General features: G+C 67.9%; 48 protein-coding genes (2 of these 48 running past the window's edge). 33 read left to right on the top strand and 15 right to left on the bottom strand.

Annotated features, from left to right (window positions below):
- From YM304_RS14515 to ligD, 3 genes are all read right to left on the bottom strand, one after another.
- On the bottom strand, positions 1–88 hold the 5' end (the start) of the coding sequence (locus YM304_RS14515) for a glycine cleavage system protein R (protein WP_015442455.1). The gene continues 452 nt to the left of window position 1, outside the view; 88 of the gene's 540 nt are visible here — the first part of the coding sequence; its start codon is at positions 86–88; its stop codon lies beyond the left edge, outside the window.
- A gap of 71 nt (positions 89–159) precedes the next feature.
- The gene (locus YM304_RS14510) at positions 160–756 is read right to left on the bottom strand and encodes a nitroreductase family protein (protein WP_015442454.1); all 597 of its coding nucleotides are present in this window, start codon (positions 754–756) and stop codon (positions 160–162) included.
- 124 nt (positions 757–880) lie between these two features.
- Complete coding sequence (gene ligD / locus YM304_RS14505; protein WP_015442453.1) at positions 881–1,930, bottom strand: non-homologous end-joining DNA ligase; 1,050 nt, start codon at positions 1,928–1,930, stop codon at positions 881–883.
- Positions 1,931–1,981: 51 nt separating this feature from the next.
- Between ligD and YM304_RS14500 the strand changes: the two genes are divergently transcribed.
- From YM304_RS14500 to YM304_RS14470, 7 genes are all read left to right on the top strand, one after another.
- A complete protein-coding gene (locus tag YM304_RS14500) occupies positions 1,982–3,487 on the top strand; it encodes a circularly permuted type 2 ATP-grasp protein (RefSeq protein ID WP_041298328.1) in 1,506 nt (501 codons plus the stop codon).
- A gap of 1 nt (position 3,488) precedes the next feature.
- Positions 3,489–4,430 carry an alpha-E domain-containing protein gene (locus YM304_RS14495; protein ID WP_015442451.1) on the top strand — a complete coding sequence of 314 codons (942 nt, stop codon included), beginning with the start codon at positions 3,489–3,491 and terminating at the stop codon, positions 4,428–4,430.
- A complete protein-coding gene (locus YM304_RS14490) occupies positions 4,430–6,652 on the top strand; it encodes a circularly permuted type 2 ATP-grasp protein (protein ID WP_015442450.1) in 2,223 nt (740 codons plus the stop codon). Before YM304_RS14495 ends, YM304_RS14490 begins: the two co-directional genes overlap by 1 nt.
- The gene (locus YM304_RS14485; RefSeq protein ID WP_015442449.1) at positions 6,649–7,569 is read left to right on the top strand and encodes a transglutaminase family protein; all 921 of its coding nucleotides are present in this window, start codon (positions 6,649–6,651) and stop codon (positions 7,567–7,569) included. The genes YM304_RS14490 and YM304_RS14485 overlap by 4 nt, the downstream gene beginning before the upstream one ends.
- Positions 7,570–7,630: 61 nt before the next feature.
- The gene (locus YM304_RS14480) at positions 7,631–10,921 is read left to right on the top strand and encodes a transglutaminase family protein (protein WP_015442448.1); all 3,291 of its coding nucleotides are present in this window, start codon (positions 7,631–7,633) and stop codon (positions 10,919–10,921) included.
- Between the two features lie 10 nt (positions 10,922–10,931).
- On the top strand, positions 10,932–12,041 hold the full coding sequence (locus YM304_RS14475; RefSeq protein ID WP_015442447.1) for a zinc-binding metallopeptidase family protein: 1,110 nt from the start codon (positions 10,932–10,934) through the stop codon (positions 12,039–12,041).
- Between the two features lie 45 nt (positions 12,042–12,086).
- Positions 12,087–13,061 carry an SDR family NAD(P)-dependent oxidoreductase gene (locus YM304_RS14470; protein ID WP_015442446.1) on the top strand — a complete coding sequence of 325 codons (975 nt, stop codon included), beginning with the start codon at positions 12,087–12,089 and terminating at the stop codon, positions 13,059–13,061.
- Between the two features lie 84 nt (positions 13,062–13,145).
- On the opposite strand, the gene dapD is transcribed toward YM304_RS14470, so the two are convergent.
- Both dapD and lysS read right to left on the bottom strand, forming a co-directional pair.
- On the bottom strand, positions 13,146–14,096 hold the full coding sequence (gene dapD, locus YM304_RS14465) for a 2,3,4,5-tetrahydropyridine-2,6-dicarboxylate N-succinyltransferase (protein WP_015442445.1): 951 nt from the start codon (positions 14,094–14,096) through the stop codon (positions 13,146–13,148).
- A 55-nt stretch (positions 14,097–14,151) separates the two neighbouring features.
- Complete coding sequence (gene lysS, locus YM304_RS14460) at positions 14,152–16,170, bottom strand: lysine--tRNA ligase (RefSeq protein ID WP_231897596.1); 2,019 nt, start codon at positions 16,168–16,170, stop codon at positions 14,152–14,154.
- 13 nt (positions 16,171–16,183) lie between these two features.
- Here lysS and YM304_RS14455 point away from each other — a divergent pair, with 13 nt between their 5' ends.
- The 4 genes from YM304_RS14455 (at position 16,184) to YM304_RS14440 (ending at position 21,008) form a co-directional block, all read left to right on the top strand.
- Positions 16,184–17,452 (top strand): M15 family metallopeptidase, encoded by a 1,269-nt coding sequence (locus tag YM304_RS14455; protein ID WP_154723472.1) that lies wholly within the window; start codon positions 16,184–16,186, stop codon positions 17,450–17,452.
- A gap of 36 nt (positions 17,453–17,488) precedes the next feature.
- Positions 17,489–18,886, top strand: coding sequence for a dihydrolipoyl dehydrogenase family protein (locus YM304_RS14450; RefSeq protein ID WP_015442442.1), 1,398 nt, complete (start codon positions 17,489–17,491; stop codon positions 18,884–18,886).
- A gap of 302 nt (positions 18,887–19,188) precedes the next feature.
- Positions 19,189–19,518, top strand: coding sequence for a hypothetical protein (locus YM304_RS25070; protein ID WP_015442441.1), 330 nt, complete (start codon positions 19,189–19,191; stop codon positions 19,516–19,518).
- A gap of 1,124 nt (positions 19,519–20,642) precedes the next feature.
- The gene (locus tag YM304_RS14440) at positions 20,643–21,008 is read left to right on the top strand and encodes a hypothetical protein (protein ID WP_041298326.1); all 366 of its coding nucleotides are present in this window, start codon (positions 20,643–20,645) and stop codon (positions 21,006–21,008) included.
- Positions 21,009–21,020: 12 nt separating this feature from the next.
- On the opposite strand, the gene YM304_RS14435 is transcribed toward YM304_RS14440, so the two are convergent.
- Positions 21,021–21,485, bottom strand: a complete 465-nt coding sequence (locus YM304_RS14435) for an Lrp/AsnC family transcriptional regulator (RefSeq protein ID WP_015442438.1) — start codon at positions 21,483–21,485, stop codon at positions 21,021–21,023.
- Positions 21,486–21,607: 122 nt separating this feature from the next.
- Between YM304_RS14435 and YM304_RS24800 the strand changes: the two genes are divergently transcribed.
- A complete protein-coding gene (locus YM304_RS24800; protein ID WP_154723469.1) occupies positions 21,608–21,757 on the top strand; it encodes a hypothetical protein in 150 nt (49 codons plus the stop codon).
- A gap of 21 nt (positions 21,758–21,778) precedes the next feature.
- Here YM304_RS24800 and YM304_RS14430 read toward each other — a convergent pair whose 3' ends face one another.
- Entirely contained in the window at positions 21,779–23,554 is a 1,776-nt protein-coding gene (locus YM304_RS14430) for an acetyl/propionyl/methylcrotonyl-CoA carboxylase subunit alpha (RefSeq protein WP_015442437.1), read from the bottom strand.
- 19 nt (positions 23,555–23,573) lie between these two features.
- Between YM304_RS14430 and YM304_RS14425 the strand changes: the two genes are divergently transcribed.
- Together YM304_RS14425 and YM304_RS14420 are read left to right on the top strand one after the other, a co-directional pair.
- Entirely contained in the window at positions 23,574–24,398 is an 825-nt protein-coding gene (locus YM304_RS14425) for a biotin--[acetyl-CoA-carboxylase] ligase (protein WP_015442436.1), read from the top strand.
- Positions 24,399–24,503: 105 nt separating this feature from the next.
- Positions 24,504–25,568 carry an LCP family protein gene (locus YM304_RS14420; protein WP_015442435.1) on the top strand — a complete coding sequence of 355 codons (1,065 nt, stop codon included), beginning with the start codon at positions 24,504–24,506 and terminating at the stop codon, positions 25,566–25,568.
- 45 nt (positions 25,569–25,613) lie between these two features.
- Here the strand turns inward: YM304_RS14420 and rfbC are convergent, their stop codons facing one another.
- The 3 genes from rfbC to rfbA are packed head-to-tail and all read right to left on the bottom strand — an operon-like array spanning position 25,614 to position 28,093.
- Positions 25,614–26,168, bottom strand: a complete 555-nt coding sequence (gene rfbC / locus YM304_RS14415) for a dTDP-4-dehydrorhamnose 3,5-epimerase (protein ID WP_015442434.1) — start codon at positions 26,166–26,168, stop codon at positions 25,614–25,616.
- A gap of 12 nt (positions 26,169–26,180) precedes the next feature.
- On the bottom strand, positions 26,181–27,212 hold the full coding sequence (gene rfbB, locus YM304_RS14410; RefSeq protein ID WP_015442433.1) for a dTDP-glucose 4,6-dehydratase: 1,032 nt from the start codon (positions 27,210–27,212) through the stop codon (positions 26,181–26,183).
- Positions 27,212–28,093 carry a glucose-1-phosphate thymidylyltransferase RfbA gene (gene rfbA, locus YM304_RS14405; protein WP_015442432.1) on the bottom strand — a complete coding sequence of 294 codons (882 nt, stop codon included), beginning with the start codon at positions 28,091–28,093 and terminating at the stop codon, positions 27,212–27,214. The genes rfbB and rfbA overlap by 1 nt, the downstream gene beginning before the upstream one ends.
- A gap of 109 nt (positions 28,094–28,202) precedes the next feature.
- Here rfbA and rfbD point away from each other — a divergent pair, with 109 nt between their 5' ends.
- From rfbD to YM304_RS14360, 9 genes are all read left to right on the top strand, one after another.
- Complete coding sequence (rfbD, locus tag YM304_RS14400; RefSeq protein WP_015442431.1) at positions 28,203–29,054, top strand: dTDP-4-dehydrorhamnose reductase; 852 nt, start codon at positions 28,203–28,205, stop codon at positions 29,052–29,054.
- A 55-nt stretch (positions 29,055–29,109) separates the two neighbouring features.
- Positions 29,110–30,876, top strand: a complete 1,767-nt coding sequence (locus YM304_RS14395; protein WP_015442430.1) for a PEP-utilizing enzyme — start codon at positions 29,110–29,112, stop codon at positions 30,874–30,876.
- Between the two features lie 7 nt (positions 30,877–30,883).
- Positions 30,884–31,447, top strand: coding sequence for a mismatch-specific DNA-glycosylase (locus YM304_RS14390; protein ID WP_015442429.1), 564 nt, complete (start codon positions 30,884–30,886; stop codon positions 31,445–31,447).
- Positions 31,448–31,562: 115 nt separating this feature from the next.
- Positions 31,563–32,657 (top strand): glycosyltransferase family 4 protein, encoded by a 1,095-nt coding sequence (locus YM304_RS14385; protein WP_041298325.1) that lies wholly within the window; start codon positions 31,563–31,565, stop codon positions 32,655–32,657.
- Entirely contained in the window at positions 32,654–33,856 is a 1,203-nt protein-coding gene (locus YM304_RS14380) for a glycosyltransferase family 4 protein (protein ID WP_015442427.1), read from the top strand. Before YM304_RS14385 ends, YM304_RS14380 begins: the two co-directional genes overlap by 4 nt.
- Positions 33,853–35,124, top strand: a complete 1,272-nt coding sequence (locus YM304_RS14375) for a glycosyltransferase family 4 protein (protein ID WP_231897595.1) — start codon at positions 33,853–33,855, stop codon at positions 35,122–35,124. The genes YM304_RS14380 and YM304_RS14375 overlap by 4 nt, the downstream gene beginning before the upstream one ends.
- Positions 35,125–35,178: 54 nt before the next feature.
- Positions 35,179–36,123, top strand: coding sequence for a hypothetical protein (locus YM304_RS14370; RefSeq protein WP_154723468.1), 945 nt, complete (start codon positions 35,179–35,181; stop codon positions 36,121–36,123).
- On the top strand, positions 36,123–37,121 hold the full coding sequence (locus tag YM304_RS14365) for a sugar phosphate nucleotidyltransferase (RefSeq protein ID WP_015442424.1): 999 nt from the start codon (positions 36,123–36,125) through the stop codon (positions 37,119–37,121). Before YM304_RS14370 ends, YM304_RS14365 begins: the two co-directional genes overlap by 1 nt.
- Positions 37,122–37,171: 50 nt before the next feature.
- Positions 37,172–38,092, top strand: a complete 921-nt coding sequence (locus YM304_RS14360) for an NAD-dependent epimerase/dehydratase family protein (protein WP_015442423.1) — start codon at positions 37,172–37,174, stop codon at positions 38,090–38,092.
- Here the strand turns inward: YM304_RS14360 and cofD are convergent.
- On the bottom strand, positions 38,075–39,049 hold the full coding sequence (cofD, locus tag YM304_RS14355; RefSeq protein WP_015442422.1) for a 2-phospho-L-lactate transferase: 975 nt from the start codon (positions 39,047–39,049) through the stop codon (positions 38,075–38,077). The two genes, YM304_RS14360 and cofD, sit on opposite strands and share 18 nt — an antisense overlap.
- Positions 39,046–40,167, bottom strand: coding sequence for a glycosyltransferase family 4 protein (locus YM304_RS14350; RefSeq protein WP_015442421.1), 1,122 nt, complete (start codon positions 40,165–40,167; stop codon positions 39,046–39,048). The genes cofD and YM304_RS14350 overlap by 4 nt, the downstream gene beginning before the upstream one ends.
- 87 nt (positions 40,168–40,254) lie before the next feature.
- Here YM304_RS14350 and gmd point away from each other — a divergent pair, with 87 nt between their 5' ends.
- Complete coding sequence (gene gmd, locus YM304_RS14345) at positions 40,255–41,241, top strand: GDP-mannose 4,6-dehydratase (RefSeq protein WP_015442420.1); 987 nt, start codon at positions 40,255–40,257, stop codon at positions 41,239–41,241.
- A 79-nt stretch (positions 41,242–41,320) separates the two neighbouring features.
- On the opposite strand, the gene YM304_RS14340 is transcribed toward gmd, so the two are convergent.
- Both YM304_RS14340 and YM304_RS14335 read right to left on the bottom strand, forming a co-directional pair.
- A complete protein-coding gene (locus tag YM304_RS14340) occupies positions 41,321–42,757 on the bottom strand; it encodes a lipopolysaccharide biosynthesis protein (RefSeq protein WP_015442419.1) in 1,437 nt (478 codons plus the stop codon).
- Between the two features lie 45 nt (positions 42,758–42,802).
- Positions 42,803–43,000 (bottom strand): hypothetical protein, encoded by a 198-nt coding sequence (locus tag YM304_RS14335; protein ID WP_162142077.1) that lies wholly within the window; start codon positions 42,998–43,000, stop codon positions 42,803–42,805.
- Positions 43,001–43,085: 85 nt separating this feature from the next.
- On the opposite strand from YM304_RS14335, the gene YM304_RS14330 reads away from it, so the two are divergent.
- The 3 genes from YM304_RS14330 to YM304_RS14320 are packed head-to-tail and all read left to right on the top strand — an operon-like array spanning position 43,086 to position 48,669.
- Positions 43,086–46,607: a glycosyltransferase gene (locus tag YM304_RS14330; protein WP_162142076.1), complete on the top strand. Its 3,522-nt coding sequence runs from the start codon at positions 43,086–43,088 to the stop codon at positions 46,605–46,607.
- Positions 46,604–48,169 (top strand): DUF5719 family protein, encoded by a 1,566-nt coding sequence (locus YM304_RS14325; RefSeq protein WP_015442416.1) that lies wholly within the window; start codon positions 46,604–46,606, stop codon positions 48,167–48,169. The genes YM304_RS14330 and YM304_RS14325 overlap by 4 nt, the downstream gene beginning before the upstream one ends.
- Before the next feature lie 44 nt (positions 48,170–48,213).
- Positions 48,214–48,669, top strand: coding sequence for a thioredoxin family protein (locus YM304_RS14320; protein WP_015442415.1), 456 nt, complete (start codon positions 48,214–48,216; stop codon positions 48,667–48,669).
- A gap of 137 nt (positions 48,670–48,806) precedes the next feature.
- On the opposite strand, the gene ftsH is transcribed toward YM304_RS14320, so the two are convergent.
- Positions 48,807–50,804: an ATP-dependent zinc metalloprotease FtsH gene (ftsH, locus tag YM304_RS14315; RefSeq protein ID WP_015442414.1), complete on the bottom strand. Its 1,998-nt coding sequence runs from the start codon at positions 50,802–50,804 to the stop codon at positions 48,807–48,809.
- 242 nt (positions 50,805–51,046) lie between these two features.
- Between ftsH and YM304_RS24055 the strand changes: the two genes are divergently transcribed.
- The 6 genes from YM304_RS24055 to YM304_RS14285 all read left to right on the top strand — a co-directional run.
- A complete protein-coding gene (locus YM304_RS24055; protein WP_015442413.1) occupies positions 51,047–51,469 on the top strand; it encodes a DUF3499 family protein in 423 nt (140 codons plus the stop codon).
- A gap of 55 nt (positions 51,470–51,524) precedes the next feature.
- Complete coding sequence (locus YM304_RS22685; protein WP_015442412.1) at positions 51,525–52,271, top strand: CPBP family intramembrane glutamic endopeptidase; 747 nt, start codon at positions 51,525–51,527, stop codon at positions 52,269–52,271.
- 103 nt (positions 52,272–52,374) lie between these two features.
- Positions 52,375–55,356 carry a hypothetical protein gene (locus YM304_RS14300; RefSeq protein ID WP_154723466.1) on the top strand — a complete coding sequence of 994 codons (2,982 nt, stop codon included), beginning with the start codon at positions 52,375–52,377 and terminating at the stop codon, positions 55,354–55,356.
- Between the two features lie 95 nt (positions 55,357–55,451).
- On the top strand, positions 55,452–56,813 hold the full coding sequence (gene manB, locus YM304_RS14295; RefSeq protein ID WP_015442410.1) for a phosphohexomutase domain-containing protein: 1,362 nt from the start codon (positions 55,452–55,454) through the stop codon (positions 56,811–56,813).
- Positions 56,814–56,902: 89 nt separating this feature from the next.
- A complete protein-coding gene (locus YM304_RS14290; RefSeq protein WP_015442409.1) occupies positions 56,903–57,139 on the top strand; it encodes a Trm112 family protein in 237 nt (78 codons plus the stop codon).
- A gap of 283 nt (positions 57,140–57,422) precedes the next feature.
- Positions 57,423–57,671, top strand: partial view of a hypothetical protein gene (locus tag YM304_RS14285; RefSeq protein ID WP_154723465.1) — the beginning only. The gene runs 1,104 nt beyond the window's last position; only the first 249 of its 1,353 coding nucleotides appear in the window; its start codon is at positions 57,423–57,425; its stop codon lies beyond the right edge, outside the window.

Raw genomic sequence — 57,671 nt, 5'->3', positions numbered from 1 at the left:
TCCCGCCGTGATCGGCGACCACCTGGGCGACGGCATCGACGAGCCCGGGTCGATCATCGCCGAGAACGGAGAGCACCACGGTTGCCATGCCCAGAGTCTCGCGCGCCACCTGGTTATTTCCATCCGGGATGGAAATAACCAGGTGAGACGCACCGAGGTTCAGTGGGTGACGAGGGTGATGGGGAGTGGCGGCCGCTCGGGTGGCGGGCACGGCCGGTCTTCCCAGCCCAGGTAGATGACGCCGATGACACGGTCGTCGGCGCCGAACCCGCAGAGATCGAGGACTCGTGGCGGCTGGAGCAGCGCCGGTGTCGACCAGAAGCTCGCGAGGCCGAGCGCCGTGGCACCCAGCAGCAGGTTCTGGATGCCGGCGGCGACGGCGTCGCGGTTCTCGTGATGGAGTGTGTCGTTCTCGTGGGGCTCGCAACCGACGACGAGAATGCCCGGCGTGCGCAGGTACTTCGTGCGGGTCTTCTCCCGCTTGACCTCGTCACCGAAGTCAGCCTCGATCATGTCGGCGACCATCGTCTCGCCGAGGCGTGCTCGGCCGTCTCCGGTGAAGTAGGCGAAGCGCCACGGCCAGGTCTTCTTGTGGTTGGGGGCCCACGTGGCGAGCCCGCACAACTCCTGGACCATCGCCGGATCGACCTCACGGTCGGGGTCGACGAACATCGACGTTCGTCGCTGTCGGACCAGGTGAGCGAACCACTCGTATCGCGAGTCGCCGTCTTCCATCGTTCCGAACGCATCGGTCATGACTGCAGCCTTGCACGGCGCCGTCCATCGATCACAGCACGGCGTTCGCTGATGCTCGTCAGCCGCCGGCCGACGACCGGCGCGCTGGCCGACTGACGGCGCCGAGGCTCCGACCGAGCGAGGCTCAGTGCTCGTCGTCGGGCTTGCGGGCTCGACTGGGTTGGACACGAGGTGCTTCGTTGGGCATCTTCGGATACACCGGCGGCCACGGCGCATCGGGCACACCGTCGGCGAGATCGTCGGCGAACCGCTCCACCAGTGGAACGATCGAACAGGGAGCCTCGTCCATCAACTCCCACGGATCGCCCTGCTCGGCGAGTCGGTCGGGAACGGTGTCGATCGTGCACTGCTCCGGGTCGATCGAGTCGAGTTCGTCCCAGCGGAACGGTGTCGACACCTGCGCGCCGACACGTGGGCGCACGCCCCAGGCCCCGAACATGTTCTTGTGCGGCGCATTCTGGTTGAAGTCGACGAACACCCGCTCGCCGCGCTCTTCCTTCCACCACTTGTCGGTGATGAGGTCGGGGTGTCGCTCGGCGAGGATGCGAGCGAGCGCCACCACCGCGCCGCGCACCGCGAACGAATCCCATCCCGGCTCGACGCGAACGTAGATGTGGATGCCCTTCGACCCGGTGGTCTTGGGAAAGCCGAGCATGCCGAGTTCGGCCAGCAGATCGCGTGTGTGCGCGGCAGCCTCGCGTGTCATGTCGAACGTGACCCCGGGGGAGGGGTCGAGGTCGATGCGCATCTCGTCGGCGTCGTCGGGCGTCGACGCACGGAACGGCCACACGTGGAGCCCGAGCACGCCCTGGTTCGCGGCCCACAGCACGTGTGCGAGGTCGGGGATCACCAACGCACGCGACGGGGTGCCGTTGATGGTCTCGACCGTCGTGGTCGCGAGCCAGTCGGGTGCCGACGCGGGAATTCGCTTCTGGAAGAACGACGTGCCGCGCACGCCGTTGGGGTAGCGCTCGAGCAGGACCGGTCGGTCGCGCAGTGTGCGCATGATGGGCTCGCCGACGGCCAGGTAATAGCGGGCCAGGTCGATCTTCGTCCGCTCCTCTTTTGCGGGTCCGACCGACGGAAACATCGGTTTGTGCGGGTTGGTGATGCGCACGACACGGGTGCCAGTGTCGAGCTCGATCGGTTCGCCGAACTCATCCTTCGCGGCCATTTCTGCACCGTAGACCCCACGAACGCCTGTTTCGAGTCCGCAGATTGAGGTATGCATGTACACGTGGATGAACTGCTGCACGACGATCACACTCCGAGAGCCTCTGCCGCGGCGTTGTGGTCGCTCCTCGAGCAGCTCGGCCCCGACGAGATCGAGGCCCGTCAAGCCGCCACCGAGCTCGACATCCTCACGATGGGCATCACCTTCACCGTGTACAGCGACGGTGAGAACATCGACCGTGCGTGGCCGTTCGACGTCGTTCCGCGCATCATCGACGGCGACGAGTGGACGCAGGTCGAAGCTGGTCTGGCGCAACGGCTGCGAGCGGTCAACATGTTCATCGACGACATCTACAACGAGCAGCGCATCGTCGCCGATGGCGTGTTTCCGGCCGAACTGCTCGAGGACTCGGTCAACTTCCGCCCGGAGTGCGTCGGGGCCAAGCCCAAGTTCGGCGTGTGGGCGCACATCTCCGGGTCCGACCTGGTGCGCGACGACGACGGCACGTTCTACGTGCTCGAAGACAATCTGCGAGTCCCGTCGGGCGTCAGCTACGTGATCGAGAACCGCGCGGTGACCAAGCGGGCGTTCCCCGAACTCTTCGGTCAGAACCGCATCCGGCCCGTCGACACCTACACCGACGAACTCAACAAGTTGCTCACCTCGCTCGCCCCCGACGGGGTCGACGACCCGACGCTGGCGGTGCTCACCCCCGGCATCTTCAACTCCGCCTACTTCGAGCACTCGTTCCTGGCGCAGCGGATGGGTGCGGAGTTGGTGGAGGGCAGCGACCTCGTGGTCGGTGACGACGACTGCGTCTACATGCACACCGTCGAAGGGCGCGAACGCGTCCACGTGATCTACCGACGGATCGACGACCTGTTCATCGACCCCGACGCCTTCCGTCCCGACTCCCTGCTCGGCGCCGCCGGGCTCATGCGGGCGTGGAAGGCGGGCAACGTCGGCATCGCCAACGCGCCGGGCGCCGGCGTCGCCGACGACAAGTGCGTCTACGCATGGATGCCCGACATCATCCGCTACTACCTCGACGAGGAGCCGAAGATCGCGAACGTGCCGACCTATCGCTGCATGTACGAAGACGAGCGCGAGTACGTGCTCGCGCACCTCGACGAACTCGTCACCAAGCCGGCGAACGAGAGCGGCGGCTACGGCATCACGATCGGCAGCCGGGCGACCGAAGACGAGTTGACGGCCTGCGCCGAAGCGATCCTGGCCGATCCTCGCAACTGGGTCGCCCAGCCGATCATCAACCTGTCGACCGTGCCGACACTCATCGACGGCGAGTTGCAGCCGCGTCACGTCGACCTGCGCCCCTTCATCCTCACCGGGGCGTCGAGTTACGTGACCGCGGGCGGGCTCACTCGAGTCGCACTGCAGGAAGGGTCGCTGATCGTCAACTCCTCTCAAGGCGGCGGCAGCAAAGACACGTGGATCGTCGACACCGGGGGCAGACCACCGTCGGCGAGATCATCCCAATCCCAATCCCAATCGCAATCGCAATCGCAGTCACAATCGAGCAACGGCGGGGAGGCCTGACATGGTGCTGCTCTCGCGCAACGCCGACCGACTGTTCTGGGCGGCTCGCTATCTCGAACGAGCCGAAGACACCTCTCGGCTGGTGCAGCAGTTCGGCGAACTCTTCGACGACATGCCGATCGACGATCCCGACGAGACCGATCGGCGATGGGCGCCGCTGCTCGCTGTGTGCGGCGACCGGTCGTTGCTCGCCAGCGATGCGACCGAACGCGACGTGGTTCGTACGTTGGTGTGCGATCCCGAACAGCCGGGCAGCGTCGCGGCGTGCGTCGCTGCTGCTCGGTCCAACCTCCGCACGACGCGCGAGGTGCTGCCGCGCGAAGCGTGGCACACGGTCAACGACCTCTCGCTGTTCATGGACTCAGACGCCAACCGAGCGGAGGATCGCCGTTTCCGCAGTCACGTCCTCGGTCGAGTCACCAACGACAGCCGGCGACTCGACGGCATCCTGACCTCGTCGATGACCCGCGACGCTGCGTTCCAGATGTGGCGCATCGGGCGCTACCTCGAACGCGCCGACATGACGTCGCGGTTCGTCGGGGTGCGTGCGGCGTCGCTGATGACGCGACGCGAAGACGCCCTGAAGTACGACGAGGTCCAGTGGATGGGTGTGCTGCGCGCGTTGTCGGCGCTGCAGATGTACCAGCGCTCGACCCGCGGGCCGATCGAGGCGACGTCGGTCGTGCGCTTCCTGCTGTTCGACTCGCGCTTTCCTCGCTCGATCAGGTTCTGTCTCGACGAGATCGACCGCTCGCTCGACACGCTCACGCGCCCCGATTCGGTCCGCCGCACCGTCGCCAACGCGCGTGACGCGCTGATCGCCACGATGGGGACCACCGCCGACGGCGCTGACCTCGACCAGGCGATGGACTGGGTGCAGACGCTCATCGGCAAGGTCAACGACGCGATCACCGACCGGTATCTCAGCATCGACGGTGGTTGATGGGCGCCACCGCGGGAGCCTTCGGCCTCGGCGACCCCGCTCACCTCGCTCGGCAGCAGACGGCGATCGACCGACTGTTGATGGCGGAGGGTGCGGGCCACGTGGTGCACGACCTGCCGGCGCGCGCCGACGGACGAAACGTCACGCTCGCCAGTCGACCGTGGCGTCTCGATCCGATCCCGTACGTGGTGAGCGCCGACGAGTTCGTCTGGCTCGAAGAGGCGGTCGCTCGCCGCATGCGAATGCTCGAAGCAATCCTCGACGATCTCTACGGTGAACGCTCGCTCGTCGCCGACGGCCAGATCGACCCGGCGATGCTGTGGGGGAGCACCGACTATCGGCTCGCTGCGGTCGGTGCCGCCGAGCGTCGCAACCAGAAGCGGTGGCTGTCGACCTACGCGGTCGATGTCGTGCGCCGAGCGGACGGTGCATGGTTCGCGATCGCCGACCTCGTCGACACCAGCGTCGGCGTCGGGTACATGCTGCTCGATCGGCGCGTCCACGAGCAGGTCGCCGACGTGCCCGCCGAGCCGGTGCGATCGTTGGAACCATCGCTGCACTGGCTGCGCAAGGCGCTGATCGACACCACCGACGTGGTCGGTCCGCGGGTCGTGATGCTGACGAGTGGCATCGATCACCCGGCGTACGTCGAGCACGCGTACATGGCGACGCAACTCGGCTTCAACGTGGTCGAAGGACCCGACCTGGTGGTGCGCGACCACTGCCTCTGGCTCCAGACACTCGGCGGTCTCGAACGCGTCGACGTCCTGCACCGTCAGATCGCCGACCGTCAGCTCGATCCGCTCGAAACCAACACCTACGGGTCGGCGGGTATCCCGGCGGTGTTGCTCGCCGACGAGAAGTCGGCGCTCGCCATCACCAACGCGCACGGTTCCGGCGTCCTCCAGGACCCATCGTTGCTGGGGTCGTGGGACCGTGTGGGCGAAGCGCTCACGGGCGAGGCGCCGTGGCTCACGATGAACTCGCCGCGCGTGGCGCGAGGTTCGACGCGGGTCGACGATCTGCTCGAGGCTCCTGCGGAGCGCGTGCCGTGCCTCGTCGACGGCCAACTCGTCGATCACCCCATCGTGATCCGATTCCATGCGGTCGCCAGCGACGACGGCATCACGGTGATGCCGGGCGGCAACGGGCGGGTGATCGAGGCGCACGACGACCCGATCAGGCCAACACCGTGCCGGGCGAAGGACGTGTGGGTGCTCGGCGACGAGCCGGTGTCGGCGCGACCGGCGGCGGTGTCGGCGCCACAGGTCGACTTCATCACCTCGGTGCCCACCCGGGCCGCCGACTCGCTGTATTGGATGGGACGCGCGTCCGAGCGGTCGGAGGTGGTGGCACGTGCCGCTCGCGTCGTCGCCGCAGCGACGCCGTCGGTCGGCGCCTCGGCAGCGACACCGGCGATGCGCCTGCTTCGCGAGTTGATCGGTGCAGGCCCCGATTGGCTCGACGGATGGGCCAGCGCCGGCGACCTGCGGAGAGAAGCCGTGGTCGCGGGGGTCGCCTCGCTCGAGTTCCACATCGGCTCGATGCTGGCCGAAGCCGCGAGCGTCCGGGAGTTCTTGTCGACGACCACCGGGCGAGTGCTCGGTGAACTCGCCACCACGCGCAGCCGTCTCTCCGATCATCCGGGTGACGTCGACGAACTCGACTCGCTGCTCGTCGAGTTGTCGGCCTTCGGCGGTCTGTGGAGCGAGAGCGTGGTACGTGGCCCGGCCTGGTACTTCGGTGACTTCGCCAAGCGCTACGAACGCACGGTGGTGTCGCTCACCAGCGCCGCTGCCGCGTCGGCCACCAACGCTGACGCCTCGCTCTCCGACCCCGACCGGCGGCGAGGCCTCGAGTCGGTGCTCGCTGCGAACGACAGCCTGGTCGCGTATCGTCGCCGGCACCGCAGCGACGTCGAACTCGACGCCGTGTTGCGTCTGCTGCTGCACGACGATCGCAACCCCAGATCGGCTGCGGCCTCGGTCGCCGGGCTCGTCCGCAACGCCACGGCCATCGGATGGAACGCCGGCATCGAGCGCATCGAATCGGTCGGCGACGACATCGCCGCGATCGGCCCGCAGAGCCCGAAGGGCGACTTCGACGACATCATCGAACGGTTGCACACGCTCGCCGCCGAGCTGACGTCGACGCGGCTGGTGGCTCCGCCGCACGCCACACCGGTGCGCCCGCGCACCGTCGATCCGGGAGCGGTCGCATGACGCGCTATCGCGTGAGCCACCGCACGTCGTACCGCTACGGGCTCGCGGTCAACGACGCCTACTCGGTGGCGTGTCTGCTCCCTCGACCGCGTCCGCACCAGGAGGTCGTCGACGCTCGGGTCATCACCGACCCGGTCCCCGACGAACTCGACGAACTGCTCGACGTGTTCGGCAATCGGATCGTGCAGATCGGGGTACACCATCGCCACGATGCGTTCGACATCACCGCCACGAGCACGGTCGACGTCGGCGTGCAGGACGTGCCCGACGTCGCCTGGTCGTGGGAGGAGGTCGCCCGGCGAGCAGCCGTACTCCGCGGCGCCGAGAGTCTCGCGGTCGGGCCGTATCGGGCGTCGACGTCGGCGTCGACCCCGGTGCGCCGACATGATCTCCTCGACGCCCTCGCCGACAAGATCTTTCTCCGCAACCGTCCGATCGTCGAGGCGGTCCACGCGCTGTCGCACGAGATATTCGAGTCGTTCGTCTTCGACTCGACCGCGACCGACTGGGCCACCCCGGTCGACACGGTGCTCGAACAGCGACGCGGCGTGTGTCAAGACTTCGCCCACCTCGCCGTGGCGGTGCTTCGACGCGTCGGCCTTCCCGGCTCGTACATCAGCGGCTACATCGAGACCGAACCACCGCCCGGGCAGCCGAAGTCGATCGGCGCCGACGCCTCGCACGCATGGTGCTCGACGTGGATCCCCGAACACGGCTGGCTCGACTTCGATCCGACCAACGACCAACTGCCACCCGAACGCCACGTGACGGTCGGATGGGGGCGCGACTACGCCGACGTGGCACCCGTGCGCGGCGTGGTGCTCGGCCCGAGCGCACAACAGATCATGACCGTCGCCGTCGACGTGTCACGCGTGTCACCGTCGCCGGCGGCCGAATCGGGACGCAGCCGCAACTGAACGGCGCGGCCGACGGCACACTGACCACCAACATCGCCATCGAAACGAACGAAGGATTCCCTTGGGCATCAACATTGCGATCGAACACCGGACGACCTACAAGTTCGACCGGGTCACCACCATCCATCCCCACGTCCTCCGGCTCCGCCCGGCGGCGCACTCGCGCACGCCCATCTTGTCGTACAGCCTCACCGTCGAACCCGACGATCACTTCCTCAACTGGCAGCAGGACCCGTTCGGCAACCACCTCGCTCGCCTCGTGTTTCCGGAACCGGCCGACACGCTCGACATCAGGGTCGACCTCGTCGCCGACATGGCCACCGTCAACCCGTTCGACTTCTTCGTCGAGGAATCGGCCGAGCAGTACCCGTTCGCCTACGAGCCGCGGACGTTCAACGACCTCGAGTCGTATCTCAAGCCCGATGCCCCAGCCGGCCCGCTGTTGCGCAAGTGGCTCAGCGGAGTCGCCACGAGCGGGCCGAAGCGCATCGAGGACTACCTCGTCGAACTGAACCAGCGGCTCTACGCCGACATCGCCTACTCCGTGCGCATGGAGCCGGGCGTGCAGACCCCGGAGCAGACGCTCGAACGCGGTATCGGCTCGTGTCGCGACACCGGTTGGCTGCTCGTCGAAGCGCTTCGACATCTCGGCCTCGCCGCGCGCTTCGTGTCGGGATATCTCGTGCAGTTGGCAGCCGACCAGGAAGCGCTCGACGGCCCGGATGGACCGGACGACGACTTCACCGACCTCCACGCCTGGGCCGAGGTCTACGTGCCCGGAGCGGGCTGGATCGGCCTCGACCCGACGTCGGGTCTGTTCGCCGGAGAGGGACACATTCCACTCGCCTGCACCCCGCACCCGATGTCGGCGGCGCCGATCTCGGGGGCGACCGGCAAGACCGAGGTCGAGTTCGAGTACGCCAACATCGTGCGCCGCGTGCGGGAGGACCCGCGGGTCACGCTGCCGTACACGCCTGAGCAGTGGGAGCGGATCGACCTGCTCGGTGAGCACGTCGACGAGCGCCTCGCCGACGGCGACGTGCGCCTGACCATGGGCGGCGAGCCGACGTTCGTGTCGATCGACGACATGGACGGCGACGAGTGGAACATCGCAGCCGACGGTGCCGCCAAGCGCAGCCTCGCGCATCAGCTCACGCTGCGACTCCGCGACCGGTTCTCGGTCGGCGGTGTGGTGCAGCACGGACAGGGCAAGTGGTATCCCGGCGAGCCGCTGCCGCGCTGGCAGATGGGCATCGTGTGGCGACGAGACGAGGTGCCGCTGTGGAGTGACCAGACACTGCTCGCCGACCCGACGACCGAGGGAACGGCGAGTCGTGACGACGCTCGCCGCATGATCGAAGGGATCGCCGAACGCTTCGGCATCGACACGTCGGCGGTCATCCCGGCCTACGAGGATCCGATCGAGGACGTGTGGCGCGAAGCGCGCCTGCCGGTGGGTCCGCCTCCCGAGCGCGACGTCAGCGACGACGAACTCGCCGACCTCGGCGATGCCGGGGTGCGCGAACGCCTGCTCGGTCGTCTGCGCGGCGACATCGGAGAACCGACGGGCTACGCCCTTCCGCTCCACGAGTCCGACGACGCCGACCAGTGGGCCACCTCCACCTGGCATCTCCGTCGCGGTCAGCTGTTCCTGATCGGCGGCGATTCCCCGATCGGGCTCCGACTGCCGATCGACTCGCTCACGTGGGTGCCGCACCCCGGCACGTTCGAACGCTCACCGTTCGAGCCGCGTCAGCCGCTCCCGGCCGTGGCCGAACGCCCCGAGCCCGCCGAGGTCGTCGACGCTCGCACCGCAGCCCCCACGTCGGTCACGACCGAGCTGCGCAACGGTCACGTGGCAGTTTTCCTCCCGCCGATCGAGCACGCCGAGCGTGCCATCGAACTGTTGGCCGCGATCGAGAGCGTCGCCGACGAACTGTCGACGCCGGTCGTGTTGGAGGGCTACGCGCTGCCGCGTGACCCTCGCTTCAACACGCTGATCGTCACGCCCGACCCCGGCGTGATCGAAGTCAACGTGCAACCCAGCTCGTCGTGGTCGGAGATGCGCACGATCGTCGAGACGCTCTACGAAGAGGCCCGTCTCACCCGCCTCGGCACCGAGAAGTTCGCGCTCGACGGCACGCACACCGGAACCGGCGGCGGCAACCACGTCACCCTCGGCGGCGCCACGCCCGCCGACAGCCCGCTGCTGCGTCGCCCCGACCTGCTTCGCAGCATGGTCGCGTACTGGCAGCAGCACCCGTCGTTGTCGTATCTGTTCTCGGGCCAGTTCATCGGACCGACCAGCCAGGCACCGCGCGTCGACGAAGGGCGCGCCGACACCATCTACGAGCTCGAGATCGCGTTCGCCGAGATGGACCGCGCCGGCGACGACCTCGCCCCGTGGATGGTCGACCGGCTGCTCCGACACCTGCTGGTCGACCTGACGGGCAACACGCACCGGTCGGAGTTCTGCATCGACAAACTGTTCAGCCCCGACTCCGAACGCGGCCGCCTCGGCATTCTGGAGTTGCGCGCGTTCGAGATGCCGCCTCATCCGCAGATGGCACTCGTCCAGGCGCTGCTCGTGCGCTCGCTCGTCACCCGGTTCTGGGACGAGCCGTACACCGGGCAGCTGGTTCGCTGGGGGACCGATCTGACCGACCGCTACATGCTGCCGTGGTTCGTTCGCAGCGACGTGCACGACGTCGTTCGTGACCTGAACGATCACGGGATCGATTTCGACATCGCGTGGCTCGAACCGTTCCTCGAGTTCCGATTCCCGCTGATCGGGGAGTACACCGTCGACGGGGTCCGAGTCGAGCTGCGCCGGGCGATCGAACCGTGGCACGTGCTCGGCGAAGAGGTCGGTGGGTCGGGTACGGCCCGCTACGTCGACTCGTCCGTCGAGCGGCTCCAGGTGCTGGTCGACGGCATCAACGCCGATCGCCACGTCATGACGTGCAACGGGGTCCCCGTGCCGCTGCATCCGACCGAGCAGAACGGCAGCAGCGTGGCGGGGGTGCGATTCAAGGCGTGGGCACCGTGGTCGGCGCTGCACCCCACCATCGACGCGCAGAGTCGACTGGTCTTCGACCTCGTCGACCGCTGGACCGGCCGGTCGCTCGGCGGTGCGACCTACGACGTGTCGCACCCGGGCGGGCGCATGTACGACGACTTCCCCGTCAACGCCGCAGCCGCCGAGACCCGGCGAGCCAGTCGGTTCGGACGAGTCGGGCACACGCCCGGCCGCATCGACGTGGCCGCACTCGACGAGATGGCCGCCCACCTTCCCCGCGAGTACCCGCGGACGCTCGACCTCCGCCGCTCGACGCGGCCTGAACAGAAATGACGTGTGAGCCGTGATTCCCTTCTCGTGTTCGGTGTGTGGGCAACTGCTGTTCTTCCACAACACCACCTGTCTGCGGTGCGCGTCGACGCTGGGGTACGACCCCGATCGGCTCGCGCTCGACGCGCTGATCGAGGCCGGAACGACGTTCGATGCGGGAGACGACACCGATGAGCCCCGAGCCGTGAAACTCGACGGCGATGTCGCAGTGTCGCTGGTGGGGCTCGACGACGTCACCTTCCGTCGGTGCGAGAACCGTCGTGCCGTCTCGTGCAACTGGCTGGTCGACGAGCGTGACGACAACCCGCTGTGCACGAGCTGTCGACTCACGTCGATCAGACCGAACGATGACGACGAGGCAGGTCTCGCCGGCTGGGCCGACGCCGAGCTGAGCAAGCGTCGGCTCATCCACCAACTCACGTCGCTGTCGCTTCCGATCATTGACCGGGCCGTCGACGAAGAACGCGGGGTGACGTTCGAGTTCCTGTCATCGCGGAATCGATCGGTCACCACCGGCCACGCCAGTGGCGTGATCACGCTCGATCTGTCGGAGTCCGACGACGCGCATCGCGAGTTCGTCCGTCAGCAACTGGGCGAGCCGTATCGCACCGTGCTCGGCCACCTTCGCCACGAGATCGGCCACTACTACTGGCCGCATCTCGTCGAGGACGCGGGACGGATCGACGAGTTCAGGGCGTTGTTCGGCGACGAGCGGGTGTCGTACGAAGACGCGCTCGCCGGGCACTACGCCGACGACCCCGACGAGCAGGAGACGACCTGGGTCGACACGCACGTGAGCCGGTACGCCACGATGCATCCCTGGGAAGACTGGGCCGAGACCTTCGCGCACTACCTCCACATCCAGGGTGGGCTCGAGACCGCCGAATCGTTCGGGCTCCGACTCGGCGAGCCGGTGCGCAGCGCAGCGCACGAGGCGTTCCAATCCGACGTCGACCGCGAGATCGGTCCGACGATCGAATCGTGGCTTGCATTGACCCTCGCGCTCAACGGCATGTCGCGCTCGATCGGCCAGGACGACCTGTACCCGTTCGTGCTGTCCGACACGGTGATCGAGAAACTCGACTTCGTGCATCACGCCGTGTCCGCTGCAGCCGTCGACTGATCCTCGGCGCCGCCTGGAGCGGTGTCGCGCGGCTACGGTCCGGCCATGACGACGCAGCAGCAGGCACTCGGTTCGGGATTCGGCATGCGATCGACGCCGAGCGAGGTGATCGCCGGCGCCGACCTGAGCGGCACGTTGGCCGTGGTGACCGGCGGCTACTCGGGGCTCGGTCTCGAGACGACGAAGGGGCTGGCCGAGGCCGGCGCTGACGTCATCGTTCCGGCGCGTCGTCCGGATCACGCACGCGAGGTGCTCGGTGGGCTCGGCTCGACCGCCGGGTCGATCACCGTCGACGAGATGGACCTCGGCGACGTCGCCAGCGCGATCGGGTTCGGCCGGCGCGTCGCCGACGCCGGGCGTTCGGTCGGCATCCTCGTCAACAACGCTGCGATCATGGCCTGCCCGGAGACACGTATCGACCCCGGCTGGGAAGCACAGTTCGCGACCAACCATCTCGGCCACTTCGCCATGACCAACGCGATGTGGCCGGTACTCGCCGCCGATGGGGGAGCGCGTGTCGTGTCGCTCTCGTCGACCGGGCACAAGCTGTCGCCGATCCGGTGGGACGACGTCCAGTTCGAATCGGGTTACGACAAGTGGGTCGCCTACGGCCAGGCCAAGACCGCCAACTCCCTGTTCGCCGTGCAGCTCGATGCGCTGGGCCAGTCGGCCGGCGTACGCGCCTTTGCCGTGCATCCCGGCGGGATCATGACCGAACTCCAACGCCACCTCCCGAAGCAGGAGATGATCGCCATGGGGTGGATGGACGACCAGGGGAACGTCGACGATCGGTTCAAGACGCCCGAGCAGGGTGCCGCAACGTCGGTGTGGGCGGCAACGTCGCCGCAACTCGACGGCATGGGCGGTGTGTACTGCGAAGACTGTGACATCGCCGACCCGGTCGATCTCGACGGCCCGTTCGCTCGCTTCCGAGGCGTGAACCCGCACGCGGTCGATCGCGACGAGGCAGCGAAGCTCTGGGCGCTGTCTGCCGAGTTGACCGGCATCGACGCGTTCTGAGCTGACACCGAGGATGCACTCAGCTGCTCGGGCGGGGCCGGGCCGGCCTGCTGCGGTCGCCGGAGCGACGACAGGACTCGGCCTCTACTGGCCGGTGTGGAGTTCGGCGTTGAGTTCGCCCCACGTCTTGTTGCGTGGCCGAGCGATGACCTGGCCCGACTGGCCGTCACGGATGAACAGCAGGCCGCCCATCCCCGAGATCTCCTTGGCCTTCTTCACGCCGTCGGGTGTCAGGACGGGCGTCGACGCCGTGACGTACAGCCCGGCCTCGACCGCGCAGTCGTCGCCGAGGCTGATGCCGATGCCGGAGTTCGCGCCGAGCAGGCATCGTTCGCCGACCGAGATGACCTCGGTGCCGCCACCGCTCAGCGAGCCCATGATCGACGCACCGCCACCGATGTCGGAACCGTCGCCGACGGTGACACCGGCCGAGATGCGTCCTTCGACCATCGAAGTGCCGAGCGTGCCGGCGTTGAAGTTGCAGAACCCTTCGTGCATCACCGTGGTGCCTTCGGCGAGGTGCGCGCCGAGTCGCACCCGGTCGGCGTCGGCGATACGGATACCCGTCGGCACGACGTAGTCGGTCATCCGTGGGAACTTGTCGAGCCCCTGGACGTTCAACACCCCACCGTTCTTCTTGACGCCGAGACGCACATCGTCGAGGTCGGAGACGGCGACCGGCCCGAGGTTCGTCCACGCGACGTTGTTGAGCGCGCCGAACGTGCCGTCCATGTTGATCGTGCGAGGTGCGGCGAGTCGATGCGACAGGAGATGCAGCCGGAGGTACGCGTCTTCGGCCGACGCCGGCGCCTCGTCGACGTCGATCGAGATCCGCACCGGGCGGATCGTGACCTTGCGGACCTCGTCGGTCGTGTCGCGCATGCCGAGGTTGTTCTCGATCTGGTCGAGCGTTCCCTTGGCGGTCATCTCGGTGTTGCCGAACTCACCCCAACCGAGCCAGCGGTACCAGGTGTCGAGGGTGGAGCCGTTCGAGTCGACGGTTGCGAGGCCAGCGCCCCATGCCATGCGGGTCATGTGTTCTCCTTGGAAGATTGCCGTCATTCGGTGTCTGACACCGAATGACTTTGGGTCAGGGGGCTTCTGGGCGCAGCGTCGGGAAGAGGATGACTTCCTTGATCGAATCGACGCCGGCGAGCAGCATCGCCAGACGATCGATGCCGATGCCGAGGCCGCCGGTCGGCGGCATGCCGTACTCGAGCGCCCGGATGTAGTCCTCGTCGACGGTGCCGGCTTCGGCATCGCCGGCTTCCTTCGCCGCTTGTTCGTCTTCGAAACGTGCCCGCTGTTCGACTGGGTCGTTGAGCTCGGAGTAGCCGTTGGCGAGTTCTCGTCCGTCGACGAACAGTTCGAAGCGCTCGGTGAGGAACGGGTCGTTGCGGTCCTGCCGTGCGAGCGGTGAGATCTCGACGGGGTGGCCGGTGACGAACGTCGGCCGCACGATGGCGGACTCGGAGGTCTTCTCGAAGATCTCCTCGATGATCTTGCCCGAACCCCAACGTTCCTCGACGAACACGTCGTGGTCGGCGGCGACCTTGCGGACGTCGGCGACCGGCATCGACGGATGCAGTTCGACGCCGGTGCCCTCCGACGCGTAGTCGATCATGCGCTTGCGCGGCCACGGGTCGGCGAGGTCGATCGATTCGCCGCGGATCTCGACGACGGTGGTGCCGAGAGCGTCACGGGCGGCGGTGGTGATGAGCTCTTCGGTGATGTCCATCACGTCGTTCCAGTCGCCGAACGCCTGGTAGAGCTCCATCATCGTGAACTCGGGGTTGTGCCGCGTCGACGTGCCCTCGTTGCGGAACGTGCGTGCGATCTCGTAGACGCGCTCCATGCCGCCGACGATCAGGCGCTTCAGATACAGCTCGACCGCGATGCGCAGGTAGAGCTGCATGTCGAGGGAGTTGTGGTGCGTCGTGAAGGGGCGTGCGTGAGCGCCGCCGACCTCCGGGTGCAGCACCGGTGTCTCGACTTCGATGAACCCGTGCGCGGCGAGCGTGCGACGGAAGCTGGCCACCGTCTCGTGGCGGATCTCGAAGTTGCGTCGTGCCGCGTCGTTGACGATCAGGTCGGCGTAGCGCTGACGGAACCGGGTGTCGACGTCGGACAGGCCGTGCCATTTGTCGGGAAGCGGCCGGATGGCCTTCGACAGCAGTTCGACGCGATCGGGCTTGACCGACAGTTCGCCCTTGCGAGTGGTCATGACCGTGCCGTCGACGCCGACCCAGTCGCCGAGGTCGAGGGCTTTCACGGCAGCGAACGCATCGTCGCCGACAACCGCCTTGGAGATGAAGAGTTGGATGTCGCCCGAACGGTCACGGATCGTGGCGAAGACGAGTTTTCCGGAATCGCGCTTGAGCATGATGCGACCGGCCACGCTCACCGCATCGTCGGTCTCGACGCCGGGTTCGAGTTCGCCCCAGCTCGACCGGACCTCGCCGAGCGTGTGCGTCCGGTCGAAGCGGTACGGATAGGGGTTGGCGCCTGCGTTGCGCATCTCGTCGACGAGCGCCAGACGACGCGCCTTCTCCGCTTCCAGGCCGCTGCCGGACAGCACGTCGTCGGCGGTGTCGCCGGGCGCTGCGTCGGCAGCCGGGTTGCTGGGTGTGGAGGAGTCGCTCACGGTTGCATGACCGTAGCCAGCTTCCGGGGCCGCAGAAACACCGGATTGCAGTTGGCGCCGCACGGACGCCGGATTTCTGTCGGAGGCTTCGCGGCGGCCGGGGCCGAACCGCGGCGGCCGGGCCGCCGATTCGAGAAATTTCTCGACATGCCATCGAGAGTGTGTCACTCGATCGTAATATGCCCGCGTGTCCTCCCACGATCCGTCTGCCACTGACTCCGCCGTGCCCGCGGACGCGAACGTCGCGCGGCGGGTGATGTGGGCAGCGCTCAGCGTGATCGTGCTGGTGCCGCTCCTGACGCTCGGCCGGCCCGACAGCGACCCCGACACCCTGCGAGCATCGGCACCGAGTTCGTCGAGCACGACACCCGACAGCACGGTGCCAGACAGCACGACGCCTGACAGCACGACGCCTGACAGCACGACGCCCGACACGAGTTCCACGACGTCGACCACCACCACCACGACGACGACGCAGGTGCCGTTCCCTGCGCTGGCCGTCGTCGAGGCGCAAGCCGTGCGCGTCGTGCCCGAGCAGACCGACGTCGTGAGCGTCTACAACAGCGGAGCCCTCACGTTCTCGACCGAGTCGCGAGCGATCGCCGCGGCCGTGCAGGCCGACGCCGACTATGCCGTGAGCCACGCCGCGTCGATGGGCATGACACTGGTGAGTCGCCGGGGCACCACTGTGCAGGCGGCGCCTGCCGGCTATGCCTACCCGATGGGAACGACGGTGCTCGACCCCACGGCCGTCGAGGCGCTGATGAGCGAGACCGTTGCCGAGGTCCTCACCGCCACCGACATCGTCATGAGTTCGCTCACGGCCTCGTTGCGCGGGGCGGTCGCCGGCGACGAGGTCACGCTCGTGTCGGCCTCGGGCGCACCCGTGGTGTTCACCATCGCCGCCGTCGTGTCCGACGCGATCACCGGCGGGACCGAACTGCTCCTGTCACCGGAGGCCGCCGACCGGGTCGGCCTCGACCGCAAGAGCAGCGTGATCATGTGGAACTTCCCCGACCGGGCCACCATCGATCGTTCGCTCGCCGACAACGCCCTGGTGTCGAACAGCATCCGCATCCGCCGGGGTTGGGACCCTGCAGACCCCGACTCGACGCTGGGCATGGCCGCGGCGAAGTCGTTGCTCGGCGAGTTCGCCTACCGTGTGAACGCCGACGGGTCGGTGTCGATCGACAGCGCGTGGACGAGCGAGAACCTGCCGTCCGGCCGTCGCTTGCTCGACTCGAACGTGCAGATCATCGCTCGATGTCACAATCTGATCGAACCGGCGCTGCGTGCCGCCCTCGCCGAAGTGGCCGCCAACGGCCTGAGCTACACGATCAACGTGTACGACGCCAACCGGGCGGGTGGGTGCTACAACCCGCGCTTCAACCGACTCGCGGTGAACAGTTCGATCGGCTTCCTGTCACGCCACACGTGGGCGATGGCCATCGACACCAACACCATCGGATCGTGCCAGGGATGCGCGCCGCCCGACCTCGACTGTCGAACCGTGCGGATCTTCCGCAAGCACGGATTCGCCTGGGGTGGCAACTTCCTGACCCCCGACGGCATGCACTTCGAGTTCGTCGGTGAGCGGCGCGATCAGCTGCCGTACCCGTCGCGGTTCTGCGAGAACATCGTGGCCGACAACGCCTTCACCGATCCCGATGCGCCGCTTCCCGTCGAGGCCACGGAACGAGCGACGCTCTTCGCCGACGCCGGTCTCGTCGCCGAGCACCACGAGTGACGGCATTCTCCCGCCGTTCCGCGGGAGACCCGTAGCATGGTCGGCGTGCCAGAACGCTTTGTGATCATCGGTGGAGGCCCGGCAGGCAATGTCGCGGCGACGTACGCAGCCCGACTCGGTGCCGAGGTGACCGTGATCGAGCGTGACGTGATCGGTGGTGCTGCGCACCTGTGGGACTGCATCCCGTCGAAGTCGATGATCGCCACCGGCGGAGCGATGAGCTTCATGCGGCGCTCGCAGGGAATGGGCCTGGAGCAGGAAGATCCCGTGATCGACACCGGCGGGCTCACCGGCCGGATCGACCAGATCAAGGCCAACATGCGTGACAACACGACGCAGTTGTTGGAGAGCCAGAACGTCCGTCTCATCCGTGGGACCGGAGCGTTCACCAGCGCCAACTCGGTCGAGGTCACCACCGCAGAGGGCACCGAGACGATCGAGTTCGACTCGGCGCTCGTGTCGACCGGATCGCAACCGCGCATCCCCGACTGGTGCCATCCCGACGGCGAACGCATCCTGACCACCCGCGACTGCTACCCGCCGACGGTCTTCCCCGACAGCGTCACCGTGGTCGGGTCGGGTGTGACCGGTGTGGAGTTCGTCCACATGTTCTCGTCGTTCGGCGCCAAGGTCACCCTGGTCGTCAGCCGACAGCAGGTGCTTCCGGGCAAGGACCCAGAGGTCGCGGCGGTGCTCGAGCAGGAGTTCATGGACCGCGGTGTCAAGCTCCTGATGGGGGCTCGTGCCGAGGCGATCGAGCGCATCGATGCCGACGGCAACCCCGACCCCGACGGCAGCCAGGTCATCGTCCGCTGCGACGACGGTCGTTCGGTCACGTCGTCGCATGCGGTGCTGGCCATCGGTTCGGTTCCCAACACCGCCGACATCGGTCTCGACCGAGCAGGTGTCGAGGTGAACCGCTGGGGCTACGTCGACATCAACCATCACTGCGTCACCAACGTCCCGCACATCTACGCGGCTGGTGACATCTCGGGCAAGTTGCCGCTGTCGTCGGTCGCCTCGATCCAGGGGCGCAAGGTGGCCGAACACGTCATGGGCCTGCACACGCGCAGCCACCGTCACCTCGACTACGACAAGGCGGCATCGGCGATCTTCACCGAACCCGAGATCGCCGACGTCGGCCTCGCCGAGGCGGAGGCGTTTGCGTCGGGTCGGAAGATCCGGGTCACGAAGGTGCCGTTCTCGGCCACGGCCAAAGCGATGATCAACAACGACACCCGCGGGTTCGTCAAGATCATCTCCGATCCGGCGACCGGCGTGATCCTCGGGGGGTCGATCGTGGGGCGGCATGCAGCCGAGTTGATCTCGGTCATCGCCGTCGCTGTCACCGCTGGGCTCACCGTGACCGACATCGTCGAGTCGATCCTCGTTCACCCGGCGCTCAGCGAAGCCCTCGCCGAAGCCGCCGAATAGCCACCGACTAGCCACCGTCGGGTCACCGGTCCACCGGTCCATCGGGTTCACCGGTCCACCGGGTCCACCGACCTGCCGGTGAGACCAGCCCAACACTGGCCCACTTGCCTCGTCCTGGCATCGACCTCGCATCGAGCTGGAGCGGACGGCCCTGGTCTCGCGAGGACCTGGCGAAAACCTGGTGAGGCGGTTGACCGCCGACCACCGACCACCATCGCTTCGGCACGTCATTCGTCGCCGCGATCGCAGGCGGCAGTTGCGTCGAGCGGCTGTGGCGTCGAGCGCCGTGATGTCGAGCGGCCATGATGCCGAGCGGCTGTGGCATCGAGCGGCAGTGGTGCCGAGCAGCTGTGGCGTCGAGCGGCCATGATGTCGAGCGCCGTGATGTCGAGCGCCGCGGCAAAAGTGGTGCGGAGCGCTGCAGACGGTCGCACGGCAAGTGTCTGGGGCTCGCGTTCACGGACGTGACAACCCAGGTTGTCAACCCGACAACCCAGGTTGTCAACGACCGGCAATCGCATCCGCAGCTCACCAAGCTGCCGACCACCGCCCGCGCCGAGCCGAGCCCGCTCCGCCCCGGCCACTCCGCCCTGAGCGGTGCCGGCTGGACCGGAGTCGAATCGACCCTCTGAGCCGACCCGCGCCGAGCCGTGCGGCCCGGAGCCGCCAGGGCCGTCCGGCTTCACTCTCACCCGGGCTGTCCGGCGTCGCGCTGGCTGAGCCGACGCATGTCGTCCCGGTCCGGGCCCCTCCGTGGGAGCTGAGTCGTGCCGACCAGAGCTGAGCTGAGTCGACCGGAGCTAGGCCGAAACCGGTCGGACGTGAACCCGCCCGATCGGACCCGGTCTGTGCTGAGCCGACCCGGTTTGAGCTGGTCCGGCCCGGCCTGTGCTGAGGCGAGCCGAGATGACCGAGATGACCGTGATGACCGTGATGACCGGGCCGATCCCGGCGCCCTTTCGGCAGTGATGACAGCTCGCGTGGCCGTGGGGTGCGTGGGGCGCGCACTCGGTGGAGCGACAACCTGGGTTGTCAGGGGCGCAACCCAGGTTGTCACGCTGGCGAGGGGCCGTCCCCAGCGCACTTCGACGTATGCCGGCACCGCGGCCGCTGTTCCATGGTCGGAACCAAACACCCGGACGTCCGACACCTGCACGTCGGACACCTGGACATCCGACACCGCAATTCGACACCATGCATCCGACAGCATGCAACTGGACGCCTGAACGCCTGCACAACTGAGCGCCCGGGCGGCTCGGGCTCATCGACTCCCGAACCGTTCGGGTCCGAGACGGTGTGGCAGGCATCGCGCTCGAGAGCGCAGTGCGAGCCGCGTTGCTCGCGTCATCGTGACGGTCGGCGCGGGTGTGGCCCGTGAGTCGACGCCTGGACACACACCTGGACGCCTGGGAGGCTCGGGCTCGTCGACTGCCGGACGTTCGGGTCCGAGACGGTGTGGCAGGCATCGCACTCGAGAGCGCGGTGTGAACCCCGTTGCTCGCGTCATCGTGACGGTCGGCGCGGGTGTGGCCCGTGAGTCGACGTTGGTGAACGACCGGTTGCGGCGGGGAGCGTTGATCGCCGACCGGTCCGGGACACGTGGCACTCGGGGAGACGAGCGATTCGGGGAGACGAATGATTCGGCCGGTCAAAGGACCTGGGCAGACCTGAGGCCGTGCACGCGACCCGGTCGTGGGGGAGTGGGGGGGGCGAGGGGGACCGGAACTCTGAAGCAGGGTGCTGGCATGGTGGGCGTATGAGCGTGGAACGTGAGGTGCGGTGGCTGATCGACGGCGTGCTGGGCGACGACATCGCGATGTCGTTGGCGTGCCTGCGGATACTGCAGGACGACTATCTGCCGTGGCTCGAACGCTCGGCGGTGCTGCGCGCACGCCGCAGCGGCCGAGACTGGGCTCGGATCGGCCGACTGTTGGGCCGGAGCCGCCAAGCGGTGCGCAAGCGGTTCGGCGGCGTGGCGCCCGTGGGCGCACTCTTGCCGCCGAGCTTGCCGGCGACCGAGCAGTCCGAGGTCGAGGCGGAACGTCGAGCGGTCGTCGCGCAGTTCCGACGCGAGCGAGATGCCGACGATGCGGCAACGACGGGTTCGCTCACCGCATGGTGAGCAGTCGCCGGCTCACGACGCCCGGCCGGCGTTCGTCGCCTTGAGGTTCATCGGCCGCCGTGGGACCGGGGAACTCGTGACCAGGTTCGTGATGGTCTCGCCGTCCTCCCACACATCGGCGAGCAGATCCTCGATGTCGCGCGTCGTTCGCAGGCGAGCTCGGATCACGTGCGAGTCGGAGCCGGTCACACGGTTCGCTTCGATCACGTTCGGCAGCGCGGCGATCTTCTCGTCGACAGCGCGACCGGCGATCGGTGCCTTCACGCGCACGATGCTGAGGATCGGGAAACCGAGCGCCTCGTAGTCGACGACCGCTCGATACCCCTTGATGACCCCGGCGTCTTCGAGCTTGCGGACTCGTTCCGCGACCGCCGGCGCCGTCAGGCCGATGCGGTCACCGAGTTCCTTGAACGACATCCGCCCGTCGGTCTGCAAGAGGTCGAGGAGATCGCGATTGATGTCATCCAACACGTACATCTGTGGAATCGTAACCAGATCGTCGCTCGTGCTTTGGTTTCGATGGTGAATCGATCACAACATCCCCGAAGAACGTTGCGACGTAAGTGCTTGGCCTGTCGACCGTTCGTAGCGTTGGGTGCATGATCGCGATGAACACCCTCAGCCGCCTGCTTCCCGCTCGGAAGCGCCGCACCAGCACCTTCGACGCGCCAGCCGACACCGCAGGTCAGCGGCGCACCGGCGACCCGCGCCTCGACCTCGGCATCATCGAACGCCGCTGGCAGGTCTGACCCAGCCAGCGAAGCGACGGATCAGGCCGGTTCGATGACGGCGAGGATGTCGCCACCGCCGACCGTGTCGCCAGCGGCGACCTTGATCTCCTTCACCGTGCCGGCGATGTCGGCGTTGATCTGGTTCTCCATCTTCATCGCTTCGAGCACGACGAGGCCGGCACCGGCCTCGACCGTTGCGCCCTCTTCGACGAGCAGCTTGACGATGGTGCCCTGCATGGGCGCTTCGATCTTGCCCGAACCAGCGCTGCCGCCGCCGCCCGAGGCAGCACGCTTCTCACGCTTCTTCGCCGGTGCCGCACCTGCGGCAACCACCGGCTGATCGGGAACCCACATCGACACGTCGAACCGCTTGCCGTTGACCTCGACCGTGGTGTTGCGACGCACCAGCTCGGGAGCATCGTCGTCGTCCGAACTCGGTGCCGGCGGCGGGCCGACCGAGATGCCACTCAGGTCGAGCTTCTCCTCGACCCACTTCGTCGAGAACGTCATCGCCGCGAAGTCGGGGTGCTTCAAGATCTCGAGATCGGCCGGAATCGTGGTCGCCACACCTTCGACGACGAGCTCTTCGAGGGCACGGATCGTGCGGGCGATCGCCACCTCCCGAGTGCGTCCCCACACGACCAGCTTGCCGACCAGGTTGTCGTAGAACTGGCTGATCTCGTCGCCCGACAGGTAACCGGTGTCCCAACGAACGCCGAAGCCGTCCGGCGGGACGACCTTCGAGATCGGGCCGGGGGCGGGCAGGAACTTGCCGTCGGTCGGATCTTCGGCGTTGATGCGCACCTCGATCGAGTGGCCCCGACGACATGCGTCGACCTCGGCCTGCGTCATCGGGAGCTCTTCGCCGGCCGCGACACGGATCTGCCACTCGACGAGGTCGATGTCGGTGATCATCTCGCTCACCGGGTGCTCGACCTGCAGGCGGGTGTTCATCTCGAGGAAGAAGAACTCGCCGTCCTGGTAGATGAACTCGACGGTGCCGGCGCCGTAGTAGCCGACGGCCTTGGCGGCCTTGACCGCAGCTTCACCCATGGCGGCTTCGACGCCCTCGGGGAGCATCGGGGCCGGCGCCTCTTCGATGAGCTTCTGGTGGCGACGCTGCGCCGAGCAGTCACGGCTGGAGATCCAGACGCAGTTGCCCTGCTTGTCGCCGACCAACTGGATCTCGACGTGGCGCGGCCACGTCAGGTAGCGCTCGACGTACACCTCGTCGCGACCGAAGAAGCTCTTGGCCTCACGCTGTGCCGACGCCCACGCATCGTCGACCTCGTCGGGACCGTGCACGACCTTCATGCCGCGACCGCCGCCGCCGAAGGCCGCCTTGATGACTGCCGGCCAACCGTGCTCGTTGCCGAACGCACGGATCTCGTCGGGCCCCTGAGCGAACTCGGTGGTGCCCGGAACGATCGGAGCGCCACCGCGGATCGCGGCCTGGCGACTCGAGACCTTGTCGGACATCTCGTCCATCGCTTCGGGCGGCGGGCCGATGAACTCGACGCCCATCTCGGCAACGGCTCGGGCGAAGTCGGCGTTCTCACTGAAGAAGCCGTAGCCGGGGTGCACGCCGTCGGCGCCGCTGGTGCGGATCGCATCGAGCAGCTTGTCGCTGTCGATGTAGCTCTCGGCTGCAGTCTGTCCGCCGAGGGCGAACGCCTCGTCGGCGAGTCGCACGTGAAGCGCGTCGCGATCGAGTTCGGAGTAGACCGCCACCGTCGAGATGCCCATCTCTCGGGCAGCGCGGATGACACGGACAGCGATTTCGCCTCGGTTGGCGATCAGGATCTTCTTCAGCACGGATGCAAATGTAGGTGGCGTGGACTCAGATCACGGCATTCCAGGGGAACCTTCGACCGAAAAAGCCCCGAACGAAGCACCCGGGCAACCGCCTCACGCCGATGCCTGGTCGACCACCGGCTGGCCGGCTGGGTGGTCGGTTCGACACGTCGCCGAAACGGGGAGCACCAACACCGATCTGCTCGCAGCGGCCGACCGCGGTGAAGCGGGCGACCGCACCGTGCTCGCTGCCGACCACCAGACCGCCGGGCGCGGACGACTCGACCGACGGTGGGAGGCCCCGCCTGGTGTCAACCTGCTGACCTCGCTGCTCTTCGCCGCGGTCCCGGACACGACCTACCCGTTCATGACGGTCGTGTCGCTCGCTGCGGTCGACGCGATCGAGACGCTCGCCGGCACGACGATGCCCGAGCGACTCGGTCTGAAGTGGCCGAACGACCTGCTGCTCGACGACCGGAAGCTCGCCGGGATGCTGGCCCAGCGGAGCTCGGTGAACGGTTCGACGGTGGTCGGTATCGGCATCAACGTGTCGTGGTCGCCGGAGACCGGCGGGTGCATCGCCCGCGACCTCGGACTCGACATCCGACCTGCCGACCTGCTGCGCTCGATGCTCGGGCACGTCGACGAGATGCTCCGGCATCCCGACGGACGGCAACACGTCGCCGCTCGCTACCGCCAGCGACTGTTGACGCTCGGCGAGACCGTGCGGATGGAGTTGCCCGGTGACCGGACGGTGAGCGGTACCGCGGTCGACGTCGACGACGACGGACGCCTGCTGCTTGACGTCGACGGCAGCATCGAGACGTTCGACGTCGGCGACGTGATCCACGCCCGCCGAACCTGACCACCTGGTTATTTCCATCCGGGATGGAAATAACCAGGTCGGCGAGGCACACGACACACGGTGGGGTGCCGCGGGTCGAGCGCTCACCCGGTCTAGCGTCACGGGATGCAGCCGATGCCGGACCAACCCGGACCATCACGCCCTCGGCGGCGGAGTTCGGCTCCGCTCGGCCTGTTCTTCGCGGTCGCCGTCGCCGTCGCCGGAGCGACGGGGATCATCAGCGCGGCCGATCGACAGGTCGGTGACGTGACGCGTCTGTCGGAGTTCGACGACCCAGAACGACGTGCTGAACTCGGCGACGTGCTCGTCGCGGTCGACGGGCCGGCGGTCAACTACCTCATCATCGGTTCCGACACGCGTGACGGATCCGACCCCACCTCGACCGACTTCGGGAGCATCGGCGACCAGAGTGCCGTCCAGGGCCGACGTAGCGACACGATCATGCTGCTGCGACAAGAACGCGACGGCAACGGTGCCGCGATCCTCTCGCTGCCACGAGATCTCTGGGTCACCATCGCCGACACCGGCAACCCGCAGCGCATCAACTCCGCCTACAACCGCGGTGCCGACGTGCTTGCAGCAACGGTGTCGCGCGAGTTCGGCATCCCGATCAACCACGTCGTCGACGTCGACTTCTTCGGCTTCAAGGCGCTCGTCGACGAGATCGGCGGCACCACGATCTGCTTCGAGTACCAGACGCGTGACACCAACACCGGACTCGACCAGCCGCCCGGCTGCAACCTGCTCGACGGAACGCAGGCGCTCGCCTACGCCCGCAGCCGCAAGTACCAGGAGTGGCGAGATGGCGACTGGCAGACCGACGGCACCGGCGACCTCGGCCGCATCAAGCGACAGCAGAACTTCATCTCGACCACGGTCAATCAGACGATCGAGCGGCTGCAATCCGACCCGTTCCTCGCCTCCGACCTCATCCAGGCGACCACCGACTCGCTGCGCCTCGACCCGAACCTCGACCCGCTCGGTGCCGCCGGCACGCTCCGCAAGGCGTTCAGCTCGGGCCTCACCACGTTCCAACTCCCGGTCGAGGGGACCACGATCAACGGCAACTCGGTGCTGCTGCTGATCGACAACGCCGAGTCGCAGGCGACGCTCGACTACTTCCGCGGCGTGGGCCCGCTACCAACGCCCACCACCACCGTTCCCGGCTGAGCCTGGCGCAACTCGACGCCTTCGGTCGACCGGGTGGCCGCGTGGTCAGAAGAGATCGGGTTGGTCGGTGAGGAGGGGTGCGTCGAGGTCTTTGTCGGACATGACGGGGCCGTCGGGTCCGAAGTCGGGCCAGTCGACGGCGATGGTGGGGTCGTCCCAGCGGAGTGATCGTTCGCAGTCGGGGGCGTAGGCGCCGGTGACCTTGTACGCGACTTGGACGTCGGGTTCGAGGGTGCAGAAGCCGTGTGCGAAGCCGACGGGGACGAGGAGTTGGTTGCCGGCGTCTGCGGTGAGGGTGACGGCGACATGTTGGCCGAAGGTGGGGGAGGTGCGGCGGATGTCGACGGCGACGTCGAGGATCGAGCCGCGGACGACTCGGACGATCTTGGCCTGGGCGTGGGGGTCGGTCTGGTAGTGGAGGCCGCGCAGCGTGCCCGCTGGGGCGGAGAACGATTCGTTGTCTTGCGTGAACTCGAGGTCGATGCCGTGTTCGAGGAGCGCGGCCTGTTTGAAGGTCTCGGCGAACCAGCCGCGGTTGTCGCCGTGGCGGCGGGGGCGGATCTCGATGACGTCGGCGATGGTGGTGGGAACGAAGTCCATGATCGGTTGGTGCTACTTCTTCAGTCCGACGCGGTCGGTGGCGTTGCGTTCACGCAGGGGTTTCCACCAGGTCTCGTTGTCGAGGTACCACTGGACGGTGCTGCGCAGCCCGGTGTCGAAGGTGTGGGCGGGTTCCCAGCCGAGTTCGCGTTGGATCTTGGTCTGGTCGATCGCGTAGCGCTGGTCGTGGCCGGGGCGGTCGGCGACGAAGGTGATCAGCGATCGGCGGGGTTCGCCCGACGCGAGTGGTGGGGCGAGTTCGTCGACGAGGTCGCAGAGCGATTCGACGACCGCGAGGTTGGTGCGTTCGGATTTGCCACCGATGTTGTAGGTCTCGCCGGGCACACCGTGTTCCATCACGGTGACGAGCGCGGTGGCGTGGTCGTCGACGTGGAGCCAGTCACGGATCTGTTGGCCGTCGCCGTAGACGGGGAGCGGTTCGCCGTGGAGCGCGCGGATCGTGACGAGCGGGATCAGCTTCTCGGGGAAGTGGAACGGCCCGTAGTTGTTGGAGCAGTTCGTGAGCACGACGGGCAACCCGTAGGTCTCGCCCCACGCCCGAACGAGGTGGTCGGATCCGGCTTTGGATGCCGAGTACGGCGACCGCGGATCGTACGGGGTGGTTTCGGTGAAGCCGGGATCGTTCGGGCCGAGGCTGCCGAACACCTCGTCGGTCGAGATGTGATGAAACTTCGAGACGCCGGCGGCTCGCGCGACTTCGAGCATCGTGAACGTGCCGATCAGATTCGTGTGGATGAACGCAGCCGGTCCGTCGATCGAGCGGTCGACGTGCGACTCAGCAGCGAGGTGCATGACCGCGTCGGGCTGATGCGTCGAGAAGATCTCGGTGAGCCGATCGGGATCGCAGATGTCGGCCTGCTCGAAGGTGTAGCGACGATCGTCGGCCACCACCTGTGTGCTGCCCTCGGTCGCGGCGTACGTCATCTTGTCGACGTTGACGACCTCGTGATCGGTCGAGCCGATCAGATGGCGGACCACCGCCGAGCCGATGAACCCTTTGCCGCCGGTGACGAGCACCTTCATCAGTGCGCTCCCAGGGTGCCGTCGAGGCGTTCGAGCAGATAACGGCCGTACGTGTTCTTCTCCATCGCGGTGCCCGCGGCACGCATCGTGTCGTCGTCGATCCAACCGTTCTCCCACGCGATCTCTTCGAGACACGCGATCTGACGGTTCTGGCGATGCTGGATGACCCGCACGAACTCCGACGCTTCGACCATCGAGTCGAACGTGCCGGTGTCGAGCCACGCATAGCCACGATCGAGTTGCTCCACCGTCAACTCGCCACGCGACAGGTAGTAGTCGATCACCGACGTGATCTCGAGTTCGCCACGCGCGGACGGCGTCACCGCGCTCGCCGCCTCGACCACCCGCTCGTCGAAGTAGTACAGACCCGTCACCGCCCAGTTCGAACGCGGACTGGTCGGCTTCTCCTCGATCGACACCGGACGCTCGTCGGCATCGAGCTCGACGATGCCGTACCGCTCCGGATCCTTCACGTGATACCCGAACACCGTCGCACCCGACGGACGAGCCGCCGCCGACCGAACCAACTGCGCGAACCCCGCGCCGTAGAACATGTTGTCACCCAACACCAACGACGCACCATCGCCGTCCAAGAACTCCGCCCCGATCAAGAACGCCTGCGCCAACCCATCCGGGCTCGGCTGCACCGCGTACTCCAGATCGAGACCCCACTGGCTCCCGTCGCCCAACAGCCGCTCGAAGGCCGCCCGATCCTCCGGCGTGGTGATGATCAACACCTCACGAATCCCCGCCAACATGTGGATCGACAACGGGTAGTAGATCATCGGCTTGTCGTACACCGGAAGCAACTGCTTCGAAGTGCCCAACGTGACCGGATGAAGCCGAGAACCGGTACCACCGGCGAGAATGATCCCCTTCACAGGTCGGCAGGCTAGTGCCACGACCCCCACTCCAGGGGTTGGCGGGTCGGGAGGTGCCGAGCGCCGACGGTACGACCGCCGACGCCGCCCCGGCGCCTAGCCTGCCAGCGTGAGAGTCACGGTGACAGGAGCAGCAGGTCAACTCGGATCCGACGCCGTCGCGGCGTTCACCGCATCCGGTGCCGACGTGACGGGCCTCGCCCGTGCCGAACTCGACCTCGCCGACGCCGACTCGGTCGAGCACGGGATCGCGGCGACGCGCCCCGACGTGGTGGTCAACTGCGCGGCCTACACCGCCGTCGACGCATGCGAAACCGATGTCGAGGCCGCACACGAGGTGAACGAGTACGGCGTCCGCCGACTCGCGCAGGCGTGTGCCGATGTCGGCGCCCATCTGATCCACATCAGCACCGACTACGTGTTCGACGGCCGCCTCGACCGGCCGTACCGCGACGACGACGCCACGAACCCACAGTCGGTCTACGGCCGCTCGAAGCTCGCCGGTGAACTCGCGGCTCGCGACGTGTTGGGCGATGCCGCAACCGTCGTGCGCGCGTCGTGGGTGTGCGGAGAACACGGCAACAACATGGTCAAGCTCGTCCGCCGGCTCGGGGCCGCCGGCAACCCGATGGCGTTCGTCGACGATCAGCGCGGCTGCCCGACGTTCACCGCCGACCTCGCCGAGGCCCTTGTCGCCGTCGCCGGTCAACGCCCGGGCGGCGTGCTCCACCTCACCAACGGTGGCGCGGTCAGCTGGTACGAGTTCGTCGCCGAGATCCTCGAAGCCTCCGGCTACGACCCCGGCCTCGTCAGCCCGATCGCGACCGACGAGCTCGACCCACCGCGCCCGGCACCGCGACCGGCGAACAGCGTGCTCGACAACGCTCGGTGGGTGGCGCTCGGCAACAGCCCGCTGCGACATCATCGCGAGCCGTTGCTCGAACTCGTCGAGCGCCTCTGACGACCCGAGCGGCGCCCCTGCTCAGGCGTTCGCGGCGACGGGCTACCGTCTCCGCATGGGTCCGTGGAAACGTGTCGGTGAGCAATCGGGTGACGGCGTCTGGGTGGGTACCGACGCAAGCGACCGGTTCCCGATCTACACGCGCGGCAACGCCGGTGAGGTGTATCCCCTCGTGTACCGGCCGCTCAGTTTCTCGATCGCGCAGGAGGCGAGCGAGCGAGCGATGCGTCGGGCCATCCTCACGAGTGGCCTGATCCGCCCCGACGAACTCGACGGCATTCCTCTGAGCACGGCGGTCGGGAGCGGCGTGTTCGGCGGCTACGCGTACCTCAACCTCAGCATCCAACGGCGCGCGGCGGCCCGCGTTCCCGGAGGCGATGCGCTGGATGCCGACCAGGGCTTTCTCGGTGCGGGCGACCCGCCCCCGCACGTCCCGCTGCCGGGCGAGAAGAACCTCCGCGCGTCGCTGGCCGGACTCCGATACATCCTGAAGCTCACCGGGCGGACCGAGATCCCCGAACTCGACGCCGACGAGGCCGAAATCGCCGAGTACCTCGCGTCGGTGCCCGACCGTGAGACGGCATCCGATCTCGAACTGCGAGGCTCCTCGACCGCCGAGTTGATCGAGCGCTTCAGCGGCTGGTTCGAGACCCATCTCGTCGTGTCGTTCGGGGCCGGTGCGCTGATGGCACTGCTCACCCAGATGTGCGAGAAGCAACTCGGCGACCCGACGATCGCGACCCGCCTGATGTCGGGACTCGGCGACGTCGACTCGGCGGCGCCGTCGGCAGCCATGTGGGACCTCGGCCGGATGATCCGCTCGTCGCCCACGCTCACGGCGCACTTCGATCGAGGCGTGGCAGGGATCGTGGAGCGATTGCGGGACGACGACGCCGGCGACGTGGCGGCGTTCGAGTCCCGGTTCGGTGCCTTTCTCGACGAGTTCGGTTCGCGCGGCCCGAACGAGTGGGACACGGCGTTCGACACGTGGGAGACCGACCCCGAACTCGCGCTCGTCCTCATCGACCGGATGCGGCTCACCGACGAATCGCACGCTCCGACCGTGCAACACGAGCGGCTCGCTGCCGAACGAGCGGCACTCGAAGCCGACGTGCTGTCGCAGCTGCGCTGGCCCACGCGCAAGATGTTCGCCCGCGTGCTCCGCTCGGCTCGGTTCCACATGCAGGCGCGAGAGCGGGCGAAGACGACGATCGTCAAGGCGATCCACGGTGCACGACTCGGCAGCCAGGAACTCGACCGGCGCCTCGCGGCCAAGTCGGGCGGCGAGCGCGGCGACCTCTGGTATCTCATCGAGGAAGAACTCGACGACTACGTGGCCGATCCCGGATCGTTCAGCGACACGATCGCCGAGCGGCGCCGCGTGCACGCCGAACTCGCCGAGCGCATCCCGCCGTTCTACTTCGACGGCACGATTCCGCCGATCAGCGAGTGGGAGCTTCGTTCCAACCAGCTCGAACCGGTCGTGGTCGGCGAGACCATCACCGGGCTCGGCGGGTGTGCCGGCGTCGCCCGCGGGATCGCTCGCGTGGTGCTGCACCCCGGCGACCCCCGAGGACTCGAACCCGGTGACGTCCTCGTCGCCCCGCTCACCGACCCGAGCTGGACCCCGTTGTTCGTGCCCGCCGACGCGGTGGTCGTCGACGTCGGCGCCTCGATGAGTCACGCCGTCATCGTGAGCCGAGAACTCGGCATCCCGTGCGCCATCTCGGTGCAGGACGCCACGCGCCGGATCCCGGACGGAGCACTGATCGAAGTCGACGGTGGTGCCGGCACGGTCACGATCATCGCCCTGCCCGACTAGCGACGTCATGGGATTCACGCGCGCCGAACTCGAGTCGTACATCGGTTCACACGTCGACGATCTCGTCGGCCCCGACCTGAAGCTGTTGTTCGTCGGGATCAACCCCGGCCTCTGGACGGCGGCGACCGCCACGCACTTCGCTCACCCCGGCAACCGCTTCTACCCGGCGCTGTCGCTCGCGGGGATCATCGAACGCGACATCGATCGCGGCCGCGGGATGTCCGACGTCGATCGTCGCCATCTGCTCGAGCGTGGCATCGGCATCACGAACGTCGCGCACCGGGCGACGGCGAAGGCGAGCGAGCTCACCGCCGACGAACTGCGCGAAGGCGGCGAAACGCTTCGTCGGTTCGTCCGCGAGCACCGCCCCGTGGTCGTCGCCGTGGCCGGTATCACGGCGTTCCGGACCGCCTTTCGTCAACCGCGAGCGGTGATGGGGGAGCAGCCCGACGGTTTCGAGGGAAGCAGTTTGTGGCTCGTGCCGAATCCCAGCGGACTCAACGCCCACGAAACGGTCGAGACGCTTGCAGCGAAGTACGCCGAGGCAGCGCGCGCCGCCGGCGTCATCTGAACTCACCCGATCGCGGCAGCCGGGCCGACGTCGACGGTGGTCGGGTCCGACGTGGTGAGCAGCCTGCGACGACGTCGTCGCGATCATTCGGACTCGCAACTGCCAGACTGCAACGGTGAGCGCTCCGATCCGCGTGGCCTATGCCGTCGAGCAGTGTTGGCACGACACGCCGGGCGGCACAGCGGTCGCAGCGCTCGCGGTGGCCGACGAACTCCTCCGCCGTGACGACGTCGACCTGCGCTTCGTCGCGGGCAAGCATCCCGTCCCGCCTCGCCCTCCGTACGTTCCCGGCGGTCCGGTCGCGATGTTGCCCCTCGCACGCCCGTGGCTCTACGAGGCATGGACCCGCCTCAACTGGCCCAAGGTCGAGTCGGTCACCGGCGCCGTCGACGTCGTGCACGCGACCGGGCTGATCCCGGCGGCGACCGCCAGCCCACTCGTGGTGACCCTGCACGACGTCGCGTTCGTGCACAGCCCCGAGAAGTTCACGAAACACGGAGCGCGGGTGATGCAGCGCAGCCTCGCCGTCATGCGGCGCCGGGCGGCCAAGATCGTGTGTTCGAGCCAGGCGACGTTCGACGACCTCGTCGACCTCGGCGTCGCTGCCGACCGGTTGCGACTCGTGCCCCTCGGCGTCGACGCGAACGTCGTGATCGACGACGACGCCGTGGCGCGGGTGCGGCAGGCGCTCGACCTCCCCGAGCGGTTCGTGTTGTTCGTCGGCACGATCGAGCCGCGCAAGAACCTCCGGCGGCTCTCCGAGGCGATGGCCGCGATCCAACGCACCTGTGACGATGCGTTGCCGCTCGTCGTCTGCGGCGCCGACGGGTGGGGCGACGTCGAGGTGTCGACCGACGCCGACGTGCGCTTCGTCGGATTCCGGACCGACGACGAACTCCACGCGCTCTACGCCGCCGCCACGGTCTTCGCCTACCCCAGTGAGCGGGAGGGATTCGGTCTGCCGGTGCTCGAAGCGATGGCCCGAGGGTGCCCGGTGGTGACCAGTCGGGGCACGTCCACCGAGGAGGTCGCCGGTGGCGCCGCCGTCCTCGTCGATCCGTTCGACGTCGAGTCGATCGAGGCGGGCATCGCCACGGCGCTCGACGATTCGGAGGCGATGGTCGAGCGCGGGAGGCGACGAGCCGCAGAAATGACGTGGGGTGTGGCCGCCGAACGCACGTTGGCGGTCTACCGTGAGGTGGCATCATGACCGACCCGACCGTGATCGACGAGCAGCGGCCCGACGATTTCGACGCGCCGAGCGGCGCACCGGCCGTCGGCGCTCGGCTGTCGGCCACCAACGTCGGCGTCAACCTGCTGTGGTGCGTGCCCGGTGAGGTCGGCGGTTCCGAGCAGTACCTCGTGCGACAGCTCCTCGGCCTCGCATCGCAACCCGCCGAGTTCGTTCCGACCATCTACTGCCTCCCGGCGTTCGTCGATGCACATCCCGAGCTCGCCCGGTTGTACCCGATGGTCACCGCCAAGATCACCGGGACCGATCGGCCCCGACGCGTGTTCGCCGAACACACCTGGCTTGCGCGGCGTACTCGGTCGGCCGACATCGTGCACCACGGTGGCGGCACGGCGCCGCGTCTCGGTGGCGGCCCGATCGTGCTCACCGTTCACGACCTGCAGTACGAGACCTACCCGGAGTACACGAGTGCGACGAAGCTCAAGTACCTCCGAGCGGTCATGCCCCGATCGGTCGCCCGCGCCTCCGTCGTGACCGTGCCGACCGAGTACGTGCGCTCGACCGTCGTCGATCGGTTCTCGATCGACCCGTCGCGGGTCGTCGTCGTCCGCCACGGCGTCGAGCCGACGATCGGTTCCGGGGCTCCCAGCGAGTTCGAACTGCGTCGTGACTACGGCCTCGGAAGCGGACGAGTCATCGTGTTCCCGGCGATCACACACCCTCACAAGGGCCACCTGTTCCTGCTCGAGGTGATGCGCCGGTACTGGGACGATCCCGACCTGCGGTTGGTGATGCTCGGTGGCGCCGGGGTCGCCGACGCCGACGTCATGGCGATGATCGAGAAGCTCGACCTGCAGCGCCGGGTCGTACGTCCGGGGCGCGTGCCCGACAGCCACCGCGACGGCCTGGTCAGCCTCGCCGACGCCCTGGTGTTCCCGAGCGAGTACGAAGGGTTCGGAGCGCCGGTCGTCGAAGCCATGGCCCTGGGCACACCGGTCGTCTGTTCCGACCAGGCCGCGCTCGCCGAAGTCGTCGGCGACGCGGCACTGGTCCTGCCGCGCGAGGTCGACGCCTGGGCCGGAGCACTCGATCACGTCGCGGCCAACGCGTCCGACATGCGCGCCGCCGGTCGTCGGCGAGCCGCACAGTTCACCTCGGCGAAGTCGGGGGAGGGCTTGGCGCAGGCCTACCGACTCGCAGCGACCATCGACGCGTGACCGTGCCGCACACCAGCGCTGCGGCGCCCGACACGGGCGTCGGCGTCATCGTCCTCTGCCCGCACTTCGCGCCCGACAACGCGCCGACCGGCACCGTGATGACCCGCATCGTCGACGAACTCGTCGAACGCGGTCACCGAGTCCACGTCGTCACGTCGCTGCCGTGGTATCGCAACCACGAGATCGAGGCCGGTTGGACCGGCAAGCTCGTGCGACGAGAAGACACCGCGTGGGGGTCGATCACCCGTCTGCACCCGTTCCCCGGTGGCGACAAGTCGAATCTGCCGCGGCGAGCCGCAGGCTTCGTCGCCTACTCCGCGCTCGCCGGTCTCCACGGCCTGCGAGCCGGAGGCTGGTTCCGGCGGGCCGACTGTGTCATCGCGATGTCGCCGCCGCTCACCCTCGGCATCACCGGGTGGCTCGTCGCACGCCTCCGGCGTTCGTCGACGATCTTCAACATCCAAGACGTGTTTCCCGATGCCGCGATCGAGACGGGCGCCATCACCAACCGGACCGTGATCGGCGCGGCGAAGATGCTCGAACGATGGAGTTACCGGTTGGCCGATGCGGTCACGGTGCTGTCGATCGACCTCGCCGACAACGTCCGGGGCAAGCTCGCCGACCGTCATCACGCGTCGGTGCACGTGATCCCGAACTTCGTCGACACCGAGGCGATCCAGCCCGGCGATCGGGCGACGCCGTACCGGGCCGAACTCGGGCTCGGCGACGGTCCGGTCGTGCTCTACGGGGGCAACGTCGGGTTCTCCCAGTCGCTCGACCTGGTCCTGGCGGCCGCCGAGGCGATGCCCGACGTGACGTTCCTGATCAACGGTGACGGCGCTGCCAGGGCCTCGCTCGAAGCAGCGGGGTCGCACCTCGACAACCTGCACTTCGCGGGATACATCGAAGCGCACCGACTCGGCGAACTACTCGCGACCGGTGACGTGCACGTGGTGCCGCTCAAGGCCGGTCTCGGCCGGGTGTCGGTGCCGTCGAAGACCTACTCGATCATGGCGGCAGGGCGGCCGGTCGTCGCGGCGATCGACCCGGACACGGCGGTTCCGGTGATGCTCGAGGAGTCGGGTGGCGGTGTGGCGGTACCTCCCGACGACGCTGCGTCGTTCATCGCGGCACTCCGCGCCATGATCGACGACGGTGATGCAGCTCGTAGCGCCGGTGCGGGCGGGCGAGACTGGGTGGTCGCCAACGCCTCTCCGGCGGCGGTCGGCGAGATGTACAGCACGCTGATCGAGCGTTTGCGGCGCTGACAACTCCGACGGGCGACCTGCCTTTGTGCGCCGCCCCCGCTAGCCTGCCGATCCGTGGCACCCTCCTCGTCATCAACCAAGAAGGCCGCTCGTCTTGCTCAGAAGGGCAAGGGGCAGAAGGTCCGTTTCCAGGGCGGAACGTTGTTCCCCATGGCCGTTGCCATCGTGATCGTCCTCGGACTCGCGCTGGTGATCTACGCGCGCCAGAGCCGCCCGGCGGCCGATGCGTCGGCGCCGCGGATCGACGACCACTGGCACCACGTGTACGGCTTCTACCTCTGTGACACGTGGTTCCAGCTCGAAGGTGACGGCGAGGCGCTCGACGTCAACGGTCGCCCGACCAACGTGCAGTACGCCCGCAGCGGCATCCACAGCCACGACGACGGCATCATCCACTGGCACCCGTTCTCGTCGGTGTCGATCGGGAGCCGCGCCCGCCTCGGCGTGTTCCTCGACGTGTACGACGTCGACATCAGCACCACCAAGCTCGAGTTCCCCGAAGAACAGCGCCCGTTCCTGCCGTACCAGCAGGAAGACGGCGTGTTCGAGAACGGTGAGACCGAGTGCAACGGTGAAACGGGCGAACTCAAGGCCGTCGTGTGGGAGAACTTCTCCGACACCGACAGCGGCGACACCGTGATCGCCGACTACGACAACATCCGACTCGATCAAGACGCCATGGTCGTGGCGATCGCCTTCGTCACCGACGACGAAGACGTCACGATGCCGCCGTGGGCGCCCGAACTCGAGGAGCGAGCGCAGATCGACGGCGGTCAGCTGAGCAGCAACGAGTTGTTCCCCGGTGCCAACGTCGACGAAGACGGCAACATCACCACCGACGACGGTGAAGAACTGACGCCCGACGACGTCGGCCCCGCCGTCGACGACACCGATGACGCCGACGAACCGGCCACCACCGACGCCGGCGATGCCGACTCCGAGGAGCCGGCGACGACGGATGCGGCCGACGAACCGGCCACGACCGACGCCGATTCCTGATGCGCGCCGTCGTCCTCGTCGGCGGCTTCGGCACCCGTCTGCGGCCGCTGACGAACACGGTGCCCAAGCCGATGCTGCCGGTCGGTCATCGCCCGATGATCGCCCGACTCATCGACCGGCTCGCTCGCGGTGGCGTCACCGACGTCGTCCTGGCGCTCGGGTTCAAGCCCGAGCCGTTCATCGAAGCGTTCCCCGACGGCCGATGCGGTGACGTCTCGCTCACCTACGCGGTCGAACCCGAACCCCTCGACACCGCCGGGGCGATCCGGTTCGCCGCAGAAGCGGCAGGGATCGACGACACGTTCGTCGTCGCCAACGGCGACGTCATGACCGACCTCGACGTCGCCGGCCTCGTCGCCACACACCGCGCAGCCGGCGCCGAAGCGACCGTGCACCTCATCGGTGTCGACGACCCGTCGGCGTTCGGTGTCGTCGAGATAGCCGACGACGGATCGATCCGCCAGTTCGTCGAGAAGCCGGCGCGCGGAACCGAACCGAGCAACCTGATCAACGCCGGTACGTACGTGTTCGAGCCCTCGGTGCTCGCTCGGATCCCGTCGGGAGTCCGCGTGTCGATCGAGCGTGAGACGTTCCCCAGCATCGTCGCCGACGGCGGCATGTTCGGACACTCGACCGACGACTACTGGATCGATGCCGGCGTGCCCGACCTCTACCGGGCGGCGAACCTCGACCTGCTCGGTGGCCGCCGCGTCCACGAATCCGCCGAGGCCTTCGCCCCCGGGGCCGACGTCGACCCGGCGGCGACCGTGACCAACACGCTGGTCGGTGCCGGAGCGAGAATCGAGGCCGGTACGACCGTGGTCGATTCGGTCATCTTGCCGGGCGCTCACATCGGTGCTCGAGCGCAGGTGGAGTCGTCGCTGATCATGGGACGCGTTGGCGCCGATGCCACGGTGATCGAGTCGATCATCGGTGCCGACGGAACGCTCGACGACGACGATCACCTGGCGTACTCGACCCTGCCCGAAGTCGATTGACCCCGGTCGTCGGGGCGGGTTCTCGAACCCGACGGAAGTAGCTTGCTTCGATGAACATCGTGGTGATCGGAGGTGCCGGCTTCATCGGCTCACACCTCGTCGATCGGCTCCTCGCCGAGGGGCACACCGTCGATGTGATCGACGACCTGTCGACCGGCACGCTCGGCAACCTGGCCGACGCTCGGGCGATGAGCTCGACCGGCGGACAGCTCAAGATCCATCATCTCGACGCGCTCTCCGACGAAGCCGACTCGCTGTTCGGCATGCGGCGACCCGCGCTGGTCTACCAGTTGGCGCTCTTCTCGCGTGCCGATCGGTCGGCGAGAAGCCAGGGCCGCGGTTTCGACGCTGCGCTGGCGACCATGGAAGCGGCGCGACGTCATGGCGTGGCCAAGGTCGTTGCCGCCGTGCCGGCCTCGTCGCTCTACGGGCAGCCACCTGCGTCGGCGCTGCCGATCAAGGAGAGCGAACTCGCTCCTCGCGGCGTGCGCGGTGTCGTGGCGCGAGCGGTGGTCGACCTGATGTCGACGTACCGCGAGCGCGACATGATCGAGTTCAGCGCGATGGCGCTGGCGACGGTGTACGGCCCCCGACAGCGTCCGGACGGCGGTGTGGTCGCCGCGTTCCATCACGCCGCGTCGACCGGAGTGGCACCGACGTTCCATGGCGACGGTCGCCAGAGTCGCGATCTGATCTACGTCGACGACGTGGTCGACGCACTCGTGCGAGCCGGCGAGCGGGGGAGCGGGCTGGTCATCAACATCGGCACCGGCGAGCAGACCACGGTGCGCGAGCTCTGGACACTGGTGAGCGGCGGCGCCGGGCTCCCGCCCGAGACGGCGCCCCCGGCGAGCGACGATCTTCCTCGGTTCGCGGTGTCGCCCGTGCGGGCGCGGATCCATCTGGGCTGGTCGCCGTGGACCGACCTGGCGACGGGACTCGCCCGCCTGCGATCAGCCGGCTCCGACTGAGTGCAACGCCGCCATCGCCAGGTCGTAGGCGACCTGGGGCTCCGACATGATCGAGGGTTGCACCACGCAGCGTAGGCCTTCGGCTTCGACCGCGTCGGCGAGCGCGGCGTCGGCGGGGTCGATCACGAGCACGCTCGCGATCGGCGCGTAGAGCCGTGCGACGCCGACCACCGTCGGCTCGTGGCCGAGCTCGGTGAGCATCCGGTCGGCCGGGCCCTTGAGCGCCGCCCCACCGACGATCGGCGAGATCGCGACGCAGTCGTCGCGGCGTGATGCCAGCAGGTCCTCTGCTCCGGGGAGCGACCGGATCGGTCCGATCGACACGAGCGGGTTGGAGGGCGCGATCATCACCACCGACGCCGACGCGATCGCATCGTGAGCCGAGGGGCCCAGGTCGGCCTCGCCGTCGAAGCGGACGCTCGACACCGGTACCGAGTGGTGGAGTCGCACGAAGTAGTCCTGGAACGACACCTCCGTACCGTCGTCGGCCAGCGTGACCATCGTGGAGCATCGCTCGTCCGACATCGGAATCAGCCGGATCGGCACGGTCCACGCTCGCCGTATCTCCTCGGTCACTTCGGTGAGGGTGGCACCTTCCGCGAGTCGAGCAGTGCGATAGAAGTGCGTGGCCAGGTCCTGGTCGCCGAGCCCGAACCAGCGAGGAGCGGCGCTCGATCCGTCCGGGCGCACCTCCTCGTACCGCTCGAGGGCGGCCATCGCCGTCCAGGTCTCGTCGACGAGGCCCCAGCCGCGTACCGGGTCGATCGCGTTGGCCAGCGTGTACGTGACCGTGTCGAGATCGGGGGAGATCGACAGACCGTGCAACACGGTGTCGTCGCCGGTGTTGACGACGGCGTCGATGCGTTCGGGGTCGACCGCCGAGATGACGGCACGGAGGAATCTGGCGGCGCCGACGCCACCCGAGATGACGGCGATGCGGTCGGTGCTGGTGCTCATGCGTCGTTCGCGACTTTCCGGTAGAGGTCGAGGTAGGCGGCGGATGTGGTCGTCCACGAGAATCGGTCGGCGTTGGCGTGGCCCTTGGCGACGAGTTCGTCGTGCCGACGGTCGCTGGTGACGATCCAGTGGAGATTGGCGGCCAGGGCGTCGGCGTCGTTGGGCGGGCTCAGCAATGCCCCGGTGCCGGCGATCTCGGGGATCGAGCCGGCCGACGAGGCGGCCACGGCGGTGCCGGCGAGCTGCGCTTCGAGAATCGGAAAGCCGAAGCCTTCGTCGAGCGACGGGTAGGCCAGCGCTCGTGCCTCGGCCAGGAGCCAGCGCTTCTCGACGTCGCTCACCCGGCCGAGGCGATGGATGCGGTCGGTCACCGCCGCGTCGAGCGACTCGATCGTGCGGTCGATCGTCGCTGCGTCGTCGCCCGCTCCGCCCGCGATCACCAACCGCACCGTGGGGTGCTCGGCGGCGACCCGTGCGAAGGCGTCGAGCAGCTTCGGGACGTTCTTGCGGCGTTCGAGTGTGCCGAGGCTCAGCACGAAGGGCGTGCTGTCGAGGCCGGCGAGACGGGGAGGGGCGGCGGGTGGTTCGGAGGCCGCTCCGGCCGGCGGTTCGTCGAGCGTTGCGAGCGGCGGCCCCAGGTGGATGACCGACACGCGATCGGTGTCGAACAGGTCACGTACACGGTCGGCAGTGGCCTGCGACGAGGTGACGACGTGAGTGCCGCGGCCGATCGAGGCGGTCAGCACCTCGCCGGCCCGAGCGACCACCGGATCCGCGTCGCCGGGGTGGTCGAGGAACCAGCAGTCGTAGACCGACACGATGCTCGGGCAGCGGGTCGGAGGAACGACGTAGTTGGTCCCGTGGACGACGTCGGGGCGTCCGAGCCAGCGGTCGAGCTTGGGCCACGACGCCTTGGCCCACAGGCGATGTGCCGCTGCGGCCGGGAGTGGGAGGCGGCGTGTCGGGGGAGTGACCGTCGCGCGTGTCGACGTGAGATACGGGGCGAGTGTGAGGTCGGAGCCGGACTCGTCGAGCGACCGGAGCAACCAGTCGACCGCGTTGCCGACACCTGTCCGAGGCCCGTGGAGCGGGCCCTCGTCGATCGCCACGGTGACCACGACGAGGATCGTACCGTTCGACCCGGCCGGCTCCCGACCACGGCCGAGACAGTGCTCGGGTGATCCCCCTCCTAGACTCCCGGCCCTATGCCACGCGCCTTCATCACCGGAATCACGGGCCAAGACGGCCAGCACCTCGCGGAGTTCCTGCACGGTCGGGGCTACGACGTCTACGGGATGATCAAGGGGCAGAACAACCCTCGGGCGAGCAAGCTCCAGGAGGAGATGCCGTTCGTCGAGTTGATCTCGGGAGACCTCGCCGACCTGCCGTCGCTCGTCGCGGCGCTGCAGCAGGCGCAGCCCGACGAGGTGTACAACCTGGGTGCGATCAGCTTCGTGGCGCTCTCGTTCTCGCAAGCCGAGCTCACGGCCAACATCACCGGGTTGGGCGTGCTGCGCATGCTCGAGGCGATCCGCATGGTCGGCGGCACCCGAGACAACCCGATCCGGTTCTACCAGGCGTCGTCGTCCGAGATGTTCGGCGAGGTACGCGAGACCCCGCAGACCGAGTTGACGCCGTTCCACCCCCGTTCGCCGTATGGCTGCGCCAAGGTGTTCGGCCACGACATCGTCGTCAACTACCGGGAGTCGTACGGCCTGCACGCCTCGTCGGGCATCCTGTTCAACCACGAGGGACCGCGGCGCGGTATCGAGTTCGTCACCCGCAAGGTCACCAACGCGGCTGCTCGCATCAGCCTGGGTCTGCAACACGAACTGGTGATGGGCAACCTCGACTCGAAGCGCGACTGGGGCTACGCCGGCGACTACGTCAAGGGCATGTGGCTCATGCTGCAGCAAGACGAGCCCGACGACTACGTCCTCGCGACCGGCGAGACGCACTCGATCGAAGAGCTCGTCGTGCGGGCGTTCGGCGAGGTCGGTATCGACGACTGGCAGAAGTACGTCCGACAGGACCCGAAGTTCTTCCGGCCCGCCGAGGTCGATCTGCTCATCGGCGACGCCTCGAAGGCCAAGGAGAAGCTGGGCTGGGAGCCCGAGGTCGACTTCCCTGCGTTGGTCAAGATGATGGTCGAGAACGACCTCGCCCTCGAAAAAGCCAAAGCCGGCCTCTAGCCCGCCGGCCGCCACGCCGGAGACGGTCAACTGGTGTCTGACACCGGTTGACGGTGTCTGACACCAATTGATGGGCGGTTCAGCTCTCGAACGGCTGGTCGGTGATGGCTTCCATCACCGAGGCCTGGTCGGGGATGACGCCCGAACGCAGACGTGAGCGAAGGGCCACGGCGAACGTGATCAGCGCGGCGACCGACGACGCCAGCAGTCCGATCTCGATGCGGCGGAAGAGTTCGTCGCTCGCCAGCCAGGTGACCACGACGAACGTGACCACGCCGATGCCCCATCCGGCTGCGACCAGTGCATGGCCCTTGAGCGCGATCACCGCCTGTGCGAACGCCAGCGCCATCATGTAGCAGGCGCTGCCGAGGGCGAGCATGGCGAGCGTGCGACCGGTGAGCTCGGCGTCGTACACGATCTCGATCGCCAGCGGACCGAGGACGAACGCTCCCGAGGTGCCGATGACGCCGACCGCGAGCACGACGTACATCAGCTTCTTCAGACCGGTGCGGAACTCGGTGAGCTGGCCCTGCGCCGCCATGCGGCTGAGACCGGGGAGCAGCGCGGCCTGCACCGCCTGGAAGAGGAACAGCGGCACACGGGCGAGCAGCACGCCGTACGAGAAACGGGTGACGAAGCCGCCTTCGTTGTCGGCGGCGAGGAGGCTCGCGGTGATCGGGCCGGCGTTGAGCAACGATGCCGCGAAGACCGAACCGAGGAGCAGCCAGCCGAGGTTGGGGGTGACCTCGTTCCAGTCGGCGGGGGAGCCGTCGTCGAACTCCTCGACCGCGCCGCCGTCGTGGCGGGCGTCGGCGTCGGTGAGGCCAGCGGCCTCCGGCAGTGGGGGTGTGGCGGGCCGGAGGCGGCGAGCGATCGGTTCGAGTGCGCCTCGGCGCCACACGTAGGCGACCGCGAACAGCGGCGACACGGCGACCGCGAACCCGTAGGCGCCGGCGGCTTTGATGCCCACGGCGGCGAGCAGCACACAGAGGATGATCCGCACGACACCGTCGGAACCCATGATGATCGCGTAGTCACGGAAGCGGCCGCTGCCGGAACACACGCCGCGAGCGAGGTGCGCCGGGGCGTACGCGATGAACGTGGCGATCAGCGCAAGGACCATGATCGAGTCGCCGTCGAAGTAGTCGCTCGCGATCAGCGGACTGGCGGCGAGAATCGCCAGCACGATCACCGCAACGAGCATGATGCTCAACCGGACGACCTTCTGGATGACCGGCTTGGTGCCGTCACCGACCGCCCGTCGCTGCGCGAGCGCTCGGCCGAGTTCTTGTTCGAGCGGGAGGAAGAAGCCAGGTGCCAGCGCGAACGTCGCGAACCACAGCGAGACGATCGGCTCGAACTGTTCGTCGCCGCCGACGGCGCTCTTGCCGACGAGGAAGAACGCGTACGTCGCGACGCCCGCGATGATGAGCGCGATGCCGACGGGAATGGTGCCCTCGGGAACCGGAAGGCGATTCCGACTCGGCGCGCTCGGGCTGGTGGATTGGCTCGTCACGGAAGAAGGGAGGCTATCGCTGTGCCCGGGCGTGACGCGTGTCGCTCAGCGCTCGTCGAGGTCGCGCAGTGCGCGTTCGATCTCACGGCGACGGACCTGGAGACGCTGATAGGCGAGTACGCCGAGCCCGACGGCGGTGTAGGTGACCTCTTTGGCGTTGTCGGCAGCGGTACTCGACACGGCGCCGCCGATCGACCGAATGGTGCGCACCGTTGGAGCGAGGTCGAAATTCGTGAGATCCACCGACGGAAACGTGGCCATGTGACACACGCTACCGGCGTCGGGGTGCCCGGTTTGCCGAGGTCGGCACCACTAACCTCGCTTGATCGTGGAACCAGAGTCTCAGCACGCACCGCCGGTCGTGGCGGTCGTCGTCGTGCACGAACCGGGGGAATGGTTCGAGGAGACGCTCGGCGCGTTCGCCGCCCAGGACTATCCCAACCTTCGCTTCCTGTTCCTGCTGACCGAGTCGTCGGTCGCCGCGCAACAACAGGCGGCGTCGGAGATGTCGGCGAACAACGACGACACGGGCAGCATCGCGCTCGAGTCGCACATCGAGACCGTCATCAAGATGCGTTTGCCGAAGGCCTTCGTCCGGTCGCTCGGTGCCAACCCCGGTTTCGGTGCCGCCGCCAACGAGGTGCTGCGGCTCGTCGAAGGTCAGAACGGGTTCTTCCTGTTCTGCCACGACGACGTCGCTCCCGAGCCCGATGCGGTCCGGTTGCTCGTCGAGGAGCTCTACCGGTCGAACGCCGGACTCGTCGGCCCGAAGATCGTCGACTGGGACGACCCGAGCCGGTTGCAGACCGTCGGGCTCGGTTCCGACCGATTCGGTGAGATCGATCAGCCGATCGAGGAAGGCGAGGTCGATCAGGAGCAGCACGACGGCGTGCGCGACGTGTTCGTGCTGCCGTCGGCGTTCTTCCTGGCCAGAGCCGACCTGTTCCGCGAGCTCGGAGGTTTCGACCCCGACATCGACTTCTCCGGCGAAGACCTCGAACTCTGCTGGCGAGCGCACCACAGCGGCGCTCGCGTCGTCGTGGCCCCCACGGCGAAGGTCCGCCATCGGGGCGAGTTCGCCGAACGGCGTCCCGATCTGGCGAGCCAGACGCGCGCCGCCCGCAATCGCGTGCGCACGGTCGTCACGCTCACCGGTCGGGCGAGGCTTCCCGGGCGGCTCCTCGAGCTGGTGGTGCTCACCCTCGTCGAACTCGTGGTCGGTCTCTTCACCGGTCGGTTCCGCTCGGCGGTCGCATCGCTGCGAGCGCTGGTCGGTCTCGTTCCGCGCATCCCGTCGATCATCAGCCGTCGCCGTGCGATCGCCGGGGTCCGTCAGGTGCCCGAACGCGAGGTGCTCGGGCTGCAGCAACGCGGCAGCGCACGACTCGCCTCGTTCCTCCGGAGCCGTGAGACCTCCACGTTCGTCGGTGCCGAGAACAACGTCCGTCGTTGGCGTCAGAGCACGACGGCGCCGGTCTTCGCCTGGGTCGGTGTGCTGGTGGCGCTGGCCTTCGGGAGTCGCTCGTGGTTCGCCGAGGGCATCCCGACGGTGGGCGAGTTCCTGGCGTTCCCCGAGAGCCCGCGTGAACTGCTGAGCAGCTACACCAACGGTTGGAACCCGAACGGCCTCGGAGCGACCTCACCGAATCCGACGGGCTGGGGCACGCTGTCGGTGCTGTCGACCGTGACCTTGTTCCGCATGGGGCTGCTGCACACCATCTTCATCCTCGGACTGGTCGTCGTCGGGCTCACCGGGCTGTGGAAGCTGGCCACGGTGTTCCCCTCGACGCGCGCCCGGATCGCGGCGCTGCTCGTCTACGCCGCCAGCCCGCTGGTTGGTGGCGCCATGGCGATCGGTTCGATCGACACGCTGGTCGCCTACGCGTCGGCGCCGTGGATCATCCACACGCTGCGCCGCGCCGTCGGTGTGGCCACCGCCGATCCCGACACCGCCACCAGCGATCTGGCCGACGGTCTGCTCGAACTCTCGTGGCCCGAACGACTTCGTCGCACGCTCCAGGCGGGCATCGTGGTCGCGCTGGCCGCCGCGTTCACACCGGCGATGCTGATCGTCGCGTTGGTCATCGCGATCCTGCTCGCGCTGTCGTCCCTGCTGGCGCTCGCGCCGTGGCGCACCGCTGCACAGTACGGCGGGCTCGGATGCCTCGCGGTTCTGGTCGGTGCCGTGCTCAACCTCCCGTGGATCACGTCGTGGTCGTGGGAGTCGATCTCGGGGCCGACGCCGATCGGAGATCCTGGACGCGGACTCGGTGCACTCGCCGCGTTCGAGGTCGGTCCGACCGACTTCGCCTACCTCGGCCTCGCGCTCTACCTGCCGGTCCTCGCGGCGGTACTGCTCGGGCGAGCCTGGCGCCTCACGTGGGCGATCCGCTCGGCGGCGATCGTCGTCACCTTCGGTGTACTCGCTGTGCTCGCCGACCGCGGGAGCCTGCCCGTCGCCGCACCCGAGGCGGGTGTGCTCCTGGCCCCGATCGCCGTCGGGCTCGCGGTGTCGGCCGCCGCGGCGCTCGCGGCGTTCGACCTCGACGTTCGCGGCGGCACGTTCGGTTGGCGCCAGCCGCTCGGGTTGCTCGCCAGCACGGCGGTGCTCATCGGCCTGGCACCCGGTGTCTACTCGATCGGTGACGGGTCGTGGAACGCTCCGACCACCACGCTCGCGGATCTGATCGACCGCACGCTGCCCGATGTCGACGACACCGACGGGGACGGTGACTTCAACGTGCTGGTTCTCGGCGACGCCCGGATCCTCCCGCTCCAGGGAACCGAGTACCGCGACGGCATCTCGTACAACGTGCTCAGCGACGACGGCCTCGACGTGCGAGATCGGTGGGCGGCACCGTCGACGCGTGGTGACGACATCATCGTCGACGCCCTCGACCAGATCGCTGCCGGATCGACCCAGCGTGCGGGTCGGTTGCTCGCTCCGCTCGGCATCCGGTTCGTCGTCGTGCCGAAGTTCGACGGTGTGATCTCCACGCCGGCCGATCCGCTGACACCGCCGCTCGGTCTGAGCGACGCGATCGACGAGCAACTCGACGTCGTCGCGTTCCCCGACCTGCCGACGGTCGACGTCTACCAGAACAGCGCCTGGCTGCCGACGGTGTCGCTGCTGACCGGCCCGACCGCCGAGGCGAGCACGTCGGCGGGCGACGTGTCGCTGGTTCGAGCCGACCTGACCAACGCGACGCCGGCCTTCGTCACGAGCGATCACCTGTCGGAGGCCGTCGACGACCTTGAGGTCGGAACCCTGCACCTGGCGGTGCCGTACGACTCGAACTGGAAGCTCACCGTCGACGGCGTCGACATCGAACCCCGCCGAGCGTTCGGCGTGACGACCGCGTTCGACATCACCGAACCGGGCGTCGGCACCCTCTCGTACGAGTCGCCGGGCTCCCGGTCGCTGCTGGTCGGCGTCCAGATCGTGCTCTGGCTCCTCGCTCTGTTCGCTGCCATGCGGGTCTCGGTGCCGTTGGCACGTCGACGAGTGGCCGCGATCGACGACGAGACCTTGATCTCGCTCGACGACGCTGCCAGCCCGCTTCCCGTCGGTCTCGACCCCGGGCTCGACATGACCGGGTCGATCGGTGTGATCGCCGATCCGGGCTTCGATCCGGATGGCGACCCGGATGCCGACGCGGTCGTGGCCGAGTCGGTGACGGCGATCGAGGAAGAGTTCGCCGCCGAGCGTGAGAGCGGTGTCGATCTCGCGATCGATGCCGACGCGGTCGACGCGGCACCAGCGGCCGACGTCACAGACGGTTCCGCACCAGCCGCACCCGGTGCGCCGGATGACGATGGATCCGATGACGATCCGGAGGTACCGGCATGAGCCGTCGAGCGTTCCCCGCAGCGATCCTGTTGGTCGTGTCGATGATCGGCATCGTGTTGATCGGCCGCGACACCGACCCCGCACCCACACCGTTCTTCTCCGAGACCGGCGGCACCTGGATGCCGGCGGTCGGCGCCTCCGGCAGCCTCACCGGCAGCTGGTTCTGCCCCGGAGTTCCGGCGACCGGCGAAGCCGGTGTCGGTGGCAGCGTGGTGGTGTCGAACCGCGACGACGCTCAGCTCGTCGGGCGCTACATGATCCTCACCGATGACGGTGTGGTCGCCGACCGGGAGTTCAGCGTCGGACCGTGGGCGCAGACCCGCATCGACGTCGACGCGACCGTGCCCGACCCGACCGCGTTCGCCAGCATCGTCGTCGAGATCGACGGCGGCGGCGGCTTCGTCGAACAGATCGCCAACCATCCGGCGGGCAACTCGGTCGCCGCGTGCTCCAACGACACGTCACCGACGTGGTATCTGGCCGACGGGTTCACCGTCGACGGCAGCATCGACACGTTGGTGCTCACCAACCCCTTCGACGAGCCGGTGGTGGCGAACCTCCGGTTCTCGACCGAAGAGCGAGAGTCGCAACCCGGTCAGTTCAAGGGCTTCACCGTGCTCCCGCGCACGGTTCGGACCATCCCGATCGCCGAGCTCGGTGCTCGTGACGAACCGATCATCGCCGTGTCGGTCGAGGCGACCGCCGGTCGTCTCGTCGTCGGACGGGCACAGCACTACGTCGGAGGCGGACGACTCGGGTATGACGTCTCGCTGGCAGCGCCCGAACTTCGCGACCAGTGGTGGTTCGCCGATGGTGAACGCAACGACGGGATCAGCGAGACCTACTCGATCTACAACCCGACCGACGACGACGTCGAGGTCACCGTGTTCTTCGGTGGTCTGCCGCTCGATGCCGGCGTCGAAGATCTCGACCCGATCGTGATCGGGCCACGGCGTGTGGTCGTGTTCGACCCGTACGCCGACCCCACCATCACCGGTCCGCTGGCCGGCGACGACGCGTTCACCCCGGTGGACGGCGACGAGGCCGGTGACGATGGCAGTGGCGACGGCGAGTTCGTCGACTTCGCGACGGCGATCGGCGAGATTCCGCTCGGCCGTCACTCGACGGTGTTCTCGACGCTGGCGCAGCCGTCGATCGTGGTCGAACGGGTACTCACCCGTCCGGCCGGTGAATCCGTTGCCACCTCGGTCGTGATGGGTGCCCCGCCCCGGCCCGACGGGTACGTCGCGAGCGTGTGGCACATGGGTGTCGGCCCGACCGTGGCCACCGAACAGGCGCTCGTCGTCTACAACATCGACCAGTCCGACGCCACGGTCACGGTCGAAGCCGTCGGCCCCGGCGGTCCGTCGGTCGTGCCGAGTCTGTCGGAGATCCCGCTGGCGCCGGGTTCGATCATCACGATCGACCTGGTCGACCCGGACGTGCTCGGCCAGGAACTGATCGTCTCGTCGACGAGTCGTGTCTTCGTCGAGCGTTTGCTGCCCCGTGGCGGCGACCTCGAGGGCCGATCGGGCTCGTTCCTGCTGCCCGCCAGCAACTGAGTGCGGCATCGCTCGACCGGGCGTGTCGATAGCCTGACGGACGTATGACTCGCCTGCTGATCGCCGTCGTGATCATCCTGCTCGCCGCAGCGGTCGCAGAGGTCGTCAAGCGTCGGCGCGTCCCCGATGCGCCCACGCAGCAACGGTTCAACGTGCCCGAACAACTCGACCGCGCCGACTTCGTGCGACCCGACGCTCCGTGGCTCGTCGTCACCTTCTCGTCCGACACCTGCGACAAGTGCGCCGAGGTCGTGAGCAAGGCGGCCGTGCTCGAAACGAACGAAGTGGCCGTGGCCAACATCGACTTCCTCGCTCAGCGAGAGCTCCACGAGCGGTACCGGATCGACGCGGTGCCGACGCTCGTCATCGTCGACGCCGCCGGCGTCACGCGCAAGAGCTTCCTGGGCCCGATGACCGCCACCGACCTGTGGGCGGCCGTCGCCGAAGTTCGCGAGCCGGGCAGCACGCCCGACGGCTGCGGCAACCACGCTCCGTCCTGACCCAGTCCCGAGCGAACAGGTGCGCCGGCGAGGCCGCAGACGCGGGTGGTCGCTGCAACAGCCCGACAGAGCGGCACAACGGCCGAGCGGTGAGCCAGACGCCCCGACCGCCGTTGGGCGGTACGGGGCGATCGGCGTCAGCGGACGATGATGTCGTCGAGCGTCGAGGCGCTCTCGCCCGACTCGATCATGCCCTGCTGGATGAGGTTGGCGACCGTCGGGCCGTCGATCGTCTCGTGCTCGAGCAACGCTTCAGCGATGAGTTCGAGGCCACGACGGTGCCGGGTGAGGATGTCGTGGGCCCGCTGCTCCTGGTTGGTGAGCAGCTTCGAGATCTCCTCGTCGAGCAGCTTCGCCGTGTCGTCGGAGTACTCGCGCCCCGAGCTCATCAGGTCGTCACCGAGGAACGTGGCCTGCTGGCCGCTCCAGGCCTGCGGCCCGACGCGATCGGACATGCCCCACTCACGCACCATCCGGCGGGCGATGCCGGTGGCTTGTTCGAGGTCGTTGGCGGCACCGGAGTTGAGATGGCCGAAGACGACCTTCTCGGCGACGCGGCCACCCATGGCCTTGCAGATCGTGTCTTCGAAGTACTCCTTCGAGTACGTGTGCCGCTCCTGCGGAAGCGACCACGTGACGCCGAGCGCCATACCGCGAGGCAGGATCGTGACCTTGTGGAGCGGATCGCCGTTGGGCAGCACCGTGGCGAGCAGCGCGTGACCGCCCTCGTGGTACGCCGTGGCCCGCTTCTCTTCGGCCGACATGATGACCGACTCGCGCTGTGCGCCGAGCACGACGCGGTCGCGAGCGTTCTCGAAATCGATGCGTTCGATCTCTTGCGAGCCGCGACGCACGGCGACGAGTGCCGCTTCGTTGACGAGGTTGGCGAGATCGGCGCCGGCCATGCCGACCGTGGCCTTCGCCATGGTCTCCATGTCGACGTCGGCGCCCATGCGCTTGTCACGGCTGTGGACCTTGAGGATGGCCTTGCGCTCGTCGGACTCGGGGAGCGGCACGACGATCTGGCGGTCGAAACGACCGGGACGCAGCAGTGCCGGATCGAGGATGTCGGGACGGTTGGTCGCCGCCATGATGACGATGCCTTCGCTGGCCTCGAAGCCGTCCATCTCGGCGAGCAACTGGTTCAGGGTCTGCTCACGTTCGTCGTGACCGCCGCCGAGGCCGGCGCCGCGCTTGCGACCGATCGAGTCGATCTCGTCGATGAAGATGATCGCCCGACCCATGCGACGGGCCTGCTGGAAGAGATCGCGAACACGGCTGGCGCCGACGCCCACGAACATCTCCATGAAGTCGGAGCCGGTGACCGAGAGGAAGCCGACACCCGCTTCGCCGGCGACGGCGCGAGCGAAGAGCGTCTTGCCGGTGCCGGGAGGGCCGACGAGGAGCATGCCCTTGGGGACGCGAGCGCCGATCTCCTTGAAGCGTTCGGGCATCCGCAGGAAGTCGACGACTTCGGTGATCTCCTGCTTGACGCCCTCGTAGCCGGCGATGTCGGCGAACGTGGTCGACGGTTTGTCGGTGGTGTATGCCTTGGCCTTGCTCTTGCCGATCGACATCACGCCACCCATCTGTCCGGCAGCACGACGCTGCATCCAGACGAGGAAGCCGATGATCAGGAACACCGGGAGCATGAAGCCGAGGAGTCCGAGCAGCCAGTTGTTGCTCGGCGGGGTGAACTCGAGATCGACGCCACGTTCGCGCAACAGCGCTTCGTCGGCCTCGGACAGGCCGCGGTCGCCACCGCCCGACGTGTTGTAGTCGCCACCGGCGGCGAACTCGCCGGTGATCTTGCCCGAACCGGTGTTGACGTCGGCGGTCTCGATGTTGCCGGCCTCGACCTGGTTGATGAACTCGGTGTAGGTGAGGCTCTCACCGTCGTTGCTCGGCCAGAAGCTGGGGATGAGCAGCGCGGCGAGCGCCACGCCGGCGATGATCCAGAATCCCCACTTCGGGAACCCGGACTTCGCCTCGCCCGAACCGCCGCCGTCGGCGTTGCCCTTGGGCTTGAAATCGTTGCGGGGCGCAGGGCGATCCGGCTTGCCGGCACCGCGTGAGCCTCGGCCGCGGCTGCCTCCAGGGGGCGGGGGAGGAGGGGGTGGAGGCAGATTACTCATGCCCCAATGATACGGGACGGGGGTGGCGAAGGCGGTCCACAGCTCGCTGAACACACCGAAAACCGCTGTGGGAGATTTCACGGCCGTGTCGGGAATACGCCGACGACCGCGCGTGCTGAACACGGATCCGCGCACCACGTCGTCCGCTCGGCACGACCCGCATGCGGTCACTCTCGACCACGATCCATCACTCTCCACCACTATCCACCACCGTGCGCGCGCGGTGGTTTACGGTTTTCCGGATGGGAGTTGGGCCTACCTCGAACGACAACATCTTCGATCGCATCGCCGCTGAACTGGCCGATGCCGACCTCGGAGACGTCACCACCGAGCTCAGTCGCTCGGGGTCGAGCGACGACGCAGCGCCGGGCGGCATCCTGCTCGACGGCTCCGGGGCGTGGCCCGCGCCCGACATCTCGACGCAGATGGACCGTCCGATCCTCGCCGACCGACAGTGCTCGCGAACCGGGTGCTCCGACGCCGCGGCGGTCACGCTCAGCTACCACTACGGCCAGTCGCAGGTCTGGATCGACTATCTCTTCCCCGAGCGCGAGCCGCACATGTACGACATGTGTCTGCGCCACGCCGAGCGCCTGTCGGTGCCTCGCGGGTGGCATCTCGACGATCGGCGCGGCGTCCGCCACGGCGCGCTCATCGCCGTCTGACCTCGCTTCCGCTCGCCCCGGCACCGGCGAGGTGTCCAGATAGCGTCGCCCCCGCATGACGACCGCTCCGGAGCCTGCGTCCGACACGACGCCCGCCTCATCGATCACCTGGTGGGTCGGTACCTGGATCGTCGGCGTCGTCGCCGGGTCCATCGCGTTGGGGCTCTTCCACGCTCCGTCACGCCCCGACGACCCGGTGGGTGTCGGCGATGTGCTCCATGCGCCGATCGGTGTGCTCGGTCTGTCGCTGCTCGGGCTGTGGTCGGCGTACCTGACCGGTATGTGGCTCGCCTCGCAGCGCACCGGTACCGGTGACTTCGTCGCCGACTACGGCATCCGCGTCGCTCCGGTCGACCTGCTCGGGATTCCGATCGGTGTCGCCGCACAGCTGGGATTGGTCTGGTTGGTGTACGTGCCGCTGCAGGCCATCTGGCCCGACACGTTCGACACCGACCGTCTCGACGACACGGCTCGTGACCTCGTCGATCGGGCCGACGGCGGAACCCTCGTGCTGCTCGTCGCGCTCGTCGCCATCGGTGCGCCGATCGTGGAGGAACTGTTCTTCCGTGGCATGTTGCAGCGCTCGTTGCTCCGTTCGGCGCGAGCCGAACTGCACCGAGCGGTGGCGGTCGTCGGCGTCGCCGTGATCTTCGCGGCGATCCACTTCCGTCCGGTCGAGTTCCCCGGTCTGTTCGCCATCGGCCTCGTGCTCGGCGTGTGTGCCTGGCGGACCGGTCGGTTGGGGATGCCGATCCTCGCCCACATCGCCTTCAACGCCACCGGATTGCTGAGCGTGATGTGAGCCCGAACACGCCTCCAACCATGTCGCGAACGGTTCGCGGCCGTGTGACCCCGTCGTTCGCCCGGTCTTTGTCACAATGGGCGCCTGTGAATGGGCTGAACCGATGACCGACGACCCCCGCGACGGTGACGCTGTCGACGACGACTCCCTCGACTGGTTCGACCGCGAGTACGCCGACACCATCGCCGGACAGGGCGGTTCGGCCGGCTCCGAACACGACGGCGATGAAGCCGTCGAGGACGTGGATGTCGCCGACGCCGACGCCGACGGAGACGGCGCGACGACCGAGGATGCCGACCGGGTCGCGAGCGATGGCGCCGCGGAATCCGTCGAGGTCGTGGGCGCGCCGACGCGGAGCTGGGGCGACCGAGCGCTGACCCGACTGGTCCGTCGGCCCGTGGCCTGGTGGAACGCACCGTGGACCAACGAACGCGTGGCCAGAGTGGTGGTCACCTCGACGGCGCTGGTCGCCACGACGGTCATCATGATGATGGTCGTCCACTTCAATCCGCTGTCGCCGTCTCGCGACCTGATCTTCGACGACACCACTCCGACCGGTGGTGACATGGGCGCCCACGTCTGGGCGCCCGCCTTCCTCCGCGACCACCTGCTGCCCAACGGGCAGATCTCGGGGTGGACCATGGACTGGTACGGCGGGCTGCCGTTGTATCGCTTCTACATGGTGATCCCGGCGCTGCTGATCGTGGCGTTCGACGTGATCCTGCCGTACGGCGTGGCCTTCAAGCTCGTCGCCATGTCGGGGCTCGTGCTGTTCCCGCTGGCCTGCTGGTCGTTCGGACGCCTCGCCGCGTTCCGGCACCCGATCCCGGAGCTGTTCGCCTTCGGCGGCATGTGCTTCCTGCTCGACGAGAGCTTCGAGATCTACGGTGGCAACGTCAAGTCGACGATGGCGGGGGAGTACTCGTTCTCGATCGCACTGACGCTGGCGATGTTCGGGCTCGGGCTGCTCGCCAACGGCCTGCGCACCGGCAAGTACCGCGTGTGGGCCGCCGTCGTGCTGTCGCTGGCCGCCGTGTCGCACGGCATCGTGCTGATCTTCGTCGCCGTCGCTGCGCTGCTGATCTGTCTGGTCTGGATCGACCGCACACGCCTCGTGTACGCCGTCACCACCGGCCTCACGATGATCCTGCTCTCGGCGTGGTGGGTCGGTCCGTTCCTGCTCGGTCACGAGTTCATGACCGACATGAAGTACGGGTTCCGTCCCAACAGTGCGACCGACTCGTTCTGGGACATGTACTTTCCGCTCACGCCGGCCCTCGACATCCTGATCACGTCGCTCGCCGTGATCGGTTTCGGCGCGATGATCATGCGCCGCCAACTGACGGGCACCGCGCTCGGATTGATCTGCGTGGCCGCAGCCGTCGGCGTCTGGGTCGCTCGCGACAGTCTCCCTGTCATCGGACTGCTGTGGAACCCGCGTCTGCTGCCGTTCTTCTATCTCGCCCGCTACCTGCTCATGGTGATCGGGGCACTCGAGCTGGTCACCTGGGTGATCAACGCCGGTCGGGCACGTCTCGCCAACCGGTCGCTCGACGAGTACGAGAGCGTCGGCGCCTTCGCCGTGATCGGCCTCTCGATCCTCCTGGTGTTCGGCTGGATGTACGAAGTGCTGCCGTTCGACGGAACCCGCACCGAGACGAACTCGAGCGGGGAGGAGGTGAGCGTCTACGCATGGGGTCCGCTGCGCAAGACCCCGACGGCAGGCCGTGCGGTCGCCGACGGTTGGACTCGCTACAACTGGACCGGGTACGAAGGGCGACCGTCGTATGCCGCCTACAACGACGTCGTCACGACGATGGACGAGATCGGCGACGATCGTGGCTGTGGCCGAGCGCTGTGGGAGAACAACGGTTCCAACAGCGAGTACGGCACCACCATGGCGCTGATGCTGCTGCCGCACTGGACCGACGGCTGTATCGGATCGATGGAAGGCCTGTTCTTCGAAGCGACCGCCTCGACGAACTACCACTTCATCACCGCCGCGGCGGTCTCCGAGTCGTCGTCGAACCCGGTGCGCCAACTCCGCTACACCAACAACGACGCCGAGCTGGGCGTTCGCCACATGCGCGACCTCGGCGTGCGCTACCTCATGGTGCGCACCGATCCGGCCAAGGCCGAAGCAGCCCTCGCCGACGGGTTGGAGTTCGTCACCACGTCCGGCACGTGGGACATCTACGAAGTCCAGGACTCCAACATCGTCGAGCCCCTGGCGGTCGAGCCGGTCGTGGTCGACCACGCCGACGGCATCGAGCGCTTCAACCCGGGCGACGACCGCGAACGCAACCTCGAACTCGGCACCAGTTGGTTCCAGAACCGTGACGACTGGCCGGCCGTGCCGGTCGACGAGGGCCCCGACGACTGGCAGCGGGTGACCGCCGAGATCGTCGAGGCCGAGCGGGTCGAACCGTTCGACGACCAACGCCGCAAGGTCGACTACGTCGAGCCGACCGAGCCGATCGACCCGGCGATCCTGCCGACGATCACGGTGTCCGACGTCGTGATCGAGCAGCAGTCGCTGCACTTCACCGTCGACCAGATCGGTGTGCCGGTCATGGTCAAGGTCAGCTACTTCCCCAACTGGCAGGTCGAAGGTGCCGACGGGCCGTACCGCGCCGGTGCCAACCACATGGTCGTGGTGCCGACGAGCACCGAGGTCACGATGAGCTACGACTCGCGTGCCGCGCTCGACTGGTTCTTCTACCTGCTCACCGCCGTGGGTATCGGACTGTGTTTCCTGTGGCGGCGACGGGGTGACGTCGTCCATGCCGGACTCGTCCCGTCGGCTCGGGTCGCCGAGACCTCTGCGCCCGCCTCCGTCGACGGCGACGAGTTCGTGGTCGTCGGCGGCGCTCACGCCGAGGCCGAGGCCGATGCATCCGTCGGCGCCGAACCCGTTCACGAGACCGACCCTGGTGGTGTCGATGCCGCCGGCGATGACTCCGGCCATCACGATGTCGCCGCGATCACGACGATGGAACCGACCGGCGAGGTCGACCGCCCGCTCGACGCCGATCTCGACGCCGACTTCGACGCCGAACCCGACGGTGGGGAACCCGAGCGCTGAGGTTCGCTGGCTGCGGACGATGCAGCGCGTCTGTCACCGTTCCATCGCGAAACGCGCACGAGGCGTTCACAGCACGGCGATAGCGTGCCGTTGACATGTCAGTCTTGGACCAGATCGTTAAGGCGTACGACATCCGCGGAACCGTGCACGACCAGTTGAACGTCGACGTCGCGCATGCTCTCGGTGTCGGCTTCGCCACCTTCATCTCAGCGCAGGGTGTCACCCGCATCGTCATCGCTCGCGACATGCGACCGTCGGGACCCACCCTCGTCGACGGCTTCGCTCGCGGCGTGATGGAACACGGCATCGACGTCGTCGACATCGGGCTTGCGTCGACCGACCTGATGTACTTCGCCTCGGGCACGCTCGACGTGCCGGGCGCCATGTTCACGGCCTCGCACAACCCCGCCGGCTACAACGGGATCAAGCTGTGCCTGGCCGGAGCTCGTCCCGTCGGCGCCGACACCGGCCTCGACCAGGTCAAGGAGACGGCCCAGGCGGTGCTCGACGGCAACCCGCCTCCCGTCGCCGATCGGCCGGGGGAGCGCTCCGAGCAGTCGATGCTCGACGACTTCGTCGAGCACGTGCTCACGTTCGTCGACACCTCGGCGATCGCCCCGCTGAAGATCGTGGCCGACACGGCCAACGGCATGGGCGGCCTCGTCGTGCCGGCCGTGCTCGATCGACTCGACAACGTCGAGTACGAGATCATGTATCCCGAACTCGACGGCACGTTCCCCAACCACCCGGCCGACCCGTTGCAGCCCGCCAACCAGAAGGACCTCCGGGCCCGTGTGGTGAGCGGCGGGTTCGATCTCGGCCTCGCGTTCGACGGCGACGCCGACCGCGTGTTCGTGGTCGACGAACTCGGCGAGGGGCTCAGCGGCTCGACGACGACGGCGCTGCTCGCCGCCGCCACACTGCGCGACCAGCCCGAGGCCACGATCCTGCACAACCTCATCTGCTCCCGGTCGGTCCCCGAGGTCATCGACGAACACGGCGGCACGCCGATGCGAACCCGAGTCGGGCATTCGTACATCAAGCAGGTCATGGCCGAGACCGGTGCCGTGTTCGGCGGCGAGCACTCGGCGCACTACTACTTCGCGCGCAACTTCAACGCCGACAGCGGCCTCATCGCCTCGCTGCTCGTGATGGCCGAGGTCAGCCGATCCGGACAGCCGCTCTCGATCGTGCGCAAGCCGTTCGAGCGCTACGCCTCGAGCGGTGAGATCAACACCGAGGTCGACGACGCAGCAGCGGTGATCGCTTCGATCAGCGAGCACTACGCCGAGTTCGATCAAGACGACCTCGACGGACTGACCGTCGACTGCGGGTCGTGGTGGTTCAACCTGCGCCCGTCCAACACGGAGCCGCTGTTGCGTCTCAACCTCGAAGCACCCACTCGCGATGCGTGCGATGATCGGGTCGCCGAACTGCTCGCGCTCATCACCGCCTGAGCGCGATCCGCACCGTCATCCCCACCATCAGCCCCACCCGCACCGTCAGCCCACCGACGTACACCCGACTCATCCAACAAGGACCCGACGTGACACTCTCCGCAGACCTGCTCTCGATCCTCGCCTGCCCCGACGATCACGGACCGCTGTACTACATCGAGTCCGAATCGGTGCTGTACAACCCGCGCCTCACCCGCACCTACGCCGTGCGCGACGGCATCCCGGTCATGCTGATCGACGAGGCCACGACGGTCGACGCCGCCGAGCACGATCGCCTGATGCAGATCGTCGAGAGCGACGGCATCGCGCCGACGTTCGCCGACTGATCGGCCGAGCCGGGGCACGACCCGAATCGTCGCGACCGGGATCGGGGAATTTCGACTCAAGACGCTCATCGGACGTGCCGATGACGGAGGAACAGCAAATGTGCGTGCGGTCACCAGCGGTGGGTTCCACCACGGAATTCGACGCCTGACCGCGCGAGATGTGACGAACGGGTTACGATTGGTAGTGATGATCTCAAAACAGTGGACACGACGCACCACAGCGCTCCTAGTGGCGGCTGCATCGGTTGGCATCGTGCCGGCCGTGGGCTCTTCCGCTCCGACCGTGTCAGCGCAGGCTGACGACGTCGGCGCCGGTGGCGAATTCTTCCCCGTGACGCCGATGCGCATCCTCGACACTCGCGACGCCGACCTCGACGTGTCGCCCGCCGGCGCCAAGCCCGCCAACGCCACGTTCGACCTCGACGTCGTCGGTGTCGCCGGCGTTCCGGCCGACGACGTTCTGGCGGTCGCCGTCAACGTCACGGTCATCAACGCGCCGGGCAACGGCTACCTGTCGATGCGTCCGTCCGAC

The organism is Ilumatobacter coccineus YM16-304, from assembly GCF_000348785.1.
Lineage (GTDB): Bacteria > Actinomycetota > Acidimicrobiia > Acidimicrobiales > Ilumatobacteraceae > Ilumatobacter_A > Ilumatobacter_A coccineus.
The sequence above is the reverse complement of the archived record's forward strand: the minus strand, read 5'-3'. Positions and strand labels throughout refer to the sequence as shown.

Coding starts and splice junctions, on each gene's coding strand:
- YM304_RS14510 (WP_015442454.1), bottom strand. CDS start 756: ATGACCGATGCGTTCGGAACGATGGAAGACGGCGACTCGCGATACGAG.
- ligD (WP_015442453.1), bottom strand. CDS start 1,930: ATGGCCGCGAAGGATGAGTTCGGCGAACCGATCGAGCTCGACACTGGC.
- YM304_RS14500 (WP_041298328.1), top strand. CDS start 1,982: ATGCATGTACACGTGGATGAACTGCTGCACGACGATCACACTCCGAGA.
- YM304_RS14495 (WP_015442451.1), top strand. CDS start 3,489: ATGGTGCTGCTCTCGCGCAACGCCGACCGACTGTTCTGGGCGGCTCGC.
- YM304_RS14490 (WP_015442450.1), top strand. CDS start 4,430: ATGGGCGCCACCGCGGGAGCCTTCGGCCTCGGCGACCCCGCTCACCTC.
- YM304_RS14485 (WP_015442449.1), top strand. CDS start 6,649: ATGACGCGCTATCGCGTGAGCCACCGCACGTCGTACCGCTACGGGCTC.
- YM304_RS14470 (WP_015442446.1), top strand. CDS start 12,087: ATGACGACGCAGCAGCAGGCACTCGGTTCGGGATTCGGCATGCGATCG.
- dapD (WP_015442445.1), bottom strand. CDS start 14,096: ATGACCCGCATGGCATGGGGCGCTGGCCTCGCAACCGTCGACTCGAAC.
- YM304_RS14450 (WP_015442442.1), top strand. CDS start 17,489: ATGGTCGGCGTGCCAGAACGCTTTGTGATCATCGGTGGAGGCCCGGCA.
- YM304_RS25070 (WP_015442441.1), top strand. CDS start 19,189: ATGATGCCGAGCGGCTGTGGCATCGAGCGGCAGTGGTGCCGAGCAGCT.
- YM304_RS14440 (WP_041298326.1), top strand. CDS start 20,643: ATGAGCGTGGAACGTGAGGTGCGGTGGCTGATCGACGGCGTGCTGGGC.
- YM304_RS14435 (WP_015442438.1), bottom strand. CDS start 21,485: ATGTACGTGTTGGATGACATCAATCGCGATCTCCTCGACCTCTTGCAG.
- YM304_RS24800 (WP_154723469.1), top strand. CDS start 21,608: ATGATCGCGATGAACACCCTCAGCCGCCTGCTTCCCGCTCGGAAGCGC.
- YM304_RS14420 (WP_015442435.1), top strand. CDS start 24,504: ATGCAGCCGATGCCGGACCAACCCGGACCATCACGCCCTCGGCGGCGG.
- rfbC (WP_015442434.1), bottom strand. CDS start 26,168: ATGGACTTCGTTCCCACCACCATCGCCGACGTCATCGAGATCCGCCCC.
- rfbB (WP_015442433.1), bottom strand. CDS start 27,212: ATGAAGGTGCTCGTCACCGGCGGCAAAGGGTTCATCGGCTCGGCGGTG.
- YM304_RS14395 (WP_015442430.1), top strand. CDS start 29,110: ATGGGTCCGTGGAAACGTGTCGGTGAGCAATCGGGTGACGGCGTCTGG.
- YM304_RS14390 (WP_015442429.1), top strand. CDS start 30,884: ATGGGATTCACGCGCGCCGAACTCGAGTCGTACATCGGTTCACACGTC.
- YM304_RS14380 (WP_015442427.1), top strand. CDS start 32,654: ATGACCGACCCGACCGTGATCGACGAGCAGCGGCCCGACGATTTCGAC.
- YM304_RS14365 (WP_015442424.1), top strand. CDS start 36,123: ATGCGCGCCGTCGTCCTCGTCGGCGGCTTCGGCACCCGTCTGCGGCCG.
- YM304_RS14360 (WP_015442423.1), top strand. CDS start 37,172: ATGAACATCGTGGTGATCGGAGGTGCCGGCTTCATCGGCTCACACCTC.
- cofD (WP_015442422.1), bottom strand. CDS start 39,049: ATGAGCACCAGCACCGACCGCATCGCCGTCATCTCGGGTGGCGTCGGC.
- gmd (WP_015442420.1), top strand. CDS start 40,255: ATGCCACGCGCCTTCATCACCGGAATCACGGGCCAAGACGGCCAGCAC.
- YM304_RS14325 (WP_015442416.1), top strand. CDS start 46,604: ATGAGCCGTCGAGCGTTCCCCGCAGCGATCCTGTTGGTCGTGTCGATG.
- YM304_RS14320 (WP_015442415.1), top strand. CDS start 48,214: ATGACTCGCCTGCTGATCGCCGTCGTGATCATCCTGCTCGCCGCAGCG.
- ftsH (WP_015442414.1), bottom strand. CDS start 50,804: ATGAGTAATCTGCCTCCACCCCCTCCTCCCCCGCCCCCTGGAGGCAGC.
- YM304_RS24055 (WP_015442413.1), top strand. CDS start 51,047: ATGGGAGTTGGGCCTACCTCGAACGACAACATCTTCGATCGCATCGCC.
- YM304_RS22685 (WP_015442412.1), top strand. CDS start 51,525: ATGACGACCGCTCCGGAGCCTGCGTCCGACACGACGCCCGCCTCATCG.
- YM304_RS14300 (WP_154723466.1), top strand. CDS start 52,375: ATGACCGACGACCCCCGCGACGGTGACGCTGTCGACGACGACTCCCTC.
- manB (WP_015442410.1), top strand. CDS start 55,452: ATGTCAGTCTTGGACCAGATCGTTAAGGCGTACGACATCCGCGGAACC.